The 56710-nt window shown below is 62.3% G+C and carries 51 protein-coding genes, 1 tRNA gene and 1 riboswitch (2 of these 53 only partly in view); of the genes, 16 read left to right on the top strand and 36 right to left on the bottom strand.

Features of this window, described 5'->3' with window-relative positions; all coding sequences use genetic code 11:
* Positions 1 to 1405 carry the 5' portion of a phosphoglycerate dehydrogenase gene (serA, locus tag Q0887_RS01040; protein ID WP_299191593.1) on the bottom strand. The gene continues 191 nt to the left of window position 1, outside the view, so 1405 of the gene's 1596 nt are visible here — the first part of the coding sequence; it begins with the start codon at positions 1403 to 1405; the stop codon falls past the left edge of the window.
* 127 nt (positions 1406 to 1532) lie between these two features.
* Complete coding sequence (locus Q0887_RS01035) at positions 1533 to 2699, bottom strand: phosphoserine transaminase (protein ID WP_299191591.1); 1167 nt, start codon at positions 2697 to 2699, stop codon at positions 1533 to 1535.
* Between the two features lie 487 nt (positions 2700 to 3186).
* On the opposite strand from Q0887_RS01035, the gene Q0887_RS01030 reads away from it, so the two are divergent.
* Positions 3187 to 4401 (top strand): glycosyltransferase family 1 protein, encoded by a 1215-nt coding sequence (locus Q0887_RS01030; RefSeq protein WP_299191589.1) that lies wholly within the window; start codon positions 3187 to 3189, stop codon positions 4399 to 4401.
* Between the two features lie 171 nt (positions 4402 to 4572).
* Here Q0887_RS01030 and Q0887_RS01025 read toward each other — a convergent pair whose 3' ends face one another.
* Together Q0887_RS01025 and Q0887_RS01020 are read right to left on the bottom strand one after the other, a co-directional pair.
* Complete coding sequence (locus Q0887_RS01025) at positions 4573 to 5004, bottom strand: hypothetical protein (RefSeq protein ID WP_299191587.1); 432 nt, start codon at positions 5002 to 5004, stop codon at positions 4573 to 4575.
* A 115-nt stretch (positions 5005 to 5119) separates the two neighbouring features.
* Positions 5120 to 5746: a PadR family transcriptional regulator gene (locus Q0887_RS01020; RefSeq protein WP_299191585.1), complete on the bottom strand. Its 627-nt coding sequence runs from the start codon at positions 5744 to 5746 to the stop codon at positions 5120 to 5122.
* 172 nt (positions 5747 to 5918) lie between these two features.
* On the opposite strand from Q0887_RS01020, the gene Q0887_RS01015 reads away from it, so the two are divergent.
* Both Q0887_RS01015 and Q0887_RS01010 read left to right on the top strand, forming a co-directional pair.
* Complete coding sequence (locus Q0887_RS01015) at positions 5919 to 7241, top strand: replication-associated recombination protein A (RefSeq protein WP_299191583.1); 1323 nt, start codon at positions 5919 to 5921, stop codon at positions 7239 to 7241.
* A 123-nt stretch (positions 7242 to 7364) separates the two neighbouring features.
* A complete protein-coding gene (locus Q0887_RS01010; RefSeq protein ID WP_299191581.1) occupies positions 7365 to 8267 on the top strand; it encodes a hypothetical protein in 903 nt (300 codons plus the stop codon).
* Positions 8268 to 8529: 262 nt separating this feature from the next.
* On the opposite strand, the gene Q0887_RS01005 is transcribed toward Q0887_RS01010, so the two are convergent.
* Positions 8530 to 8955, bottom strand: a complete 426-nt coding sequence (locus Q0887_RS01005) for an NINE protein (RefSeq protein WP_299191579.1) — start codon at positions 8953 to 8955, stop codon at positions 8530 to 8532.
* A gap of 178 nt (positions 8956 to 9133) precedes the next feature.
* Here Q0887_RS01005 and Q0887_RS01000 point away from each other — a divergent pair.
* Together Q0887_RS01000 and Q0887_RS00995 are read left to right on the top strand one after the other, a co-directional pair.
* Positions 9134 to 9206: transfer RNA gene (locus Q0887_RS01000), tRNA-Thr, on the top strand.
* A gap of 377 nt (positions 9207 to 9583) precedes the next feature.
* The gene (locus Q0887_RS00995) at positions 9584 to 10861 is read left to right on the top strand and encodes an NADH:flavin oxidoreductase/NADH oxidase family protein (protein WP_299191578.1); all 1278 of its coding nucleotides are present in this window, start codon (positions 9584 to 9586) and stop codon (positions 10859 to 10861) included.
* Positions 10862 to 10934: 73 nt separating this feature from the next.
* Here Q0887_RS00995 and Q0887_RS00990 read toward each other — a convergent pair whose 3' ends face one another.
* Together Q0887_RS00990 and queF are read right to left on the bottom strand one after the other, a co-directional pair.
* On the bottom strand, positions 10935 to 14228 hold the full coding sequence (locus Q0887_RS00990) for an autotransporter domain-containing protein (RefSeq protein ID WP_299191576.1): 3294 nt from the start codon (positions 14226 to 14228) through the stop codon (positions 10935 to 10937).
* Positions 14229 to 14479: 251 nt separating this feature from the next.
* Entirely contained in the window at positions 14480 to 14947 is a 468-nt protein-coding gene (gene queF, locus Q0887_RS00985; protein WP_299191574.1) for a preQ(1) synthase, read from the bottom strand.
* A gap of 147 nt (positions 14948 to 15094) precedes the next feature.
* Between queF and Q0887_RS00980 the strand changes: the two genes are divergently transcribed.
* The 9 genes from Q0887_RS00980 to Q0887_RS00940 all read left to right on the top strand — a co-directional run bounded on the left by Q0887_RS00980 (position 15095) and on the right by Q0887_RS00940 (position 23887).
* The gene (locus Q0887_RS00980; RefSeq protein ID WP_299191572.1) at positions 15095 to 16663 is read left to right on the top strand and encodes a hypothetical protein; all 1569 of its coding nucleotides are present in this window, start codon (positions 15095 to 15097) and stop codon (positions 16661 to 16663) included.
* Positions 16664 to 16722: 59 nt separating this feature from the next.
* The gene (locus tag Q0887_RS00975; RefSeq protein ID WP_299191570.1) at positions 16723 to 17577 is read left to right on the top strand and encodes a sulfurtransferase; all 855 of its coding nucleotides are present in this window, start codon (positions 16723 to 16725) and stop codon (positions 17575 to 17577) included.
* The gene (gene metC / locus Q0887_RS00970) at positions 17574 to 18776 is read left to right on the top strand and encodes a cystathionine beta-lyase (protein ID WP_299191568.1); all 1203 of its coding nucleotides are present in this window, start codon (positions 17574 to 17576) and stop codon (positions 18774 to 18776) included. Before Q0887_RS00975 ends, metC begins: the two co-directional genes overlap by 4 nt.
* Positions 18773 to 19876, top strand: a complete 1104-nt coding sequence (locus Q0887_RS00965) for a mechanosensitive ion channel domain-containing protein (protein ID WP_299191566.1) — start codon at positions 18773 to 18775, stop codon at positions 19874 to 19876. The genes metC and Q0887_RS00965 overlap by 4 nt, the downstream gene beginning before the upstream one ends.
* 95 nt (positions 19877 to 19971) lie before the next feature.
* On the top strand, positions 19972 to 20742 hold the full coding sequence (gene cobA, locus Q0887_RS00960) for a uroporphyrinogen-III C-methyltransferase (protein ID WP_299191564.1): 771 nt from the start codon (positions 19972 to 19974) through the stop codon (positions 20740 to 20742).
* Complete coding sequence (locus tag Q0887_RS00955) at positions 20739 to 21035, top strand: DUF2849 domain-containing protein (RefSeq protein WP_299191562.1); 297 nt, start codon at positions 20739 to 20741, stop codon at positions 21033 to 21035. Before cobA ends, Q0887_RS00955 begins: the two co-directional genes overlap by 4 nt.
* Positions 21035 to 22663: a nitrite/sulfite reductase gene (locus Q0887_RS00950; protein ID WP_299191560.1), complete on the top strand. Its 1629-nt coding sequence runs from the start codon at positions 21035 to 21037 to the stop codon at positions 22661 to 22663. The genes Q0887_RS00955 and Q0887_RS00950 overlap by 1 nt, the downstream gene beginning before the upstream one ends.
* Positions 22656 to 23132: a DUF934 domain-containing protein gene (locus Q0887_RS00945; protein ID WP_299191558.1), complete on the top strand. Its 477-nt coding sequence runs from the start codon at positions 22656 to 22658 to the stop codon at positions 23130 to 23132. The genes Q0887_RS00950 and Q0887_RS00945 overlap by 8 nt, the downstream gene beginning before the upstream one ends.
* Positions 23129 to 23887: a phosphoadenylyl-sulfate reductase gene (locus tag Q0887_RS00940; RefSeq protein WP_299191556.1), complete on the top strand. Its 759-nt coding sequence runs from the start codon at positions 23129 to 23131 to the stop codon at positions 23885 to 23887. Before Q0887_RS00945 ends, Q0887_RS00940 begins: the two co-directional genes overlap by 4 nt.
* 4 nt (positions 23888 to 23891) lie before the next feature.
* Here Q0887_RS00940 and Q0887_RS00935 read toward each other — a convergent pair whose 3' ends face one another.
* The 29 genes from Q0887_RS00935 to Q0887_RS00795 form a co-directional block, all read right to left on the bottom strand.
* Positions 23892 to 24800 (bottom strand): NAD(P)-dependent oxidoreductase, encoded by a 909-nt coding sequence (locus Q0887_RS00935; RefSeq protein WP_299191554.1) that lies wholly within the window; start codon positions 24798 to 24800, stop codon positions 23892 to 23894.
* Positions 24797 to 25918 carry a glutamate 5-kinase gene (gene proB / locus Q0887_RS00930; protein WP_299195155.1) on the bottom strand — a complete coding sequence of 374 codons (1122 nt, stop codon included), beginning with the start codon at positions 25916 to 25918 and terminating at the stop codon, positions 24797 to 24799. Before proB ends, Q0887_RS00935 begins: the two co-directional genes overlap by 4 nt.
* Positions 25919 to 25922: 4 nt before the next feature.
* Positions 25923 to 26981 carry a GTPase ObgE gene (gene obgE / locus Q0887_RS00925; RefSeq protein WP_299191552.1) on the bottom strand — a complete coding sequence of 353 codons (1059 nt, stop codon included), beginning with the start codon at positions 26979 to 26981 and terminating at the stop codon, positions 25923 to 25925.
* Positions 26982 to 27020: 39 nt separating this feature from the next.
* Positions 27021 to 29009: a TonB-dependent receptor gene (locus tag Q0887_RS00920; protein WP_299191550.1), complete on the bottom strand. Its 1989-nt coding sequence runs from the start codon at positions 29007 to 29009 to the stop codon at positions 27021 to 27023.
* Between the two features lie 110 nt (positions 29010 to 29119).
* Positions 29120 to 29334, bottom strand: a riboswitch (cobalamin riboswitch).
* A 26-nt stretch (positions 29335 to 29360) separates the two neighbouring features.
* Positions 29361 to 30317, bottom strand: a complete 957-nt coding sequence (locus tag Q0887_RS00915) for a hypothetical protein (protein ID WP_299191548.1) — start codon at positions 30315 to 30317, stop codon at positions 29361 to 29363.
* A gap of 284 nt (positions 30318 to 30601) precedes the next feature.
* Positions 30602 to 31357 (bottom strand): Bax inhibitor-1/YccA family protein, encoded by a 756-nt coding sequence (locus Q0887_RS00910; RefSeq protein WP_299191546.1) that lies wholly within the window; start codon positions 31355 to 31357, stop codon positions 30602 to 30604.
* A gap of 161 nt (positions 31358 to 31518) precedes the next feature.
* Positions 31519 to 32328, bottom strand: coding sequence for a pyrroline-5-carboxylate reductase (locus Q0887_RS00905; protein WP_299191544.1), 810 nt, complete (start codon positions 32326 to 32328; stop codon positions 31519 to 31521).
* A 29-nt stretch (positions 32329 to 32357) separates the two neighbouring features.
* The gene (locus tag Q0887_RS00900) at positions 32358 to 32864 is read right to left on the bottom strand and encodes a YbjN domain-containing protein (protein WP_299191543.1); all 507 of its coding nucleotides are present in this window, start codon (positions 32862 to 32864) and stop codon (positions 32358 to 32360) included.
* 165 nt (positions 32865 to 33029) lie between these two features.
* The gene (locus Q0887_RS00895; RefSeq protein WP_299191541.1) at positions 33030 to 34442 is read right to left on the bottom strand and encodes a tetratricopeptide repeat protein; all 1413 of its coding nucleotides are present in this window, start codon (positions 34440 to 34442) and stop codon (positions 33030 to 33032) included.
* Between the two features lie 101 nt (positions 34443 to 34543).
* Entirely contained in the window at positions 34544 to 36274 is a 1731-nt protein-coding gene (gene ftsZ / locus Q0887_RS00890) for a cell division protein FtsZ (RefSeq protein WP_299191539.1), read from the bottom strand.
* 190 nt (positions 36275 to 36464) lie between these two features.
* Positions 36465 to 37781, bottom strand: coding sequence for a cell division protein FtsA (gene ftsA / locus Q0887_RS00885; RefSeq protein ID WP_299191537.1), 1317 nt, complete (start codon positions 37779 to 37781; stop codon positions 36465 to 36467).
* The gene (locus Q0887_RS00880; RefSeq protein WP_299191535.1) at positions 37781 to 38695 is read right to left on the bottom strand and encodes an FtsQ-type POTRA domain-containing protein; all 915 of its coding nucleotides are present in this window, start codon (positions 38693 to 38695) and stop codon (positions 37781 to 37783) included. Before Q0887_RS00880 ends, ftsA begins: the two co-directional genes overlap by 1 nt.
* Entirely contained in the window at positions 38695 to 39672 is a 978-nt protein-coding gene (locus Q0887_RS00875) for a D-alanine--D-alanine ligase (RefSeq protein ID WP_299191534.1), read from the bottom strand. Before Q0887_RS00875 ends, Q0887_RS00880 begins: the two co-directional genes overlap by 1 nt.
* Positions 39669 to 39917, bottom strand: a complete 249-nt coding sequence (locus Q0887_RS00870; protein WP_299191532.1) for a hypothetical protein — start codon at positions 39915 to 39917, stop codon at positions 39669 to 39671. The genes Q0887_RS00875 and Q0887_RS00870 overlap by 4 nt, the downstream gene beginning before the upstream one ends.
* Positions 39914 to 40831: a UDP-N-acetylmuramate dehydrogenase gene (murB, locus tag Q0887_RS00865; RefSeq protein WP_299195153.1), complete on the bottom strand. Its 918-nt coding sequence runs from the start codon at positions 40829 to 40831 to the stop codon at positions 39914 to 39916. Before murB ends, Q0887_RS00870 begins: the two co-directional genes overlap by 4 nt.
* Before the next feature lie 26 nt (positions 40832 to 40857).
* On the bottom strand, positions 40858 to 42282 hold the full coding sequence (gene murC / locus Q0887_RS00860) for a UDP-N-acetylmuramate--L-alanine ligase (RefSeq protein ID WP_299191531.1): 1425 nt from the start codon (positions 42280 to 42282) through the stop codon (positions 40858 to 40860).
* Positions 42279 to 43583 (bottom strand): undecaprenyldiphospho-muramoylpentapeptide beta-N-acetylglucosaminyltransferase, encoded by a 1305-nt coding sequence (gene murG / locus Q0887_RS00855; protein ID WP_299191529.1) that lies wholly within the window; start codon positions 43581 to 43583, stop codon positions 42279 to 42281. Before murG ends, murC begins: the two co-directional genes overlap by 4 nt.
* A 5-nt stretch (positions 43584 to 43588) precedes the next feature.
* Positions 43589 to 44776, bottom strand: coding sequence for a putative peptidoglycan glycosyltransferase FtsW (locus tag Q0887_RS00850; protein ID WP_299191527.1), 1188 nt, complete (start codon positions 44774 to 44776; stop codon positions 43589 to 43591).
* 16 nt (positions 44777 to 44792) lie between these two features.
* Entirely contained in the window at positions 44793 to 45863 is a 1071-nt protein-coding gene (gene mraY / locus Q0887_RS00845) for a phospho-N-acetylmuramoyl-pentapeptide-transferase (RefSeq protein WP_299191525.1), read from the bottom strand.
* A 19-nt stretch (positions 45864 to 45882) separates the two neighbouring features.
* Positions 45883 to 47343 carry a UDP-N-acetylmuramoyl-tripeptide--D-alanyl-D-alanine ligase gene (murF, locus tag Q0887_RS00840; protein ID WP_299191523.1) on the bottom strand — a complete coding sequence of 487 codons (1461 nt, stop codon included), beginning with the start codon at positions 47341 to 47343 and terminating at the stop codon, positions 45883 to 45885.
* Positions 47340 to 48830, bottom strand: a complete 1491-nt coding sequence (locus Q0887_RS00835) for a UDP-N-acetylmuramoyl-L-alanyl-D-glutamate--2,6-diaminopimelate ligase (protein ID WP_299191521.1) — start codon at positions 48828 to 48830, stop codon at positions 47340 to 47342. Before Q0887_RS00835 ends, murF begins: the two co-directional genes overlap by 4 nt.
* Positions 48827 to 50629: a penicillin-binding protein 2 gene (locus tag Q0887_RS00830; RefSeq protein WP_299191519.1), complete on the bottom strand. Its 1803-nt coding sequence runs from the start codon at positions 50627 to 50629 to the stop codon at positions 48827 to 48829. The genes Q0887_RS00835 and Q0887_RS00830 overlap by 4 nt, the downstream gene beginning before the upstream one ends.
* Positions 50626 to 51189 carry a hypothetical protein gene (locus Q0887_RS00825; RefSeq protein WP_299191517.1) on the bottom strand — a complete coding sequence of 188 codons (564 nt, stop codon included), beginning with the start codon at positions 51187 to 51189 and terminating at the stop codon, positions 50626 to 50628. The genes Q0887_RS00830 and Q0887_RS00825 overlap by 4 nt, the downstream gene beginning before the upstream one ends.
* Positions 51186 to 52127 carry a 16S rRNA (cytosine(1402)-N(4))-methyltransferase RsmH gene (rsmH, locus tag Q0887_RS00820; RefSeq protein ID WP_299191515.1) on the bottom strand — a complete coding sequence of 314 codons (942 nt, stop codon included), beginning with the start codon at positions 52125 to 52127 and terminating at the stop codon, positions 51186 to 51188. Before rsmH ends, Q0887_RS00825 begins: the two co-directional genes overlap by 4 nt.
* Positions 52124 to 52636 carry a division/cell wall cluster transcriptional repressor MraZ gene (locus Q0887_RS00815; RefSeq protein WP_299191513.1) on the bottom strand — a complete coding sequence of 171 codons (513 nt, stop codon included), beginning with the start codon at positions 52634 to 52636 and terminating at the stop codon, positions 52124 to 52126. The genes rsmH and Q0887_RS00815 overlap by 4 nt, the downstream gene beginning before the upstream one ends.
* Positions 52637 to 53061: 425 nt before the next feature.
* The gene (locus Q0887_RS00810; RefSeq protein WP_299191511.1) at positions 53062 to 53847 is read right to left on the bottom strand and encodes a hypothetical protein; all 786 of its coding nucleotides are present in this window, start codon (positions 53845 to 53847) and stop codon (positions 53062 to 53064) included.
* Positions 53831 to 54232: a hypothetical protein gene (locus Q0887_RS00805; RefSeq protein ID WP_299191509.1), complete on the bottom strand. Its 402-nt coding sequence runs from the start codon at positions 54230 to 54232 to the stop codon at positions 53831 to 53833. The genes Q0887_RS00810 and Q0887_RS00805 overlap by 17 nt, the downstream gene beginning before the upstream one ends.
* A gap of 36 nt (positions 54233 to 54268) precedes the next feature.
* Positions 54269 to 55285, bottom strand: a complete 1017-nt coding sequence (locus tag Q0887_RS00800) for a cysteine synthase A (protein WP_299191508.1) — start codon at positions 55283 to 55285, stop codon at positions 54269 to 54271.
* Positions 55286 to 55327: 42 nt separating this feature from the next.
* The gene (locus Q0887_RS00795; RefSeq protein ID WP_299191506.1) at positions 55328 to 55642 is read right to left on the bottom strand and encodes a 2Fe-2S iron-sulfur cluster-binding protein; all 315 of its coding nucleotides are present in this window, start codon (positions 55640 to 55642) and stop codon (positions 55328 to 55330) included.
* Positions 55643 to 55752: 110 nt separating this feature from the next.
* Between Q0887_RS00795 and Q0887_RS00790 the strand changes: the two genes are divergently transcribed.
* Positions 55753 to 56370 (top strand): DNA-3-methyladenine glycosylase 2 family protein, encoded by a 618-nt coding sequence (locus tag Q0887_RS00790; RefSeq protein ID WP_299191505.1) that lies wholly within the window; start codon positions 55753 to 55755, stop codon positions 56368 to 56370.
* 76 nt (positions 56371 to 56446) lie between these two features.
* A protein-coding gene (locus Q0887_RS00785) for a S9 family peptidase (RefSeq protein WP_299191503.1) crosses the window boundary here: on the top strand, positions 56447 to 56710 show its start. 1677 nt of this gene lie beyond the right edge of the window; 264 of the gene's 1941 nt are visible here — the first part of the coding sequence; its start codon is at positions 56447 to 56449; the stop codon falls past the right edge of the window.

Here is a 56710-nt window from a genome sequence, read left to right as displayed (position 1 = left end):
CCGGCTTGTCGTCATTCACGACATAGAGCATGTGCCCCGCCAATTCCGCTTCGATCCCGATACCGAAGATCTGCACCAGACGCGGTTCGTGCTTGCCAAACAAAGTGCCTGCGACCGAGCGCGTGCCCTGGTCGGTCTCGACCGAGACGCGGATCAGCGTGTTGTAGGCCCCCTCGCGTGTCTGGCGCACTTCGCTGACTTCCAGCCCGCGCTCCTTCGCAAGATATGGCGCGTTGACCATGTTCACCGTGTCGGAATAGCGGCGCATAAAGCCCGCCAGCACCGCGCCGGTGATCGGCTTGCCGGAAAGCTCCGCCGCCGCGCCTTCGCGCTCGATGCTGATCTTGGTGAGGTTGCCATGCGCCAGCTGGCCCACAAGGCTGCCCAGCCGCTCTGCCAGCGCCATATAGGGCTTGAGCTTGGGGGCTTCTTCCGCGGAAAGGCTCGGCATGTTGAGCGCGTTGGTGACGCCGCCATTGACGAGGTAATCGGCCATCTGCTCGGCCACTTGCAGCGCGACATTAACCTGCGCTTCGGTGGTCGAAGCGCCAAGATGCGGCGTGCAGATGAAATTGGGCGAACCGAAAAGCGGGCTTTCCTTGGCAGGCTCGGTCTCGAACACGTCGAGCGCTGCGCCTGCAACCTGACCGCTGTCGAGGCAGTCCTTGAGTGCCGCCTCGTCGATCAACCCGCCGCGCGCGCAATTGACGATGCGGATGCCCGGCTTGGCATTCTCCAGCCGCTCGCGGCTCAGGATGTTGCGCGTCTCGTCGGTCAGCGGGGTGTGAAGGCTGACGAAATCGGCGCGCGACAGCAGCGTGTCGAGATCGACCTTTTCGATGCCAAGTTCGACCGCGCGGTCGTCGGTAAGGAAGGGGTCATAGGCGATCACTTTCATCTTCAGGCCCAGCGCGCGGCTGGCAACGATCCCGCCAATATTGCCCGCACCGATCAGGCCTAGCGTTTTGCCGGTCACCTCGACGCCCATGAAGTCCTTCTTGGGCCATTCGCCTTTCTGCGTGCGAGCATCGGCTGCCGGGATCATCCGGGCGAGCGCCATGATCATCGCAATCGCGTGTTCGGCGGTGGTGATCGAATTACCGAACGGCGTGTTCATCACCACCACACCCTTGCCGCTGGCATAGGGAATATCGACATTGTCGACCCCGATGCCTGCGCGGCCAATGACTTTGAGGTTGGTCGCCGCGTCCAGCACGGCAGGCGTCACAGTGGTCGAGCTGCGGATCGCGAGCCCGTCATAATCGCCGATGCGCGCGATCAGCTCTTCGGGGGTTTCGCCGGTGATGACATCGACGTCGCAGCCGCGCTCTTCGAATATGCGCGCGGCATTGGGGTCCATCTTGTCGGAGATGAGGACGCGAGGTTTCATTGGGGGTTTTGTCATGGAATGTCTCCAATCGTCATCCCGGACTTGATCCGGGATCCCGCTTCTTTTTGCGGGGAGAAAAGGAAGTTAGCGGGGCCCCGGATCAAAGTCCGGGGCGACGCCAATTGTTAGAGAAGCGCTCGGCTCAACCGGCTTTAACGCTCGCGTAGGCCCATTCGATCCACGGCAGCAGCGCCGTGATATCGGACGCCTCCAGCGTGCCGCCGCACCAGATGCGCAGGGACGGCGGAGCGTCGCGGTAGCCGTTGAAGTCGTAGCCAACATGGCGGTCTTCGAGCAGTTTCACGATCTTCTTGGGCACTGCGGCCTGATCGTCTGCTGAAAGGCCATCATACCATTCGCCGGTGAACTGCATGCACACGCCGGTATTGGTGCGCTGCGCCGGGTCGGAGACCATGTTCTTGAGCCACGGCGTCGCTTCGATCCAGTCCTTGACCAGATTGGCGTTGGTGTTGGCGCGTTCGAACATCGCCTGACGCCCGCCGATCGACTTCGCCCATTCGAGCGCGGCGATGTAATCCTCGGTCGCGAGCAGCGAAGGCGTGTTGATCGTCGCGCCTTCAAAGATGCCGCGATTGAGCTTGTCGCCCTTTTTCATGCGGAACAGTTTGGGCAGCGGCCATGACGGGTCATAGCTTTCAATCCGCTCGACCGCTTTGGGCGAGAGGATCAGCATGCCGTGCTGCGCTTCACTGCCCATAACCTTTTGCCAGCTATAGGTCGTCGCATCGAGCTTCGCCCAGTCCATCTCCATCGCGAAGATAGCGCTGGTAGCGTCGTTGATGGTGATGCCTTCACGGCCCGGAGCGAGCCAGTCGGTGTTCGGGATCATCGCGCCGGACGTCGTGCCGTTCCAGGTGAAGACAACGTCATTGTCCTGCGGGATCGAAGCTAGGTCGGGAATCTCGCCGTAATCTGCCGAAAGCGTCGTCAGGTTCGGAAGCTTCAGCTGCTTCGCCGCATCCTGAATCCAGACATTGCCAAAGCTCTCCCACGCCGCAACCGTCGTCGGGCGCGCGGGGTCGAGCATGTTCCACATCGCTGCTTCGAGAGCGCCGGTGTCGGAGGCTGGCATAATGCCGATCAGGTAGTCGTCGGGGATGCCCAGCAGCTCGCGAGAGAGGTCAATCGCGTATTTCAGACGACCTTTGGCAAGCGCGGAGCGATGCGAGCGCCCGAGCGATTCGGTTTGCAATTTGTCGAGGGTCCATCCGGGGAACTTGACCGTCGGGCCGGATGAAAATTGGGGACGCGCCGGCTTTACTGCCGGCTCGGCAGGTACGTTAGTCATTGATATTCTCTCCTTACAGAGAGCACGCGCGGCGTTGGGACCGCGTGGCCCGTCGGCGGCTTTAGTGGGGTGGGGGTGGGAGTCAATGAGGGAGGTTGGTGATTTCTGGTGAAGTCACCGGATTGAGGGGTGGAGGGTTGTTTGTTTTTCGCGCGTTGTTTGTTTTGCGCGCCCGCCTCCGCGGGCGCGTCCTCGCTAGACGTGCGGCAAGCCGCACCCGCTGCGGACGAGCAGTCGCCCTTGCGGCGCTGCGCGCCGTGCTCCGCGACATGGTAGCTAGCTTGCGCCAAGCGTAAGGCGCGAAGCTGATGGCTTGGAATGGTTCGGGCTGCGACTAGCAGCCCGCGAGCGCACGCGCGCGAGCCGCAGGTGCCCGACTGAGCGTAGCGAGGGAGGAACAGCACCGAGGACGCTCCCACGGAGGTGGGAGCGAAAGCCAAAGACTCCCTCGCCAACTTACAAATCCTGCACTATTGCAGCCGCCAAGATGAAAACATCGGACCTCAGGATCGCCCTTTTCAGCGGCAATTACAATTACACACGAGACGGGGCGAATCAGGCGCTCAACCGTCTTGTTGGATCACTGCTGGCCAAAGGCGCAGCGGTGCGGATCTATGCGCCTACGGTCGAAAATCCCGATTTCGAACCGACCGGCGATCTGGTTGGCGTTCCCAATGTGCGCATGCCGGTGAAGGGTCGCGGCGAATATCGCCTGCCCTTGCGGCTGGGGCGCGCGGTGAAGCGCGATCTGGCCAAGTTCAAGCCCAACATCGTTCACCTGTCTTCGCCCGATCCCTCGGGCCACGCGGCGCTGAGCTGGGCGCAGGATCACGACATTCCCGTGCTTGCCTCGGTCCACACGCGGTTCGAAACCTATCCGCGCTATTACAAGCTCGCCTTTCTTGAGCCGGTCGTCACCGGCATTTTGCGGCGGTTCTACAATCGCTGCGATGCGCTGGTCGCGCCGTCGCAAAGCATGATCGACGAGCTGATCGCGACAGACATGCATGACGACATCTCGCTGTGGACACGCGGGGTGGACCGCACGATCTTTGCGCGCGAGAAACGCGATCCCGAATTGCGCCGCTCGCTTGGCCTTGAGGAGGACGACGTCGCGATTGTCTTTCTCGGGCGGCTGGTGATGGAAAAGGGCCTCGACGTCTTTGCCGAAACTATCGTCCAGCTGCGCAAGCGTCAGGTTCCGCACAAGGTTCTGGTGATCGGCGACGGCCCGGCGCGCGGCTGGTTCGAAGAGGCGCTTCCGGGCGGTATCTTCGCAGGGTTCAAGACCGGCGCTGATCTGGGCAAGGCGCTGGCGAGCGGGGACATCTTCCTCAACCCGTCGATCACCGAGACGTTCGGCAATGTAACACTGGAAGCCATGGCCTGCGGGTTGCCGGTGGTGGCAGCAGGAGCGACCGGCGCATCGAGCCTCGTTACCGATGGCGAGACCGGCCGGCTCGTGCCGCTTAAAGGCAAAGGCTCGAACGCCGCGCCAGACAGCGAAGGCCTCGCCGAAGCCATCGCGCCCTATTGCACCGATCCCGCCTTGCGCATGGCGCATGGTCAGGCAGGCGAAGATCGCAGCCGCGAATACAGCTGGGAAGCGATCAATCAGGTCGTCGCAGACACCTATGTGCGCCTGATCGAAGACCGTCGCGCGCTGCAAGAGGCGGAAGCGGCAGCCGAAGCCGCCGCGTAGTTTGCTGCGTGCGGACCGGACCTCCGTCCGGTCCTTGGTCTCTTGGAATCCAGAGCCACCCGCCTCCTCCGCCCTTCCACCCGGATTATCACACCGGGTTACGATCCGGGTGGAAGGGCGGAGGGAGCGGGCGGCATGGCGCGAGCGAAGCGAGCCGCAAGCAAAAAATGCTTACTTCAGCACACCGTCATTGCGCATCCGCACGGCGTAGTAGAGCATGAACAGCGTCGTCGCCCATATCAGTAGCGTCATCGCCGGGCTGGCCAAGCTTTCAGGAATATCGGCAATGCCATATTGCCAGATATTCGATCCGATCAGGCCGATGATTGCGATCACGATTGCGTGAACCGCAAAGCGCGAACGGAAGAGCAGCAACAGCGAGCCGGCAATTGCGCCCCAGACGCCCAGCGCCCAGAATGCATTGGCCCAGACAGGGCTGGATTCGAAAAAGGCAATCTCAGCCTCGCCCATTCCCAAATCAGCAAGCTTTCCAAGACGCGTCATGGTGTAACTGAATCCGCCCACCGCATTCCAAAGCAGCGTAAGGATGCCGACCACCCAAAGGTGCCACGGGGTTTTGACCCCGCCCAGTGTGTTGTTCATGATTGTCCCCTCTCCCGGACGACGCGACCCGTCCATGGAGAGGGAAACTAGTGAAGAGCGCGGCCCGCCGCAATCGCGTTAACGTTCGGCAGCAGACATCGCTCGTTAAGCGGCGCTAGATCCGCTCGATCCGCTTGGCGACCTCGTCGATAATGTCGACGATTTCGTCCATCACCTTCTTGTCGAGTGTGCCGGTGCGCGCGCGGTTTTTCAGCACAGTGGCAAGGTTGCCCATCGCGCGGAATAGGTCGGGAGAGCGAACCTTTTCGGCCCGCTCGCCATGCTTGCCGAGCCGCGCCATCAGCGCCTCGACTTCATCGGCGCGCTCTTCGAGTTCGGCGGTGCCTTCATCGGTCGCCTTGAAGGGCTTCTTCGCATCCTTCGACTTCGCCTCGGTGATCTTGCCTTCATCGGCGAGCATTTGCAGCGTCGGGTAAACCGCACCGGGGCTGGGCGCATAGCTGCCGCCGGTCATGTCCTCGATCGCCTTGATCAGTTCATAACCGTGACGCTCTTCCTCAGCGATCAGTGCGAGCAGCGCGAGGCGCAGTTCGCCTTGGCCGAACATCCGGCCCCGGCGCTTGCGCCCATGCCTGCGACCGCCGCCGCCGGGTCCATCTTCGTCCCAGCCGCCAAAATCGGCTTCCCATTTGCCGCCTGATGCCGCCATCATGGCAATCATCGGCCCGAGATTTTCCCAGCCGCCGCGGCGATTGAATTTGCGATGTTTGTTCCAGGTCATATTCAACAGTCTCCTGTGATCGAGTGAATTCCGACCACTGTTTTGGGCAGTCCCTTGAAGACCCGCGTAAGAAAGCATTTGCGTATCTTCGATAGGTCCAAGATATATCTTAAACACGGATGTGCAAGAGGCGGATGGCATTTTCTGACGAGTAGCTTATCGAGTTCGACCAATGGCAGACCTGTTCGAAGACGACCCGGTGCCCGCACAGGCACAAGCACCCCGAGACGATAGCGACGCACCGCTGGCAGACCGTCTGCGCCCGCGCGCGCTAGATGAAGTCATAGGGCAGGAACACCTCACCGGCCCCGAAGGCGCAATCGGGCGCATGGTCGCGGCAGGCAAGCTTGCCAGCATGGTCCTGTGGGGACCGCCGGGGACTGGCAAGACCAGCATCGCGCGCCTTCTCGCCGATGCGGTGGGCATGCGCTTTGTCGCGATCAGTGCGGTGTTTTCGGGTGTCGCCGACCTGAAGAAGGCCTTTGCCGAAGCCGACAAGATGGCCAGCGCGGGCAGGAAGACGCTGCTGTTCGTGGACGAGATCCACCGCTTCAACCGCGCGCAGCAGGACGGGTTCCTCCCCTTTGTCGAGCGCGGGACGGTGACTTTGGTGGGCGCGACCACCGAGAATCCCAGTTTTGCATTGAATGCTGCTTTGCTCAGCCGCGCACAGGTGCTGATCCTGGAACGATTGGGGCATGAAGCGCTGGAGGCTTTGCTCACCCGCGCCGAAGGCCTCGAAGGCCCCCTCCCCCTCACACCAGACGCCCGCGCCGCTTTGGTCGCAAGCGCCGATGGAGACGGGCGCTTCCTGCTCGGGCAGGCGGAGACGCTCTACAATGCGAAGCTGCCCGAACCGCTCGATCCGGCGGCTTTGGGCGCGTTCCTGCAACGCCGCGTGGCGGTCTATGACAAGGACCGTGACGGGCATTACAACCTCATCAGCGCGCTGCATAAGGCTCTGCGCGGGTCCGATCCGCAGGCCTCGCTTTACTATCTCGCGCGGATGCTGACGGCGGGCGAGGAGCCGCTTTTCGTCCTGCGCCGCCTGGTGCGGTTTGCGTCGGAAGACATAGGCCTCGCCGATCCGCAGGCGCTCACCCAATGCCTCGCGGCCAAGGATGCCTACCAGTTCCTTGGCTCTCCCGAAGGCGAGCTGGCGATTGTGCAAGCCTGCCTCTACTGCGCCACCGCGCCCAAATCGAACGCCGCCTATGCTGCGCAGAAATCCGCCTTCCGCACGGCGCGCGAAACTGGCAGCCTGTTGCCGCCTGCCAACATCCTCAACGCGCCGACAAAGCTGATGAAGGATATCGGATATGGCGACGGCTATTCCTATGACCACGACGCGGATGAAGGCTTTTCGGGCGACAATTACTGGCCCGAGGAAATGGAGCCGCAAAGCTTCTACGAGCCGGTCGAGCGCGGCTTTGAACGCAAGCTCCGCGAGCGGATGGCCTATTGGGACAAATTGCGCGGGGAACGCCAAAGATGAGCTTTTGTGCCCTGGATTCCCCTCCGCTCGCCCTGAGCTTGTCGAAGGGCCGTACTTCACTTCGAAGCAGAAGGACGATGCTTCGACAAGCTCAGCATGAGCGGGTTGGAAGGTGGTTTGCCAATGCGCACGTTTGACCACTTCCTCGCGATCGACTGGTCAGGCGCAAAGGGTGAGCGGCACAAAGGCATCGCGCTCGCCATCGCCGAGGCTGCGGGAGGCCCGCCGGTGCTGGTCGAGCCCCCGCAAGGCGGCTGGGCGCGCGGTGAAGTCATGGGGCTGCTGCGCGACGATCTGCCTGCCAACACGCTGGTCGGCGCCGATCTGGGGATCAGCCTGCCGTTCAACGATTGCGGTGCCTTCTTCCCCGGCTGGGATCGCTCCCCCAGTCATGCAAAGAAACTGTGGGCGCTGGTTGACGAGATTTGCGCAGACGATCCGCATCTCGGCGCGCAAAGCTTTGTCACCCACCCTGAGGCTTCACGCTATTTCCGCCACGCGAAGAGCGATGAGGGCGAGCACTTCCACCTTCCGCAAGCGATCACCCGCGAGGGGCGTTTCCGCGAGGCTGAAATTGCTCAGCGCCGGATGAAGTGCCGTCCGGTCTCGAACTTCAACCTCGTAGGCGCGGCGCAGGTGGGCAAGAGCTCGCTCACCGGAATGCGGATGCTGCATCAATTGCAAGGGCACCTGCCGGTTTGGCCGATGGACCCGGTGCCGGGCAGGATGATCACCAAGGGCGGATCAATGCTGGCCGAAATCTACACCGGCCTCGCCTCGAAAGAGGCCGCAACGCTGAGCGGATCGCGCACCAAACTGCTGACCTATGGCGACCTCAATGTCGCGCTGGAGGCACTCGGCAGCCCGCCCGTGCGCCAATATGGCGAGGTCGACGACCACTCCTCCGACGCGCTGCTAACCGCCGCATGGCTGCGCAAGGCGGCGGGTGAGAAGAGACGCTGGGAGCCGCGCTTTCTGACGGCGGAGATAGCCTGGACCGAGGGTTGGACGTTCGGGGCGCTTTAGTTTTGCGAAGGCGCCTCCGCGCCTTCGTCCTCGCTAGACGTGCGGCAAGCCGCACCCGCTGCGGGAGAGCAGTCGCCCTTTGACTGCCGTGACCAAGAACCGATGAGAGCTATCTACCGTGTCGCGGAGCAAGGCCTGCGACTAGCAGGCCGCGAGCGCACGCGCGCGAGCCGCAGGTGCCCGACCGAGCGAAGCGAGGGAGGAATAGCACCGAGGACGCTCCCACGGAGGTGGGAGCGAAAAGCAAACAAATCCTCTCAATCTACCGATTGAGAGGAAACCGGTCCCGTCGTTCTTTCCTGTATCCGGTCTGGCGCAGGTCATCGAGCATCGCCTGACGGCGGCGGTCGGTCTCGTTTGTGATCGGCAGCGGTTCGCGTTCGGCCGGGCGTGGCTCTTCTGGCGGCGCGCCTTTGGGATCAGCATGGTTGAGCATGTTGATCACTTCCATATTCTTGTCCCGCACCATGCCGGGTATCAGCGCAAGGTCGATCAGCAACCACGGGATCAGGACAAGCCAGCCAATGAACGAAATTAGCAGAATGAGCTGCGCAACGCCCGAGGCGGTATTGCCGGTGTAGAACCGGTGCACGCCAAAACCGCCGAGCAACAACCACAGCAGATAGGCAATGCCCACCGACTTGCGATTGCTTTCAAACACCATCTGCTTGCGAAAATTGTCGTCCACCACCGGTCCCTTTCGTTAGCTCTAAGATGTATCTTTGCGCGCTCCAATTCAAGGCCCGTTTCGCCTCCTTCGACAAAGCGCTGATAATCTCCGGCGAATTTGAAGAAACAGGGTCTGGACAATACACGCTGTTTGCGGCTAGCGGGCGCTCTCGCTGGAAACAGCGCGAAACGGGATAGCCGGCTTAGCTCAGTTGGTAGAGCAGTTGATTTGTAATCATCAGGCCGCGGGTTCGACTCCTGCAGCCGGCACCGTTTTTTGTTTTCGCCCTCAGACGCCGGGCGCGGCCCCTCCGGGCCGCTTGGCTTCGCCGCATAAGCGGCGGCGCGCGGTCGCGCTTGCGACGCCTGCGGCGTCGAACCATTCCAAGCCATCTGTCACGCGCCTAGAACTTGGTGCTAGTTACCGGCTTGGTCGCAGAGCACGGCGCGTAGCGCCGCAAGGCCGACTGGCCGCCCGCAGCGGGTGCGGCTTGCCGCACGTCTAGCGAGGACGCACCCGCGGAGGCGGGTGCGCAAGACAAAAAGCGCGCGCAAACAAAAGACTCCGGCCCCAAGCTCCACACCACTTGAGCATCACTCTCCCTTCCGCTAGCCAGTTGCAAAATACAACTGACTGGGAGGCCCACATGTTCGACAATCCACTCACCCTGCCGTGCGGCGCTACTTTGCCGAACCGCTTTGCCAAGGCGGCGATGACCGAGGGGTTGGCGACGCCTGATGGCCGACCTACGCCTGAACTTGAGCGGCTCTATGGCATCTGGTCCGATGGCGGTGCGGGTATGCTGCTTTCGGGCAATATCATCATCGACAAGGACCATCTGGAACGCCCCGGCAATGTCGTGATCGACCGCGAGCCCGATGCAGACATGGCCGCGCGGCTCGCGAGCTGGGCCAAGGCGGCGACGCGCGGCGGCAACCATTTCTGGGCGCAGCTCAGCCACGGCGGACGCCAGACTCAGAAGCTGGTGAACCCCGATCCCAAATCCTCTTCCGACGTCGCGCTAGACCTGCCCGGAGGCCAGTTCGGCAAGCCCTCCCCGCTCACAGTCGAAGAGATCGCAGACCTGGTGCAGCGCTGGGCCACCGCCTCGAAAGCTTGCAAGGATGCAGGCTTCACCGGCGTGCAGATCCACGGCGCGCATGGCTATCTGATCTCGCAATTCCTCTCCCCGCGGGTGAACCTGCGCACGGACGAATATGGCGGCAGTCTTGAGAACCGCGCGCGAATTCTGCGCGAAATTGTGCAGGCAGCGCGCGCCGCCGTCGGCCCCGACTTCCCGATCTCGGTCAAGCTCAACAGCGCCGATTTCCAAAAGGGCGGCTTTGCGTTCGAAGACTCGCTCCAAGTGGTCAAATGGCTGGAGGAAGACAGCGTCGACCTGATCGAGATTTCGGGCGGCACTTACGAACAGCCCAAGCTGATGGGCGTCGAAGGCGCAGAGGAAGAGGAGGTGCAGAACGTCGCCCCCTCCACCGCCGCGCGTGAGGCCTATTTCGTCGATTTCGCCAAGGCGATGCAGGCGCATGTCAATGTGCCGCTGATGGTCACGGGCGGCTTTCGCACCCGCGGCGCGATGGAGCAGGCGCTGGAAAGCGGCGCGGCGGATGTGATCGGGCTGGGCCGCCCGCTCTGCGTAGTGACCGACGCCCCCAAACAGCTGATCGAGGGGCGCAAAGACCTGCCGCGTTACGAGGATGACCTCGATCTCATCCCCGCATGGCTGGGCTTCTTGAAGCGCTTCCAGATCATGAAAGCGATCAACGGATTTGCGGGGATTTACTGGTTCTATCAGCAGATCTGGATGCTCGGCCATGAAGGGCGCACGGACGACCAGTTCTCGGTCTTCAGGGCCTTTCGTCTGGTCGAGGCTCGCAACAAGGATATCATGGCGCGAAGAGGGTAAGAAAAAGGGACCGACCACGCGAAGTGGTCGGTCCCTGTTTTCTGACGCTGCGGCGCCGGTTTTGTGACTTCGCTTAGAAAGCGAGGCGCATGGTGGCGCGGCCTGCGTGACCGTCATAACCATCGGCGAAGTCGCCGAGATAGCCCAGACCGATCGAGAAGTTGGGCGACACATCAACCGTCGCGCCCGCTGCCAGTTCGAAGCGGTTATCTTCGCGCGTCGGCAGAGCAACGGTGAAGTTGCCCAGCTCAGCCGAAGTCAGGTTGAAGTTGCGCGCATCGTCGCCGAGATCGTGGATCCCTGTGCCGCTGACAAAGGCGCGAACCATGCCAAACTGACCGGCAAGCTCGATCCCGCCACGCAGCTCGGTGAACTCCGCATCGTCGCGGACCACGCCAAAGCCAAAGCCGCCGGTTTCTGTTGCATTGTCAAAGCTGATCTTCGCCCCGTTAATGCCGACAAACGGCGTGACCGAGGTCTGGTCGCCGCCCAGCAGGTCATAACCGGCCGTCGCGCTATAGGCCCAGCCATCGAAGTCGAAGGCCGAGTTGATCGGTCCGAGCACACCATTGCGGCCGGTCTCGACTTCACCTGTCAGGTAGGCGACTTCGCCGTTGAGGAAGCCGCGTTCCATGAAGGTGACGCCGCCATAGACGCCGAACTTCATGCTTTCGATCTCGGTCTCGCCGCGCTCGATACCGCCTGACAGATCGTCATTCTCGATATCGGCATAGCTGGCGAGCAGGCCGATGCGGGCAGTCTCACCCACGGCAAAATCGCCGCCAATGGTGAAGATTTTCTGCTCGCTCTCATAGCCGCCGGCAGACGGGCTGACCGCGTCCTGCTCTGCGCCGCGCACAGTGATCTCGCCCCAAACGCCGGTGCCTTCACCCGAAAGGTGACGGGTGAGCGCCTGGCTTGCCGCATTCGAGCTTTCGAAGATCTCACGGCCTGCGCCTTCGCTCAGCGAGGGCAATGCGTCGAGCGCAGCGCCTTCAAGAGCGGCGGCGTCCGGCAGATCGTTGAGCAGGTCAAAATTGGCCGTGCTGATCGTGCCAGCTGTCACCGCGCCGCTCAAAGCGGAACCGAACGTCACGACATTGGGATCAGCCGAAGTGACCAGCGGATCAGCCGCGCTGACCTGCACCGACAGCGAACCGAAGACCGGCGTGTAATCGATCAGCAGATCGTCATCGAGGATCGTGATGGTCGCGCCGTTATCGGTGAAGGTCGTGCCTTCCTGAAGCACCAGAACCGTCTGGCCGAGCAAAGCTGCATCAAGCGGGGTTTCGATCACCACTTCGCCGGTATTCTCCAGCGTCATCGCGCCGGTCGAAGTCAGCGTATCGACGCCAAGGCCGAGCGTGACCTGACCGTCAACCACCACATCGCCTTGAAGCGTGCGGTCGCCGCTGATGCGTGCGCCGTTGATGGAGGTGTTTTCAAACCCGCTCAGATTGTCGGAATCCAGCGTTCCGCCCAGCAATGCGGTGTCTGTGCCGTCGCCGCCAAAGATCGAGCCTGCAATGCTGGAGCTTGTGCCGGAGAGGACGAAAGTGTCATCGCCAAGGCCCAGATCAACATCGCCGCTGGTCGAACCGCCAGCAGCTTGCTCGAAACTGTCAGCGCCGTCGCCCAGTGCGACAGCAGTGCCACCGGTGCCAGTGATCGAACCGGAGTTCACCACCGTTTGCGCATCGCCTTCGCCGGCAATGCCGGTTACGCCGCTGATCGAGCCGCTATTGCTGGCAGTCGCGCTGCCGGCAAAGCGAACGCCGTCGCTATTGCCCGAGGTAACGCTGCCCGAATTGGTGAAGTCAGCCGCGCCGCCAATGTCGAACCCGCGCGCCAGATCAGCCGAAACCGAACCGCTATTGTTGACGGTCGCATCGCCGGTCACGGTCACGCCCTGCGCGCCGTCACCCGATGTTGCGATATCGCCAGCATTGGTCACGCTGCCATTGCCCAACACAACCACGCCGCCCGCATTGACGCCGGACGTCGTCACCGCACTGCCCGCGCCGAAGTCGATCACCGAATTGTCCTGCGCAATCACCGCGATGGAATCGTCGCCCACAGTGGTGATCGAACCGGTTCCGGAAAGGCTTGAATTGTCGCCCATATTGACGCCGACCGAGGATGCACCCGCTGTGCTGATCGAGCCATTATTGACTACAGTCGCATCGTCGAGAGCATCGACGGCAAAGGAGAAGTCGCTGCTGGTCGAAACGCTGCCATCATTGTTGACGGTGCCGCCATTTAGCAGCGAGATGGCAAAGCTGCCCTCGCCATTGGCGATAAGCGATCCGCCTGCATTGTTGTTGACCGTGACGTTGTCGCCCGCACCGAACACCGCGAAGGATTGCTCGCCATCGGTGGCGACAGCGCCGCTATTGTTCAGCGTGCTGCCGGTGCCGAGCACCACAGCGTCAGAGAAGTCATTGCCTTCGGTCGAAATCGTGTCGCTGTTGGTCACAGTCGAACTCGCGCCAACCGATACGCCCACAGCGGTGCGTCCGGTGGTTGCGATCAGCGAGGAGTTGTTCACGCTGGAATTGTCGCCCAGCGCGATTGCGGTGAGGTTGTCGCCCAAAGTGACGATGTTGCCGCTATTCGTAACGCTCGAACCTGCGCCTGCCGTGACGGCAGAGGCTTGATCGCCAAAGGTCTGGATCAGGCCGGCATTGTCGACGGTCACCGCATTGACGCCTTCGACCCCGTGGCTGCCGCCATTGCTGGTGATGATAGAGCCGGTCACTGAATTGGTCACAGTGGCCGTATCGCCAAAGGCAAGGATAGCCGAAGAGCCTGCTCCGTCGGTCTGGATCAGCCCGTTATTGGTAACGCTGCTACCGGTGGAAAGGCCGATCGCATCCGCATTCTGGCCGGTTGTATAGACGATGCCATTGACGGTTACGGCCGTGTTGTCCTCGGTCTCGATACCGAGCGCGAGGCTACCGCTCGTCTGGATAAAACCGTCAACCGTGACGTTCGAATTCTCGCCGATGAGCAAGCCGCTGCCGAACTGCCCCGTCGTCACAATCGCGCCAGCGACAGTCCCGTCGACCGCGCCGGTGATGATGATCGAATCCTGAACCACTGCGCCGTCCTGCACATCAAGGCCAAGCGGATTGCCCGAAACGTCGAAAAAGCCATCCGCATCGGTGCCCGGTGCGCAGACAACCACGCCTGCGGTGATCGCGCATTCTTCTGCATTGGCAGGGACGCTCGGCGCGGTCGGCGTCGGCGGGGAGCCCACTGGCGGCGGAGCCGATTGCGCAAACGCTGCGCCGGAGAGGCCGACAGTCAGGGCAAGCACCGAAGCGCTGCCGATTGCACGAAACTTCGTCGAAGCGGAGATGGTCATGTAAAGCCTTTCGAGTGGCATTGGGGGATTAGATTCTGACGCCGGGCCGCGTTGCGCGCATGAATTCACGCGAGCAGGTGCGACCCTTCGAAGGCCGTGATTATGCAGACACTGTTACCGGAAAGTGAACCGCGATCTTGCGCGGATTTCGATAAATTAACTAAGTATTTTACCGGGTTAGCAAGGATTGAGGGGCGCGGATTTCAGGCCCAAATGCCCGTTGGAAAGGCTTTGTAAAGCAGCCTTTTCGCTCAGCCTCTACCTCGGTAGGAGGCCACTCCCTGGTCAGGCACCCACAGGCCTTCGGGCGCTGCACCGCTTTGCCAGAAAACATCGATCGGAATGCCGCCGCGCGGGTACCAATATCCGCCAATCCTTAACCACTTGGGCCGCATTTCTTCGCAAAGGCGTTGCCCAATTCCCACAGTTACGTCCTCATGGAAGCCGTTGTGATTGCGGAAACTTCCCAGGAACAGCTTTAAGCTCTTCGACTCGACGATGGTCTCATCTGGAGCATAGTCGATCACGAGATGGGCAAAGTCGGGCTGGCCGGTCACCGGGCAAAGCGAGGTAAACTCGGGCGCGGCGAAGCGCACCAGATAGAGCGCCCCGGCGCGCGGATTGGGCACGTAATCAAGCTGCGCTTCCTCGGGCGAAGCGGGAAGCGGGGTGTCTTTGCCCAAAAAGGCGGGTTCGTGCGAGCCTTGTGTGCTTTCCATGCCGCGCTGTTGCCGCGAAAGCGGGTGACTTGCAAGCGAGGAACTGGACGCAGGCTCTATGTGTTCTATGGAGATAGGATAGTAATTTTCCGGTGTGGTGCGTCTCCCTACGGGCGCTCAATCGCCGGTTCAGGCACCAGCTTTCAAATGTTCAAACGCATGATGCGCGCCCCGAAACCGACTTTTGCGATCCAGAAGAACCCGCCTGTGCGGGGCCTGATGCGCGTGCTGCTTGCGTCGAGTGCGGCATTGGCGATCGCGCAACCGCTTGCGGCCCAAAGTTCAGGCGGCGGATTTTCGCTCCCGCAGCCTTCGCCCACGCCTACGCCAGCGCCGCAAGGTCCGGTGGATGAACGCGCCGGAGTGCAGATCGGGCCGCGGATTATCCGCCAGACGCCCACTCCGACGCCGGTTCCCACGCCCACTGCGGCACCTGCGCCCGTAACAACGCCTGCTCCAACGCCGACGCCGACACCCGCTGCGACGCGGACAGCCGCGCCATCGCCCGCGCCGAGCGCGTCGCGGCCCGCAGCAACGCGGCCTGCCACCCGGACAGCAACGCCAACACCCTCTCCAACGCCTGCGCAAACGACCACACGCACCGCCCCCGCACCAATCGACACTCAACCCGGCGCAGGTGCGGCTATCCCGCTGGACCGCGCTGCTCCGGGCTTCGAGACAATCCCCGGCCCTGACGAGCCCTTGCCCGAGATTGGCCCCGATGGCTGGTATGACGTCTCTCCGCAGGGCGAGACCGACGGAGCACCGGCAAGCGACTTTGTTCCCGCCAGCGGCGCGGGTGACTTTGCCGCGATACAGGCCGCTGCCCGGCGCAATCAGATGATGATTGGGATCGCGCTGCTCTTCCTGATCGGTGCGACGCTGGGGATGCTGATCTGGCGGCGCAAACGGCGCGAGTCCGAGCAATTGACCGGCGACGGCATGTCGCTTGCGCGCGGGGTCAGCCGCGCCATCGCAGGGCAAATGGCCGCGCCGCTTGGCGATCTGGTCGGTGATGAGGATGAGGCCGAAACGTCTATGCCCCGCGCCGCTCCGGCACCCGCGCCCGCCCCCCCTGCGTCGCCGCTGCCGCCGCCCCACGTTGCCGAACCGGAAACAGAGCCTCAACCAGGGCCCGACCCTGTCGCTGCTCCCATAGCCTCGCCAGACTTGCCCGAACCCGATTTCGGCATCGCAGCTGCCGCGCGGCCGCCGGTCCGGCTCGATCTCGGCGTCGAGATCGGCAATGCAACGCGCAGCCTGATGATGTTCGCGGTCGATTTTCGGATCGATATCGCCAACCGTTCAGACCATGCCGCGCGCGATCTTGTTGTTTCGGCAAAGCTCGCCTGCGCACAGCGCGGTGTCTCGATTACCGCGCCGATTGCAGGGATGCAGCCGGTGGGCCAGATCGAACGGATTGGCCCGCATCAGAGCCACCGCCTCACCTGTCAGCTGCAATTGCCGCTGAGCGAAGTAACCGCGATGCGGCAGGGCGCAACGCCGCTGTTCATCCCGCTGCTGCACGTCACGATTGAGGGCGCGGGCCAGAACGCCCGACTGAGCAGCTTTGTTATCGGCTCACCAAGCGCGGCGAGCCATGGGCGGGTCCACCCGCTGCCGCTCGACGGACCTCCGGGCGGCATACCGGGCCTGCGCGCGCAGCTGATCAAAGCACCGCTGGGCGAAGGCAACGCTGCGGCAGAACCGGCATGATCCGGCCCGAGTGAGCACGCGGGCTTGGCGTGATCCGCGCACCGCGCTAGCACGCAAGAATGGCCGCTCCATCCAACAACCTCGTCACAACCCATTGGCTCGCTGACAAACTCGGCAGCGCAAACGTCGCGGTCCTCGATGCCTCGCGCCATTTGCCTGCTGCAAAGCGCGATCCGCGTGCCGAGTTTGAAGCGGGGCATATTCCCAGCGCGCGTTTCCTCGATCTGGCCAGCTGGTGCGACACCACTTCCGAAGTTCCCGCTGCGCTCCCCAATGCAGCGCAGGTAGCCGAGCGGCTGGCCGCGCTGGGTGTGACCGCGGATGCGACCATCATCCTCTACGACGATAGCGGGGTGAAGACCGCTGCTCGCGCATGGTTCACCCTGCGCGCGCATGGCGTGGAGAATGTCGCCATCCTCGATGGCGGGCTGACCAAATGGCGCGCCGACGGCCTGCCGCTGGAGAGCGGCACTGCCGATATTGATCCTGCGCCCGCCGCGCAGCTTCCCGCCGCTCAAAACGTCGTGTTCAAGACTGACATGCTCGCCAATATAGAAAGCTGCGCGCATCAAGTGCTCGATGCACGCGGGGCCGACCGCGTCTTTGGCCTCGGCATTGACCCGGTCCATGGCGGGCAGAACGGGCGCATCCCCGGCTCGCTCAACCTGCCCTTTGGCGAAGTCTTCACCGCTGACGGAACATTCAAATCGCCCACCGAATTGCGCGAGACCTTCGCAGCGGCAGGTGTCGATCCTTCCCGCCCGCTCATCACCACATGCGGCAGCGGTGTGACCGCCTGTGTGCTCCTGTTCGCCGCGCATCTGGCAGGCATCACGGACACAAAGCTCTATGACGGCAGCTGGATGGAATGGGAGAGCGATCCCGACATGCCCAAGAAACAAGGTCCCGCATGAGCGACGATAAGAAGCCTTCCACCCGCATCACCCATGCCGGACGCCGCAAGGAATGGACCGGCGCGGTTGTGAACCCGCCGGTCTGGCGCGCCTCTACCCACCTCTACGAAAACGAAGCCGCGCGCAAAGCCGCCACCGGATCGAACAAGGATGGTGATTTTTTCTACGGCAGACGCGGCGCTCCTACGCAGTGGGCGCTGGCCGAGGCTCTGACCGAGATCGAAGACGGCGCGCATGGCACGGTGCTCTATCCAAGCGGCGTCGCGGCGATTGCGGGCTGCCTTCTGGCGGTGCTGAGACCCGGCGATCATCTGCTGATGAGCGACAATTCCTACGACCCCAGCCGCGCGATGGCGACGGGCCTGCTCAAGCGGATGGGGATCACGCACAGCTTCTTCGACCCGCTCGACATCGCTGCATTCGAGGCCCTGGTGGCCAAAACCGCCCCGCGCGCGGTGTGGTTTGAAAGCCCCGGCAGCCTCACCATGGAAGTCTGCGACATCCCCGCCCTCACCGCGATTACCCGCGCTGCCAAGGCGGTGAGCTTGCTCGACAACACCTGGGCGAGCGCGCTGGGCTTTGCCGGACTGACGCATGGCTGCGACATCGTGATGCAGAGCCTGTCGAAGCATGTCGGCGGGCATTCGGACCTGATGATGGGTTCGGCGAGCGCGGGCGAGCGCTGGTACCGCGCGCTGAGGCGCACTTCGCAGGAACTGGGGCAGGTTGTCTCGCCCGACGATGCGGCGCTCGCTTCGCGCGGTCTCAGGACAATGGCGGTGCGTCTGGAACATTCGACACAGAGCGCGGCGCGGATTGCGCGCTGGCTTGAGGAACAGCCGCAGATTGCCAAGGTCATGTGCCCAATGCTGCCAAGCGATCCGGGCCACGTTGTGTGGAAGCGCGATTTCACCGGCGGCTGCGGGTTGTTCAGCTTCGCGCTTGCCAGCGACGACCCTGATGCCAGCGGACAGCTTGCCGATGCGCTCGAACTGTTCGGGATCGGCTATAGCTGGGGCGGGTTTGAGAGCCTTGCTCTGCCCGTTTTCCCCAAGGATTACCGCGAGGTGATGGAAGCAGGCCCGGTAGGCTCCGGGGGTAGCGCGCGGCCCATGCTTCGCCTATCCATCGGCCTTGAAGACGCAGACGACCTGATCGCGGACCTTGCGGCAGGGCTCTCACAATTGGACCAGACATGACCGCAAGCACCGGCGCCCTGCCCGCAGATGTAACCGAAGCCGAGGATCCGGCTGCCCCGGAAGGCACGGAGAGCGAAGGCGCTGAAGGCGAGGCTGTATCTGCAGAGGAAGCCGCGCCGGTCGAAGCCGAACCCGAAGCGCCGGTAGAGGCCATCGAAGCGTCACAAGAGCTGGTCGAAGGAGTCGGCGCCAAGAACGAAACCGCCGGAGCGGTGCTGCAAGCCCTTAACGACGCCGCAATTGACTTCGGCATGGTGCGGATATCGCTGCTCGACGTGCTGCTGGTGATCGGTGTGATCCTGCTGGTAATGACCGCCGCGTGGATGGCCACAAGGCTGAGCCGCAGCGTCATCCGCCGGATCACGCGCTTCGACAGCACCCAGCAATTGCTCGCCGAAAAGCTCAGCACAATCGCGATCTGGGCCTTCGCGTTTCTCGTCGCAATCGACATGCTGGGGATCGACCTCACCGCGCTGGCCTTCTTTGGCGGCGCCTTCGGTCTGGCCATCGGTTTCGGCCTGCAAAAGACCTTCGGCAACCTCATCTCCGGCATCCTCCTGCTGCTCGACAAGTCGATCAAGCCGGGCGATGTGATCTCTGTCACCGATCAGGCGGGGAACGAGGCTATCGGGCAAATCCGCAAGATCGGCATCCGCGCGATTTCGGTCATCACGCGTGACCAGACCGAGCATCTGATCCCGAATGAGAACCTGATGATCAATCAGGTGGTCAACTGGTCCTACAGCTCGAAAGATGTGCGCGTGAAGGCGCCGGTCGGTGTCTCATACGACAGCGATCTCGATCTGGTGTCGGAGCTGCTTTACAAGGCCGCTGAAGACACGCCGCGCGTGCTCGAACGCCCCAATCCGCGCGTCAATCTGATGGGCTTTGGCGACAATTCAGTCGATTTCGAGCTGCGTTTCTGGATTCGCGACCCCGAGGAAGGCATCGCCAATATCCGCAGCGACGTCTATCTGCGCATCTGGCGATTGTTCAAAGAGAACGAGATCGAAATCCCCTATCCGCAGCGCGATTTGCACCTGCGTTCGTCCAAACAGCTCGATCAGCTGGTCGAGCTGATGAGCGCGGGCAAGACCTGAACCGTCTTCATAGGCGCGGGCCGCAATAGCTTTGCTTAGCCCCTGCAAATCCATTCTCGCTGGCGAGCGGGCAAGGCTTCGACCATTTCGGGGCTATGAAAACTGGCACCATCTATCTTGTCGGCGCAGGCCCGGGTGATCCCGACCTGCTGACATTGCGCGCCGCGCGGCTGATCGAGCGCGCACCTGTCATCGTCCATGACGGTCTTGTCAGCGCCGATATCCTCGCCCTCGCCTCACCGGATGCTGAGTTGATCTCGGTCGCAAAGCGCCGTGCGCACCACACTTTGCCGCAAGACCAGATCAACGCATTGCTGGTGCGCGAAGCCCTCGCCGGGCATGACGTTGTGCGCCTGAAAGGCGGCGATCCGCTGATCTTCGGACGCGGCGGTGAAGAGGCCGAGGATGCGCGCGCTGCGGGCGTTCCGATCGAGATCGTGCCGGGCATTTCCGCTGCCAACGGAGCCGCTGCTGCCGCGCAAATCGCCCTCACCCACCGCGATGCAGCAAGCATTGTCAGCTTTGTCGCGGGCCAGTGCAAAGGACTGTCGGACCAGAACTGGTCTGGCCTTGCCGGAAAGGGCCGCACGCTGGTGATCTATATGGGCGTCAAAACCGCCCCGCAGATCGCCGAAAAGCTGATGGCAGACGGCCTCGCGCCCGACATGCCCTTGGCCGTGATCGAGAACGCCGCGCGCCCTGAAATGCGCGTTGTGCGCGGGATGCTCGCAGGGCTTCCCGATTTGGTCGAGCAAGAAGCGATCAAGAGCCCTGCCTTAATTGTTATCGGCGATGTCACCGCGCGCGGCACCGGCGCAATCGCTCAGGTCGCCCAAAAGGCGCAAACAACACAGGCAGCGCTATGAAAATCCTCACAGGCAACGATCTGAAGAGCGGCGCGGTCATCTGGTGGGACGGCACCAATTGGTCGCTCTATGTCGATGCAGCCGCCGATGTCGGCGATCAAGGCCCCGAAATCATGGCCCGCGAAGAGGCGCTGCGCCGCGTCAACGTCCCCTACATTATCGAGGCGGAGCAGACCGCAGAGGGCGTGCGCCCCGCTCATATCAAGGACCGCATCCGCGCGCTCGGCCCCACGGTGCGCGCCGATTTGACGCTCAAACCCAAAGACCCCGAAGCGATTGACTGGGTAATCTGATGTATAAATACGACAATTACGATCAGGCCATGGTCGATGCGCGCGTGGAGGAATTCCGCGATCAGGCGCGTCGCCGGCTCGAAGGCAAGCTGACCGAAGACCAGTTCAAGCCACTGCGGCTGATGAACGGCCTCTATCTTCAGCTGCACGCCTATATGCTGCGCGTCGCGATCCCCTATGGCACTCTGAACAGCGAACAGATGACCGCCTTGGCCGATATCGCCGACAAATATGACCGCGGCTATGGCCACTTCACCACGCGCCAGAACCTGCAATATAACTGGATCAAGCTGGAGGATGCCGCAGACATTCTCGCCGACCTTGCCAGGGTCGAGATGCATGCGATCCAGACCAGCGGGAACTGCATCCGCAACATCTCGTCCGATCATTTCGCAGGGGCCTCGCATGACGAGTTGGTCGATCCGCGCCCCTATGCCGAACTGCTGCGCCAATGGTCGAGCTTCCATCCCGAATTCACATATCTGCCGCGCAAGTTCAAGATCGCGGTGATCGCTAGCTCGAAAGACCGCGCGGCGATGCGGCTGCACGACATTGGCATCCAGATCGTCGAACAGTCGGGTGAGCTTGGCGCGCGCTTCTTTGTCGGTGGCGGCATGGGACGCACGCCCATGATCGCGCCGATGATCCGCGACTTTGTCCCGCTCGATCAGCTGATCACCTATGCCGAGGCGTGCCTGCGCGTTTACAACCGCTATGGACGGCGCGACAACAAGTACAAGGCGCGGATCAAGATCCTCGTCCACGAGTTGGGCAAGGGCGAATACACCAGCCAGGTCGAGGAAGAATTCGCGCATTTGCTCAGCCAAGGCATCGAGCCACCGCGCGAGGAGCTGGAGCGGATCAAGCCGTTCTTTGCCGATCCGGCCTTCGCAGACGGAGCCAAGCAAGTTGACCGCTCCGACCCAGACTTTGCGCTGTGGGTCGACCGCAACACCAATCGCCACAAGCATGATGCCTATGTCAGCGCGGTGATCTCGCTGAAGCCGGTCGGCGGCATTCCCGGCGATGCGACGGGCGACCAGATGCGACTGATGGCGCAGCTGGCCAAGCAATACAGCTTTGACGAACTGCGCATCATGCACACCCAGAATGTTGTCCTGCCACATGTGAGGATTGAAGACCTGCATGCTCTGTGGACCGAGCTCGATGCGGCTGGCCTTGGCTCGCCCAATATGGACTCGATCGAGGATATGATCGCCTGCCCTGGCCTCGACTATTGCGCGCTCGCCAATGCCCGCTCGATCCCGCTCGCACAGCGCATTTCCGAACGCTTCGATGCGAGCGGCAAGACCGGCAGGCTGGGCGAGTTGAAGCTCAAAATCTCCGGCTGCATCAATGCCTGCGGGCACCACCATGCGGGCCATATCGGCATCCTTGGGGTCGACCGCAAAGGCGTTGAAAACTATCAGCTTTCATTAGGCGGCAGCGAGGCGGAAGACGTCTCCCTCGCCAAGATCACCGGCCCCGGCTTTACCGAGGACGGCGTGATCGAAGCGGTCGAGAAAGTCACCGATGTCTATCTCGATCGGCGGGAGGGTGAGGAGCGCTTCCTCGACACATACAGACGCATCGGCATGGAGCCGTTCAAGGAGGCGCTTTATGGATAATTCCGACCTCGGAACCAGCCCCGACGAAGTGCAATTCCGCTTCCGCGACGACGAGCCTGCCGATCACGGCACGGTCACCGTCGATGCATGCTGCGACCAGACCAACGCCACCGCTGTCCGGATCGAGCCGGGTGACGATGCACGCGAACTCTTGCCATTTCTCGACCGGCTCGCGCTGATCGAGGTCAACTTCCCGACCTTCGGCGACGGGCGCGGCTATTCCTCTGCCCGCATCCTGCGCGAAGCGGGATACACCGGCGAATTGCGCGCAGTTGGCGATCTGGGCGTGGACCAGCTCAGCCATATGCGCCGCTGCGGTTTTGACGCCTTTGCCCCCGACCAGACGCTCGACGAAGAAGATGCGCGCCGCGCCTTTTCAACCTGGGACAATGTCTACCAGCGCACGACCGATGGGCGACGCACGATTCAGGAAATCCGCCACGGAGCGGGCGCCGGAGCAGACCAATGAACGAAGTGCGCAAGATCGACCGGCTCGACGCCAGCCCGCGCTTTTCTGAGCATGACGCGGTGCGGCTCAACCGCATGTTCCGCGGCTCCTCGACGCTCGAAATGCTCGAAGGAGTAATCAAGGGCAATCTGGCGGGCGATATTGCGATTGTGTCCAGCTTTGGCGCGGAAAGCGCGGTGCTGCTGCACCTTGTCGCGCAGGTTGATCCCAACATCCCTGTCCTGTTCCTCGACACCGGCAAACACTTTGCCGAGACGCTCGAATATCGCGACCTGGTGGCGGAGAAAATCGGCCTGACCAATCTGCAAATCCTGACGCCTGATCCCGATGATCTTGCCACGAAGGACGAGACGGGCCTGCGCTGGTCCTACGATCCCGATGGCTGCTGCGAGATCCGCAAGGTGAAGCCGCTTGCGAAGGCGCTCGACCGGTTCGATGCGAGTTTTACCGGACGCAAATCGTTCCAGTCCTCGACCCGCGCGAACCTGCCGCGTTTCGAAGTGGACACGTCAGACGCCGCCGGACGCCTCAAGATCAATCCGCTGATCGACTGGAGCGCGGACGAAATCGCGGACTATTTCAAGGCGCACGATCTGCCTGCACACCCGCTGGTCGCCAAAGGCTTCCCGTCGATTGGCTGCGAGCCCTGCACCCACAAAGTCGCACCGGGCGAAGACCCGCGCTCGGGCCGCTGGAAGGGTTGGGACAAGACCGAATGCGGCATCCACAAGCCGGGCGAGGAACCGTTCCTCTAAGGCGCTAATACCAGCCTTCGGCCTCGTACCATTGCGCGGTTTGCTTGAGGCCTTCCTCACCACCGATCTGCGGCTGCCAGATGTCGAGCGGCACGGCTCTGTCCGAGCGCGCGACCCAGTTGGGATGGAGCATATAGCCAACGCGGTCTGCGGTCAGCTTGGCCTTGTCACCACGCAGCAGCTTGTCGGCTTTTGCTGCGACTTTCAGCACTCCGGCAGGCAGGTTGAGCGCGAGCACCGAGCTTTTGCCAACCGCGCGACCGATGGCCTGCCCCATCTCCTTATGCGACCAGCCACCTTCGCGGCCATCATCGGGTTCGTAGATAGTTTTCAGCCCCTTGCGGCCCGCGAGTGCCAGCAACAGCCGCGCCAGATCGCTCACATGGATGATCGACGTCGCGCCTTTGGGCGGCAGCGGGACGAGGCCGAAACGCGCCGAGCGGAACAGTTCGAACATGTCATTGTCGCGCGGGCCATAGACGGCAGGTGGGCGCACGATGGTCCAGTCGAGGCCGCTCGCTTGCACCAGCTCCTCGGCGCGCGCTTTGGAAGCTCCGTAGAGCGATAAATCCGGTTCGCGCGCGGAGAGCGAGGAGACGAAGACGAAGCGCTTCACCTTGGCTGCTTTCGCCGCTGCGATTGCGTTGGCGGTGCCGGTAACATTGGCGGTCTCGAACAGCGCCGGATCAGGCGTGTTGGTGAGGCCCGCAATGTGGATCACCGCATCCGCGCCTTGGCACAGCTCCACCAGAGCGGACTCGTCAGACAGGGTGCCTGCAACCCATTCGACGCCTTCGCGTGGACCTTGCGGCTTGCGTGTCAGCGCGCGGACCTGATGGCCCGCATCCAACGCCTCATCCAGCGTCGCCGCACCGACAAAGCCGGTTGCGCCGGTGATCGCGTAGACGCTCACGAATGCACCATATGATCGCGGTGTACGACAGCCGCGCGCGGGACATAGCCCAATTCGGCCTCCTGCTCACCCTGCTTCAGCCCCGCAATCGCGCGGCATTCAGCGGCGGAATATTCGACCAGCCCTTGCCCCAGCCGCTCGCCCTTCGGCCCGTGCAGGCTCACAAGCGCTCCGCGATCAAACTCGCCTTCCACTTCGGTGAGGCCCGCCGCAAGCAGGCTCGCACCTCCCGACAAAGCTTCGACGCAGCCTGCGTCAACGGTCAGCACACCTTCGGGGGCGAGCCTCCCGCCAAGCCAGCTCTTGCGCGCATTGTCGCTGCGAACGGGGAGGAAAACCGTCCCGCGCCCTGACTTTATCGCACCAGAAATCGCATGATCGCCCGTGCCATTGATGATCGCCAAGGTGATGCCTGCGCGTTCGGCAATACGCGCGGCCTGAAGTTTCGCCTTCATCCCGCCAGAGCCTAGCCCCGACCCCGATTCCTCGCCCGCCATTGCGATCACTTCAGGCGTAACGCCTTCGACCCGCTCGATCAGTTTCGCGTCGGGGTCGGAGGGCGCGCGGTCATAAAGGCCGTCGACATCCGACAGCAGCAACACGCCTTGCGCATTCGCCGCCTGCGCGACCCGCGCTGCGAGCCTGTCATTGTCGCCGAAACGGATTTCCTCTGTCGCAACGCTGTCATTCTCGTTGACCACCGGCACCACGCCCTCTTCGAGCAAGCGGTCGAGCGTAGCCGCCGCGTTGAGATAGCGCCGCCGGTCTTCGAGATCGCCAATTGTCACTAGCATTTGCGCAGCGGTGATGCCGTGCTCACCCAGCGCCTCGCCCCACAATTGCGCCAGCGCGACCTGCCCGACAGAGGCGGCTGCCTGCGCATCGGCAAGGCTCGCGCGGCCGCCTTTGGGAAGGCCTAGTTTCGCTGCGCCCAGCGCAATCGCTCCCGAGCTGACAACGATGATCTGCGTGCCGCCTGCCCCCAATTTGGCAATGTCCTTGGCCAGCGTCGCAAGCCGCGAAAGAGCAGGCGCGCCATTCTCGACCAGCAGCGCGCTGCCGATCTTGACCACCAGCCGCCCCGCCGAACCGATCTGATCTATCGAAGTGATCGCCATGGCATCAGATCGGCGACCATTCGCCGCCATCCTCGTCGACCTCTTCGACTTCAACCGTGTTGGTTTCGGTCGAGGTGCGGTCGGGCAGATAGCTAAGCACCGCGTCCATCAATTGCTCGATCCCCGCGCCGGTCGCGCCGGAGACGGCAAAGACCTCGTCCGCGCCCGCCGCAATCAATTCCTCGGAGAAGGCATCGCCCAGTTCCTTGTCCGCAAGGTCGAGCTTGTTGAGCGCGACCAGTTGCGGCTTGCCCTCCAGCCCTGCGCCGTAAGCTTCCAGCTCCTCGCGCACGACGCGCATCGCTTGGACCGGATCATCGCCGGCAATGTCGATCAGGTGGATCAGCACCCGGCAACGCTCGATATGGCCAAGGAACCGGTCGCCGATCCCTGCGCCATCAGCTGCGCCCTCAATAAGTCCGGGAATGTCCGCCAGCACAAATTCGCGCGCCTTGTGGCGGACCACGCCCAGCTTGGGCACCAAAGTGGTGAAGGCATAGTCGCCCACCTTCGCCTGCGCATTCGAGACCGCGTTGATAAAGGTCGATTTGCCCGCATTGGGCAGGCCGACAAGGCCCACGTCAGCGAGCAGTTTCAGCCGCAGCCACACCCACATCTCTTCGCCCGGTTCACCCGGCTGATGCTGGCGCGGGGCGCGGTTGGTGGAGCTTTTGTAAGAGGCATTGCCGCGCCCGCCCATCCCGCCTTCGAGAAAGACGATGCGCTGGCCCACTTCGGTAAAGTCGGCGAGCACCTCTTCCTTGTCCTCGGAAAGAACCTGCGTGCCCACCGGCACCTTCACCACCAAGTCATCAGCGCCTCCGCCGGTCCGGTCACGGCCCTGGCCGTGATTGCCGCGCTTGGCCTTGAAGTGCTGGGCGTAGCGGAAGTCGATCAGGGTGTTGAGCCCCTGCACCGCTTCGAACACGATGTCGCCGCCCTTGCCGCCATTGCCGCCATCGGGTCCGCCATATTCGACGTATTTCTCGCGCCGGAACGAGACCGCACCCGGTCCGCCCCCGCCTGATTTGAGATAGATTTTGGCCTGATCGAGGAAATGCATGAGGCTCCCCTATGCATTTCCTCGACAGATTGCGAGAGTTTAGAACGTCGCTTCGAAACCAGCGATCACACTGCGACCGGGAGAGACGAAGCTGAAAACCTGCTCGTAGTTCTCATCAAGCAGGTTTTCCGCCCGTGCAAACAGGTACAGCCCGGCCGCCAACCGGACCCGCGCGTTCAGATTGACCAGCGTGTAATCGTCGAGCGTCACGCGCGTCGGCACAAAGCTCGGATCAAGGAAAGCAAGGTCTTCGGTCGATCCATTGTGGCGGATCACAAGGGTCGCCGATGCGGCCTCTTGCGGTGCAGTCCATGTGAGCGCAGCGCTGGCGATGCTTTCCGGGCGGCGGACTTCGGTCACGCCATTCTCTTCGGCGTCGAGATAGGCATAGGCCGCGTTAAGGCTCCATTGCTCCGCGATCTGCGCCGAGAGCGCCAGTTCGACGCCGCGCTGGTTGCTGTCAGTCGTGCGATTGGCGGGTGTTGCGACAAAGGTCGGCGCAGGGAAGGTCGTGAAAATCTCGTCCTCCAGCGTCGCATCGAAATAGGTCGCAGACAGAGTCGCATCACCGCCGAGCAGGCTTTGCTCAATCCCGACCTCCCAACTGGTCGATTTTTCCGGCGTCAGGTCGGCATTGCCGATGAAGCGGCCATCGACGAAGCCGAACAGCTCGAAGAAGCCCGGATTCTTGATCCCCGAACCAGCCGAGGCGCGCAGGCGTGTGCTTTCGGTCAGATTGAAGCCTGCGCCGACTTGAAAAGTCGTTTCGTCGGCGAAACGGTCATTGATATCGTGACGGATCGCGGCCGAAAAATCGAAACGCTCGCCTGCATAGCGATATTCGCCCACCAGCCCGACATTCTCGATCTCGCGCTGCCCGTTGAACGCGAAACCGCCGGGCGTGGCGTTGCGGAACTGCTCGCGCTCCCAATCGGCGGCGAAGGTGATGCTATGGCCGCCTGTTGGCCGGTAGGAAGTGACGTAAGAGGCCTTGAGCCGGTCGCCTTCGCTCGCATTGCTCGGACCGAATGCGCCAAACGTGTCGCGGGTGATATCGGCCAATTGCGCAGAGAGATCGTGGCTCCAGCGGTTGTCGGCCAGTTCAAGCTTGGCCCCGACCAGCGCATAGATCGCTTCATTCTCGAAACGCGTTTCCGGGCTGTCGACGACGAAGCCGAAAGTGGGGCCGGTAAGGAAGAAGTTCTGGTCGTTGAACTGCCCCTCGGTGCGGATGTAGCGGGCAGCGGCGCGCAGGGCGAAATTGTCCGTCACCGGCACTGCGATCTTGCCCGACACGGTGTAGCTGTCGCGCCCGATATCGCGCGTGCCGCCGCCATTGATTGGGCGGGCGTTTGGCTCGCCGTCAGTGCTCACCACCGTGGCCGAGAGCGAGACATCAAACCCGTTGAGATTATAACCCCATCGCGCCGCGCCGTTGATCGTGTTGTTGGTGCCGCCTTCGATCCGCGCCCCAAACCCGCTGAAACTGCGACTGTCATAGGCGACGACGCCGCCAATGGCGTCCGAGCCATAAAGCGCGGATTGCGGCCCGCGCAGCACCTCGACCCGGCTGCCGATCTCGGCCTGCAAGGTGCCGATATCGAACTCGCCCGAAAACGGATCGGAAACTTCGATCCCGTCAACCAGAACCAGCACATGGTTGGCTTCGGATCCGCGCAGGCGCAATTGGGTCTGCCCCGCAACGCTGCTAACCGCCACGCCGGGCACATCGCGCAGCACATCGGCGACATCGCGCACCTGTCGCTGCTCCATCTCCTCCGCCGAGACGATTGTGGCAGAGCCAGTATAGTCGCTCAAGGACAGCCCGCTATCGGTGCGGTCGGCGCGGACAAGGATGGTGTTTGAATCGATCCGGCGCGCATCGGGAATAGCGATATATTCAACCTCGCCATCTTCGGTCTGGGGCGCATCACCCGCATCAGACACCGCTTCATCCTGCGCCAGTGCGGATGCGGATAGAGCAAGCGCGCAGATCGACGCCCCTGCAAACAAGGATTGGAACTTCATTTCATGTGATCCTTTCAGATCGAGCCAGAACTACGGCCGGACAAAAGCCCGGCGCACTATTCGTCGCTCGAAACGAAAGATCTTCGCGCCCTGCCAATCCCTGAGCAAAGCCACAAGCGACATGCTCCGGTCGGTCTCCTGGCTCACGGGTCGAGGCTTTTGACACATCTTCCCGGGCGTTATGCCCAGTGATTGCTCCAGCTGGAGCGCGGATCAAAAGCTCGCCGCTTACAGTTGCAGGGACAGCTGCGGAATTGCCCTTTTGGGGCGCACCGCATTCCCGTTACCGGCGCATGCGCGCACGACTAGCTTGTCGGATTGCGCTGGGCAAGATGTTGCTGCATCGCAGCTCTATTGCGGCGAATCTGTCTGCGCGCCGCCGTCATCCTGAGACACTGGCTGCGTGACCGGCTGCGAGACGAAACCTTCCGCTACCGGCACGACGGGCACCGCAAGGCCGGTGGCAGGGTCAGTGACTGCGCCAGCAGGCGTAGTCGGCGCGGCCAGCGTGGATGCGGGCGCATCGCCGACGCTTGGCACAGCGATCCCGTTGGCGCGCGCCTCTTGCACGGCAACCCAGCCGGGCTGCGATGCACCATATTGCTCGCCATATTTCTCGTCCCATTCGGCCGAGGCGCGCTGATATTGCTCATATTCCTCAAAGAACAGCTCGAACGGCTCCTCGATCAGGTCAAAATTGTCCTTGGCAAACTCGATCGGATCGACGGGTGCCAGCGAATAGCGGTTCGAGATCTCGAGCGCGGCGCGGCAAAAGCGCGAGCGGGCGGGCGGCAGGGCGAAGAAATTATAGACCGAGGTCATATGCGACTGACGCGCCAGAATGCCTGCGCGACGTGCCCCAGCCTCGCGGCGATATTCGGCATCGATCCGGTCATTCACCGCGCCCAAGGCACCCGCATGATCGCTGATATAGGCGCTATAGGCGGTGAGCACGGGTTCGTATTGCGCGGTTACGCAATTGAGCGCCGCGACGTTCCAGGCGGAGCGGAAGTGCCATACCCTTTCATCTGCCGAGAGGCCGCGATTGACCGTCTGGCGCTTGCCGAACAGATTCTTGCCCGGAATTTCCATCACATAGGACGCTCCGCCGGGGGGTAGCGGACGGTAGGGAATGACTTCAGCCGGCGGCGGAGGAGGAGGAGGCGGTGGCGGAGCTGGCGGTGCCTCGGGAACGGTGGCGCAGGCCCCCAGCATGGCGAGCGAAACCGCAATCGCGGTGATCTTGACCGGAGCAGCCATCGCGCCGCCACGCTTCGCCAGTTTCGATTCTTTCGAAGATCTGCCCATTCTCGAATTGCCTCTCATAAATCCTCCGGCCCCGGTGGACCGGTCCCCGAGTTAATCGCGGCTGCTACCATGGCAGCGCCGGCCTTGCTCGCAAGTGAAGCGCCATGTGCCACCTGCGGACAGATTTCGCAGCCAGTCTGCCGCGCGCGACCCTCAGGATGCAACAGCGTTAGCCGCGCTGCCTCACAAAGCAAATGCCCGGAACCTTGGGTAAGGCTCCGGGCATTCAGTGTTTCAACAGTTTACTGGAAGTTTCCCTCCAGAGCATCCGTTTGTCGAGCAGGCTACTCGCGGCTGCCGAGGAACTGGAGCAGGAACATGAACATGTTGACGAAGTCGAGATAGAGGTTCGTCGCGCCCATGATGATCGCCTTGCCCATAAAGTCGGTGCCCTGCACGTAAGCATACTGGTTCTTCAGCATCTGCGTGTCGTAGGCGGTAAGGCCGGCAAAGACGAGAACGCCGATGCCGCTGATCACGAATGCCATCGCTTCGGATTGCAGGAAGAAATTGACCACCATCGCGATGATAAGGCCAATCACGCCCATGATGAGGAAGCTGCCCCAGCCGGAAATGTCTTTCTTCGTGGTGTAGCCCCACAGCGAAAGGCCGGCAAAAGCGCCTGCCGTTGCGAAGAAGGTTGTGGCGATGCTTTGGCTGGTGAAGACCAGGAAAATCGTCGACATCGACATGCCCATGACAATCGCAAAGGCCCAGAACACCATCTGGAGCGTCGTCTGGCTCATCTTGTGCAGGCCAAAGCTCATCGCGAGGATGAAGGCCAGAGGTGCAAACTTGAGAACCCAGATCAGCGGGCTGCCGCTTTGGTAAAGCGAGCCGATAATCGATCCGTCCATGCCGCCCCACGAAAACAGCAGCGCGACGATGCCGGTCAGCAGAACGCCCGATGCCATGTAATTGTAGATTGAGAGCATGTAGGACCGAAGGCCCTCATCATAATCAGCGCGTGCATCAACCGCGCCGCCGACATGCGGCGTCGTGCCAAAGCCCGGACGCTGAGTTTCTTTCCAATCAGTCATTTTGGAACCCTTTCTCCAAAACAGGAGTCTCCAAGTATCGGCGCGACAATACGCACCGTTGGTGGATAATATCGTGGTTTTGCGCGGCGTTTTCAAGCGAAACCGGACGCGATTTCCGCGATTTTCGTTCATTCATGCACCGGTTATGCTTAACCGCGTGCTTACTTCTTGCCCGCTGCGAGCTCCGCGCCGCGCTTTGCTGTCGCGTCGAGCGTGCTCGTGAGCAGTTCGACCAGCGCCTTTTTGTCGTCGAGCACGTTAAGACCCTGCCGCGTCATCCCGCCAGGGCTTGCGACGCGGTCTGCCAGCTCTCCGGGCGAGATATCGGCCTGCGCAGCGAGCGATGCGGCTCCATCGACCATGGCGATCGCGAGGCTCTTTGCCTGATCCTCGCTTAGACCGAGCGACGCACCTGCCTCTGCCAGTGCGTCGATGAAGCGATAGACAAAACCCGGACCCGATCCAGCCAGAGCGGTGGCGAGGTCGTAATGCTCCTCGCTTTCGAGCCAGACCGCGTTGCCGAGCAGGTCGAAGAATTGCGTTACGCCTTCGCGCGCCGTCTCGTCTAGCCCGCTCTGCGCCAAGATAATCGGCGATTTGTTGATGCGCGAGGCGAGATTGGGCATCACCCGCACATGCGCGCTGGCTTGTGGGAATGCCTCGCGCAATTGCGCCAGCGTCAGTCCGGCGAGGAGAGAATAGACACCGCGCTGCTTTGCAAGCTCCTGAAAGTCCGGGGCAAGATCCGCAAGCTGATGTGGCTTGAAGCCGAGCATTATCGCGTCATGCGTGCCCGCAGCCGCAGCCGCGGCAATGTCACGGTAGACGCGCACGCCTTCAGGAGCTGGCTTGAAAGAGCGGTTGAGCACAGCGAAGCGATCCGGCGAAACGCCGCTCGCCAACCATCCGGCCAGCATCGCGCCCGACATATTGCCGTATCCGATAATCAGAAGCTGCTTGAACTCGCTCATTCAAAACCACCTTTCGGCAGCTGACATGGCTATGCTTCACCCATCGCGTCAACCATTGCCGCATCCAGCGCATCGCGCGGAGACTTGTCGCCCCACAGCACAAACTGGAATGCGGGGTAGAAGCGGTCGCATTCGTCGATCGCATTCTCGACCAAAGACTGCGCCTGCGTGATCGACAGCATCCCGTCATCGCCCAGCAATGCACCGTGGCGATAAAGCAGCACGTCGCCGTTCGACCAGATGTCGAAATGACCCAGCCACATCTGTTCGTTGATCAGACTGAGCAGCTCATAGGCGCTCTGCTTCTTCTCCGAAGTCACGCGGATATCGGGCAGGCAGAGGAATTGCAGGACATTGTCCGCGCTGCGCCAGATCGCGCGGAGCTGGTACTTGGCCCAGCTGCCCTGCACTTCGCCGACCATTTCATCGTCGGACGTGACCTCGCACTCCCACCCTCGCGCTTCGAACAATGCGGCGAGCATCTCGACCGGCGCAGCGTCGTCATTGGCGCTGAATTCGGCTTCGCGCTGTCTCATGGGAGAACCTTGAGCAAGGTCGGGATAAAGGAGGGGGTCTTTGGCATCGAGGCGAGGAATGCCCGCTCTCCCCCCCGATTGGCAATGGAAGCGGGCCGAGGGGCTGGGGAGAACCCGATTGGCTTGTTCAAAGCTTGTGCAAAGAAAGCAGGGGATACAATTAAATCAACGCGTAAGGCGCTGAATTTCCGTCCCTTCCGGGCTGGTATAGAAGAAAGTGGCGAGCCCCTTTTGCGACAGTGCATTGACGAGATCACGCGCCTCTGAGCGGCTGTCGAGCGGTCCCGCGAGCAAGCGGTTCGCTTGGCCCCAAGGCGTGACATGCGGTTCGTAATCGCCAAGCAATTCAGGTGCGGTGCGGACAAAACGCCGCCAGTCAAAGCGCAGGGCATCAACATCGCGCCCGGTCGCAAGCTGCACCCATATCCGGCGCGGATGCTCGGGTTCGGCCGGCTGAGGCGCGGGCTCGGGCGCCGCTTCGCGCGGGATTTCAATAGCCGCGAGATCGACCGCATCGCCGCGCGCGGTGCTGACTGGCAATTCGGCAGTGTCCAGATCGGCAAAGGCATCGGCGACGCTTGCTGGCTCTTCAACCTCCCGAGTCGCGATTTCTGGTAGGCTTCGCTCAGCAGTTGGCGGCGTTTCAGGCGCGGCTTCGGCCACCCGCTCGGGCGCTTCCTGTGCAACCTCGCGCGACACTGTCTCTACCGGAGCGCCCAGCGGCTCTCCGGCAGGTTCGAGCAAGGAACCCGCCGCCCCTTCGCGGGCAAAGCGGGCGATGCGCGGGTCTTCGCGGCCAATATCGGCAGCGCGCGGGAATATGCCGAGATTGGCAGCAGCCGCCTGCTGCGCGGGTGTCAAACGCGGCATGAAGGCCAGATAGGGATTGATCCGTGCGGCAAGGTCGGTCGGCATCGAGGCGTTGACGATCCCCTCTGCGCGCTCCTGTTCTCCCAAGATAGCAAGGCCAAAGGCACGCGTGCGCACCGCTGCGGGATCGCGCGCTTCGATCAACGGAGAGAGCGTCGACTGGAACCCTTCCGCATTTCCGGAAATCGCGTAGTTGAGCGCGAGGCGGCGGCGCGCCTCGTCGTCCTGCGGGTTCAGCACGATGGCTCGCTCATAGGCCGCACGCGCAGCCTCTCCATCGCCGATCATGTCGAATGCCAGCGCCTGATCGGAGAGGAAGTCGCGAGCAGGAGCTCCGCCATTGCGGGCCTGCGAAAATAACGGGATCGCTTCGAGCGGACGGCCCGAGCGCAGATAGACCCGCGCCAGCCCCAGCTTCACCTGTGCATTGGCCGGATCGATGTCAGCAGCGCGGCCGTAAAATCCGATCGCCGCATTGAAATCGCCCAGTTCGAGCGAGGCATCGCCCGCTTCGAGCAGGCTGCTGACCCGGCGCGGCCTGCGCGCGAGCTCCATCAGCGCGCGGTTCAAGCGCTGCACCTGCGGAGAAGGAAGCGGTTGCACAACTGCAGTGCCGCTGCTTTGCGCATGCGCTGGCTGCGGTGCGATAAGCGTCAGAAGGCCGGTTGCAGCTGCGACCAGTAGCGAGTGAGTAAGAATTCGTGGCACGAGACTATGGCTAGTGAGTTTTCCGCCGCGCGCCAGCCAGTACGCGGCCAACGCGGGGCGAACCGCGCGGCGCGTTCGGCCAAGCGTGTGCGAAGTCGCTCTTACTGGTTGTTCTGCCGTCCGAGGAAGCGCGGAATGCTGAGCGCCGGTGCGTCACCATCATCATCGTCCCCGTCGCCATCGCCGTCTTCGTCTTCCGAACCAGAGGAGCGCGACAAATTGGCCATGCGTTCAAACAGAGTGGTGCCGCCGCCCGATCCGGAACCACCGCCGCCTCCGCCACCGCCGGAGCCGCCGCCCGAACCCGATTCTCCGCCAGAGCCGAGAATTTCTGCACGGCGTCCGCCATGGCGCGGTTCAACCGGTTGATCTTCCTCGGCAAGGCGGTCAGCATCGGCGAGCACTTCTTCCTGCGAGGCTTCTCCTCCATCGTCGAGTGCATCGTCCTCTCCGGCATATTCGCCATCCAGGTCGAGCGTGTTACCCTCGGCTTCGTCGCCGAAATCGTCCTCTTCTTCGGCCCCGCGCAGTCCGGCGAGCGGGTCGACGATCTCGTCAACATCATCGCCTTCATCGCCCATATCGTCACCCGCTTGCATGCCGGTGAGGTCAAAAGGTTCAGCGCCGTCTTCGTCTTCGGCATCACCCTCGCCATCATCATCCAACATGGCAGCTTCGACAGGGTCGGGAATGACCGGCATTTGCGGTGCTTCGGCTTCAGGCTCTTGCTCCGGATCCATATCAGGTGAGCGCACCAGATCGTCAGTCGAGGCTTCTTCATTGCCCGACAGATCCAGCACCGGACGCTTGGGCGCGCGGCTGCTTGAAAGAGCCGATTGCGCAGTGCGCGGTGCGTCTGCGCCGGCATTGCCCTCAATACCCGTAGCGACGACGGACACTCGAATCTTGCCCGATAGATCGGGATTAAAGGCGCTGCCCCAGATGATGTTGGCATCTTCATCGACCAGATCGCGAATGTGGTTCGCAGCCTCGTCGACTTCCATCAGCTTCATGTCTTCGCCGCCGATGATCGAGATGATGACGCCCTTCGCGCCCTGCATCGACACGCCGTCCAGCAGTGGGTTGGCAATCGCTTGTTCGGCAGCATCGAGCGCGCGGTTCTCGCCTTCGCCCTCGCCCGTGCCCATCATCGCCTTGCCCATCTCGCTCATCACAGAGCGCACATCGGCAAAGTCGAGATTAATGAGGCCCGGCATCACCATCAGATCGGTGATCGAGCGAACGCCCTGTTGCAGCACTTCATCGGCCAGCTCGAAGGCTTCCTTGAAGGTTGTTTCCGGTTTGGCGACGAGGAACAGGTTCTGGTTGGGGATCACGATCAGCGTGTCGACGTGATCCTGAAGCTCGGCAATGCCGGCCTCGGCAGCTCGCATGCGCCGCGTCCCTTCGAACAGGAACGGTTTGGTCACGACGCCGACAGTCAGCACGCCCTTGCGCCGCGCGGCCTCTGCAATCACTGGGGCGGCTCCGGTGCCCGTGCCGCCGCCCATGCCAGCCGCGATAAAGACCATGTTCACGCCGTCGAGCGCGTCCTCGATCTCGGCTACGGTCTCTTCCGCAGCAGCCTTGCCCACTTCTGGCCGAGCACCTGCGCCAAGGCCGCCAGTGATGTCGGGGCCAAGCTGGATGCGGGTTTCAGCCGGTGAAGTGCTGAGCGCCTGCGCATCAGTGTTGGCGACGATGAACTCGACGCCTTCGATTTCCGAAGCAATCATGTTGGCGATCGCATTGCCGCCCGCGCCGCCGATACCGACTACGGTAATCTTGGGGCGCAGATCGTCAGTGTCTGCCGGGCCGATATTGATGCTCATCGCGTAAATCCTCCAGACGCAGGGTGCAGTTTGGGCGACCGTATTTCCTGCGGCGTAAACTTAAATGGCACATTAGCCATGTGCCGGTTATCCCGCAGATTTCCTTATCCACAGGCACATATTTACCCTCATACACTATGCCGCTGCGCAAGAGAATCCCGCGAGACATAGAATTACATCCACGCGGACCTCAAAAATACTCGCGCATGGCGCGGAATAGACGGGTGATGGCAAAGGCCGGATTAAGCGATCCACCAAAGTCTGCACCGCCTGCGCGGCGTGATCCGAAGGCGCGGATATCGACGGGGTCTTCGGCGGCATAGAGGCACAGTCCGGCAAGCCCTGCAAAGCCCGGAGTGGCATGCGCTTCGGGCAGCCCTTTGAGCGCAGGTGCACGTCCGATCCTGACAGGCATCGCAAGTGCGCTCTGGGTGAATTCGGCAAGACCTGCGAGTTCCGCGCCGCCGCCGGTGAGCACAACCTGCCCCGCGCGCGTGCCGCTAAAGCCCATTTCTTTCAAAGCCTTGCCGATTGCGCCGGTCAGCTGCGACTGTGCCTGTGTGATGACCGAGATCAGCTCTGCCCGAGCAATCCGGTTCTTGTCATCCGCGCCGCGCGCATGCGGTCCGCTAGGCTCGCCCGCGCCCTCATTGGGGCCGTGAACGGGGATCATTTCGCGGTGGTCGCTGGGTGAGGCGATCGCGCTGCCAGAGACGCATTTGAGCCGCTCGGCCTGGAACCGGCGAATGCCGAATGCGCTGGCTACCGCGTCGGTAATGTCGCCCGATCCCATCGGGATTGCGCGCAGGCCCAGCAGCATTCCGGCAGCAAAGACCGAGACATTGGTCACATCCGAACCGATCTCTACCAGCGCCACGCCCAGCTCACGCTCTTCCTCGGACAGGCACGCATATCCCGATGCGAGCGGAGCGGCGACTACGGCTTCGACTTCGAGATGCGCGCTTTGCACCGCTTCCATCAGATTGCGCACCGGCGCGCCATCGGCGAGCATAACATGCACATCGACCCCAAGCCGCTCGGCATGAAGCCCGCGCGGATTGGCAACACCATGCGCGCCGTCGAGTGTGTAATGAGCAGGCTGCGCGTGGAGCACTGTGCGGCCATCGGGCTGGATCATGTCGCGCGCTTCGATCAGCAGATGTTCGACATCTTCCTCTTCGATCCGTCGGCCACCGATTTCGATCTCGACCTTGGAGACATTGCTTTTCAGCCCCGCGCCGGCGCAGGCGATCCACACGCTCTGCACGCTCGTGCCCGCATTCTTCTCCGCGCGCTCAACCGCATCGCGGATCGCATAGGTCGCGGCTTTCATGTCGGTGACATAGCCGCGCTTGATCCCTTGAGAGGCGCGGTGACCCGAACCCAGCACGAGCAATTCGCCCGTCTCGGTCTCACCCATAATCATCGCCGAGATGCGGAACGATCCGACATTCACAGCCGCGAAAATCTTGGCGAGCCGCGCTTTGGGAGCCGCTTTCGAGGCCATCAGGGGGTGCCTTCCGTGTCGCCGAGTTCAACCGCATCGGCGCGCCCCGGTACCCGCATATAGATGCGAGGGGGCGAGCGCATATCAAAGGTCGCCACTTGCCCACCGAGCAGCCGGTTCTGGCCGTCCATGCGGGCAAATTTCACCAAGGCGCTGGCGGATTCATCCGCACCTTCGGGCAAAGCGAGCACCTGCCCGCTCTTGAAGCTCAAATTCCACCGGCGATTGCCAACCCATTCGGCTGCTTCGACCTGCGGGCCAAGCGCGGGAGCGGCGGCCAGCAGAGTCTCAAGCGGCGCGACTTGCTGCGCAGAGCCGGGTCCGGAGATACGCAGCATCTCGGCTGCGGCCTCGTCCGAAATCGGCTCCAGCTCGACCCCGCTTGCATCGATCAGCATCAGACGGTCCGGTTTTTCAAGCACCGCATGCGGTTCGCGCTCGACAATATCGATGGCCAGCGTCGCAGGCAGCTGGACCGAAACCCGCGCATCCTTGACCCATGGCAGCTCGAGCAATTCCGCGCGCAAAGCCTCCAGCTCGACTTGTGGCATAGGCCGTTCGCGCTGGGCGAGAGCGCGGGCATAGACCTGCCGTTCGTCCATGCGCTGCGTGCCAGTAACGCTCACTTGCTTGACCTCGAAACCGGCATCCGAAGCCATCGCTGCGACCTGCTGCTGAGCCATGGCCGGCACACCCGCGAGATTGGCGATCACAAAGGCCAGCCCGACAGCGCCGCCGATAATCAGCGTCAGCCAAATCGTGCTCCATTGCTCCTCGGTAAAGGGCAGTATGCCCATCGCCTTATCGACGATGCTGGTGGTCTTGGCTTTGGCCCGGCGCGCACCCGCGGCGCGGCTTTGCGATTTGGCAGCGCGGCGGACGCCTCTGCCAGAGCTGCGTTTGATTTTTGCCATCACGCCTCTCCTTTTTCGGTAGTTTGCATTTCGTGAACCCGGATCGCTTCCATGACGATCAGCTCGACCAGTTCGGCATAGCCGATCCCGGCGGCGCGCGCTTGTTCAGGCACCAGACTGAGCGGTGTCATGCCCGGCTGGGTGTTGGTTTCGAGGACGAACAGCCCCTCCTCACCCAGCTCGTCATCCCAGCGGAAATCGGTGCGACTGGTGCCGTGGCAGCCGAGCACCTCATGCGCCTTCACCGCATATTGCTCGCACAAGGCAGCGATTTCGGGCGGAACTTGCGCTGGGCAAACATGCTGGGTGCGCCCTTCGGTGTATTTGTGCTCGTAATCGTAAAAGCCGTGCTCGATGATGAGCTCGGTGACGCCCAGCGCGCGCGGGCCATCTGCGCCGTCGATCACCGCAGTGGTCAATTCGCGCCCCTTGATGAAGGGTTCGGCGAGCAGCTCGTCAAACTGCTGCCACGGCCCTGCCGCTTCGCGCGCAATCGGATTGCCGACATTGCTCTCATCGGTGACGATAGCGACGCCGACTGACGAGCCTTCATTGACCGGCTTCAAGACATAGGGTCGCGGCATCGGGTCGCGTTCGTGCAGCTCGCTGACCGGAACGATCCGCCCCCCCGGCATCGGAATACCGTGGGGGACCAGCGCCTGCTTGGTCAGCTGCTTGTCAATCGCGATCACCGAAGTCGCAAGGCCGGAATGGGTGTAGGGAATGCCCATCAGGTCGAGCATGCCCTGCACGCTGCCATCCTCGCCCGGCACGCCGTGGAGCGCGTTGAACACCACGTCTGGCTTCACCTCGGCAAGCCGCAGAGCAACGTCGCGGCCCATGTCTATCTGCGTGACACGGTGGCCGTTCATCTCCAGCGCATCGGCAACGCCCGCGCCGCTCATCAGCGAAACCTCGCGCTCATTGGCCCATCCGCCCATCAGGACGACGACGTGGAGAGGGGGTTTATCGGTCATAGTTTGGACAGTCCCCGGCGCGCGAATGCTGCCCCAAAATACATCATCACCAGGCTGCCAATTAACGCTGCGTAGCTTGCCAACGAAAACAGCAAGAAATCGCCATCCACTGCTGCGAACAGGTCAAAATTTCGGAAGCCAGTGAGCAGACTCACGAACGACAAGCTTAGAAGCGCCAACACCCCCGCAACTGCAAGAAGGCCTCCACCCAAAGTCTTACTTATCGACTTGAAATTATCGCTCATAGCGCCCTGCCCACCCGCCTGATTTCCCATTCAAGCTGGATGCCCGAATTGGCGAGCACTTTCTCGCGCACGATCTCGCCCAGACCTTCGATTTCGGTGCTGGTCGCATTGCCGGTGTTGATGAGGAAGTTGCAGTGCTTTTCTGACACTTGCGCGCCGCCATTCTTGAAGCCGCGCAGACCTGCATCGTCGACCAGTTTCCACGAGGAATGGCCCGGAGGGTTCTTGAAAGTCGAGCCGCCTGTCATGCTGCCGATAGGCTGCGAATCCTTGCGCTGGCTGGATATGCGATCCATCTCCGCCTTGATCGTTGCCGGATCGCCCGGATAGCCTTCAAAACGCACCGCAACCACAACCGAACCCTCGGGCAAGGCCGAGTGGCGGTAGGTATATTCGAGGTCGGCGTTGGAGAGCGTCGCGAACGTGCCATTGGGCAGGATCACATCGGCTTCGACCAGCACGTCGCAGGTTTCGCGGCCATAGCAGCCGCCATTCATGCGCGTCACTCCGCCGACCGATCCGGGAATGCCGATGAAGAAGGACAGTCCGTCGATCCCGGCCTTACCTGCGCGCCGCGCGACAATGCTAACTGGGGCAGCAGCGCCCGCCTGAAGCGTTGTCTCGCCGGTAACCTCGACCTCGGTGAAAGGCTTGCCCAGCTTGATCACCACACCCGGAACACCGCCATCGCGGATGATCATGTTGGAGCCTACGCCCAGCGCCATGACCGGCAGTTTCCCGTCCAGCCGCGTGAGAAAGTCCTTCAGATCATTGACATCAGCGGGCTCGAACAACCAGTCGGCATTGCCCCCGCTTTTGAACCAGACATGTTTGGCAAGCGGAGCGTTCGGCGTGAGCTTTCCGCGCACGCCTTCGACCGGCGGGCGGATGTCTGCACCGTCTTTGTCGTTCATGCGATCGTCTGAGTGCGACATGTCGCTCATGCGCTCCGTTGTGCTTCGATGGCCGATGCAAGTTCGGCGGCCCATTTGGTTATGTCGCCCGCGCCAAGGCAGACGATGATGTCGCCCGGCTCGATCTCGGCGGCGAGCGTGCTGGCGAGTTCGCTTTCGCTGGCTATCGTGCGCGCAGAACGGTGCCCGCGCGACTTCAGGCCCGTAACCAGAGCGGCTGCGTCGGCGCCTTCGATGGGCTCTTCGCCAGCTTCGTAAACCGGCGTCACGAAGACCGTATCGGCGTCGTTAAAGCAGGTCTGGAAGTCGTCCATCAGGTCGCGCAAGCGAGTGTAGCGATGCGGCTGCGCAACCGCGATCACCTTGCCTTCGGGAACAGCCTCGCGCGCTGCACCCAGCACCGCGCGGATTTCGACCGGGTGGTGCGCGTAATCGTCGATCACAGAGACAGAACCGCCCTCTAGCGTGACAGAGCCGACCTTGGTGAAGCGGCGGCGGACCCCGCTGAAACTGCCAAAGCCTTCGCGGATCACATCGTCGCTGCATCCCATTTCGATCGCAACCGCAATCGCGGCGAGCGCGTTCTGGACATTGTGGCGGCCTGGCATGGGCAGGTGGACGCCTTCGATCCGGCGGTCCTCTTCACCGCGCTGGCGGATTATGACGTCGAATGTGTTGCCGCCTTCCGAAGGGACGACGTTCACCCCGCAAATGTCAGCCTGAAGCGAGAAGCCGTAGGTCACTACCTTGCGGTCGCGCACGTCGCCGATCACCGCCTGCACTTCGGGATGATCGACGCAAAGGATCGCCGCGCCGTAGAACGGGACATTGTGAATGAACTCGACAAAGGCGCGCTTCACCCCGTCGAAGTCGCCGTAATGATCGAGGTGCTCGGGATCGATATTGGTGACGACCGCAATCGTGCCGTCGAGCCGCAGGAAGCTGCCGTCGCTTTCATCGGCTTCGACCACCATCCAGTCGCTGTCGCCCAGCCGCGCGTTGGAGCCATATTGCTCGATGATCCCGCCATTGATGACGGTCGGGTCAACGTCGCCCTTGTCGAGCAGGCTGGCGATCATGCTGGTTGTGGTTGTCTTGCCGTGAGTTCCGGCAACCGCGACGGTGGACTTCAAACGCATCAGCTCGGCGAGCATCTCTGCCCGGCGCACCACGGGGATGCGGTTTTCCAGCGCGTGCGCGACTTCGGGATTGGTCCGGCGCACCGCAGTCGAAGTGACCACCACGGCGGCGCCTTCGACATTTTCCTTCTCGTGCCCGATTTTGACCGAGACGCCCTGCTCGCGCAGCCGCTTTACGACCGGGCCTTCCTTGATGTCGCTGCCTTGGACCGTGTAGCCTAGATTGTGCATGACCTCGGCGATGCCGGACATGCCGATCCCGCCGATCCCGACGAAGTGGATGACGCCAATATCGGTGCCTACGCCCTTCATGACGCAGGGTCCTCATTCGCATCACGAGTGGCAGCTTGCGGGTTCGTTGCTGCCGCCTTCTTAGGAGCGGTCTCGCCCACGCGGATCACATCCATCATGTCGATCCCGCCCATGCTCTCGACCAGATCGGCGAGGTCTTTTGCTGCGTCAGGCCGGCCGCAATTCCATGCGCCATGGGCGGCATTGGCAAGCGTCGCGGGCATCAGCGCCATGGCCTGAATTTGCTTGGCAATATCCTTCGATAGCTTGGCAAACACCTTTGCCTGCTTGTTCGACAGATTGTTTCCGTTGTCCCCCATCCCGCGCGGATCCTTGACGGTTTCAGGGGGCTGACGGATCATTCGAGCACCACCCGCCTTGACCATTTCGCGTGTATTGGCGGCCTGATGGTCATCGGTCGCGATAGGCAGCGGGATCAGGATCGCAGGCCGTCCGACCGCAGTCAGTTCCGCGATGGTGGAGGCTCCCGCGCGCCCGATAAACAGATGCGCATCGGCTAGCCGCTCGTGCATATCCTCGAAATAGGTGCCGAGTTCGGCGGGGATGTCGTGCTCAAGATAGCGCTCGCGCACCGCTTCGAGGTCTTCGGCGCGGCATTGCTGGGTCACTTGCAAGCGCTGGCGCAGCGGCGGGGGAAGGCGCGCAAGACCATCAGGCACGACTTCTGAGAGGATGCGCGCACCCTGACTGCCGCCAGTGATGAGAATTCGGAACAGACCTTCGTCGGTGAAAGCCGGAAAATCCTCATCGCGCAGCGCCAGCACTTCGGCGCGCACGGGATTGCCGACCAGATGGGTCTTGCCGCGATGCTTGGGCTTCAGCCGTTCGACTTCGGGGTAGGACGTGGCAATCGCATCGACGCGGCCAGCCAACAGCCGGTTGACCCGGCCCAGCACCGCGTTCTGCTCATGCACAACGCTCGACACTTTGGCAGAGGTCGCCGCGAGCAAAGCGGGCAATGCAGGATAGCCGCCGAAACCGACCACGGCGGTCGGCTCGAAGCTCTCAAACAGGCGCAGCGCCATATTGCGCCCTTCCCAAACCGCCTTTGCGCCAGCGAACCAGCGCAGCGGGTTCTTGCCGAAACGGCCAGCGGGAAGGACATGCGCGGTCAGATAATCGGGCTTGCCCGGTATATTCGCCCCGCGCTCATCGGTGATCAGCGCCACATGATGCCCGCGCGCGTCCAGCTCTGCGGCCAGCGCGAATGCAGGGATCAGGTGTCCGCCCGTGCCCCCTGCGGCGAGAACGAAGTGACGGCTCGCGCCGCCCCGTGTTCTTTGTTGTGTCTCGCTGCTCATGCCCCTCAATCCTTACGCTCAAACAGGTCTTTCAGACCCGGTTTCTCGCGCTCAAGGAACGGATTGCGCCGGGTGATCGCGAGCAATAGCCCGACTGTCAGGCACACGGCCAGCGTTGATGACCCGCCATAGCTCACCAATGGTAGCGTCATCCCCTTGGACGGAAACAGGTTGAGGTTTACCAGCATGTTGATGAACGCTTGCCCACCGATCTGAGTGGCTAGGCCCGCGCCTGCAAGCAGGGCGAACAGGTTCTCTTCATCCACCAGCCTTAGCATCGCGCGGACAATGATCGCGACATAGAGCAACAGAATCAGCGCGCACATCAGCAGGCCGAATTCCTCACCGATGACCGAATAGATATAGTCGGTATGCGCCTCGGGCAGGCGCATCTTGTTGGTGCCAAGCCACAGGCCGGTGCCGGTCCACCCGCCGTTGAGCAGCGTGCGCTGCGCCAGATCGACCTGATCGAATGCGGTGCCGCCGCCAAAGAAACTGTCGATCCGGTATCGCGCATTGTCATAGAGGAAGTAGGCCGCCGTCAGCGCGCCCAACCCTCCGGCAATCAGCGCGCCAATGCGGGCAATCGACACGCCCGAAAGCAGCACCAGTACGAACCACACCCCGCCAAACAGGATGGTCGCGCCAAGGTTTGGCTGGAGCATCAACAGCGCCCCGATCAGCGCCATGGTCAGCGTTGAATAGGCCACCACCGGCAAGCTGGAATCGCGCAGCCTCCATGACAGCACCCATGCGAGCAGGATCGCAAATCCGGGCTTCAGAAATTCACTCGGCTGCAGCGATATGCCAAGGTCGAGCCAGCGCCGCGCGCCGTTCTTCTCCACCCCGATCACCGGCACCAGAAACAGCAGCACCAGCGCTCCGATCGCGATCAGGATGCCCAGCCTGCGCGCATCTTCGCGGCTGGCAAAACTGGCTGCGAACATAATGCCCAGCCCCATGATCTGGAACACGACATGGCGCTGGAAAAAGGCGAATTCAGCCACTTCATATTGCTTGCCCGCAGCGGACGAGGCAGCAGCGACCGCCACGGTGCCCAGCGCCATCAGAGCAAGGACCAGGCCCAGCAGCCACTTGTCCAACTCGCGCCACCAGACGCGCAAAGCCTCAGCCCATCCGCGCTGTATCGGCACGGGGGCATGAAATTTGCCGCTGGCGGTCGAGATGCTCATCTGTGTGCGGCCTCTCCTAGCGCAGTTTCAGCGTCGCAAGGCCGATCAGCGCGAGGATGATCGCGATGATCCAGAACCGGATCACGACCTTGCTCTCGCTCCAGCCGAGCTGTTCGAAATGGTGATGGATCGGCGCCATGCGAAATACCCGCTTGCCCGTCCGCTTGAACCAGAAGACCTGTATGATGACGCTAGCGGTTTCGAGCACGAACAGACCGCCGATAATCAGCAGCACTACTTCGTGATGCGCGGCGACTGCCACGGCTCCCAAAGCACCGCCCAGTGCGAGCGAGCCGGTGTCGCCCATGAACACTGCCGCAGGAGGCGCGTTGAACCACAGAAAAGCCAGTCCCGCCCCCATGATCGTCGCGCAGAAGATCGCCAGCTCGCCAGCGCCCGGAACGTGCGGGATGCCCAGATATTCGGAGAAGTCAGCGCGGCCGACCAGATAGGCGATGATCGCAAAGGCTCCGGTCGCGATGATGACAGGCATGATCGCCAATCCGTCCAGCCCGTCAGTCAGGTTCACCGCATTGCCAAATCCGACAATCACAAAGGCAGCAAAGACATAATAGGCTGGCCCCAGCGGTATCTCGACATTGGAGAAGAACGGGACATAGAGATTGGTGCTGATCTGGCTGACGATGATGTAGCTCGCGATCCCTGCGACCACGAATTCGAGTGCCAGCCGGATGCGGCCCGAAAGCCCGGCATGGCTGTTCTTCGACACTTTGTCGTAATCATCGACAAAGCCGATCACTCCGAAACCCATCGTGACCGCCAGACAGGCCCACACAAACGGATTGGTGAGGTCCATCCACAAGAGCAGCGACAGCGTCAGCGAGACGAGGATCATCAACCCGCCCATTGTCGGCGTTCCGCGCTTTGCCAGATGGCTTTGCGGGCCGTCTTCACGGATCGGTTGGCCCTTGCCCTGCCGCACGCGCAGCATGTTGATGAAACGGGGGCCAATAATCAGTCCGATAATCAGCGCCGTCATCAACGCCGCCCCGAAACGGAACGTCTGGTAGCGAACCAGATTAAAGAGGCCTTCAAAGCCGAGCCATTCCGCGAGCAGGTAGAGCATCTAGATCCCTTGCAACCGCTTATTCCTGCGGCTTGGTAAAGTGTGACACCAGAGCGCCAAGACCGACCGAATTGGAGCCTTTGACGAGCACTGCATCACCATGGGTGAGGCCGAATTGCTCGAGCGCCTCGATGGCTTCGGCAGGGCTATCGCAATGCGCGAAAGACGGGGCAAAGCCAAGCGAGCGGGCGCTCCTTCTCCCCAGTTCGGCGGCAAGGACGCGCATCTCGTCGCCGACAAGGATCGCGTGGTCGATTTGTGCCTCTGTCAGCGGGTCGGCAAGCTGGGTGTGAAAGCGCGGTCCGAAGTCACCCAGCTCCTTCATACTCCCCAGCACCGCGATCCGGCGGTGGGCAGGAGTTTGGCCAAGCGCTTTAAGCGTCGCGCGCATGGATGCGGGGTTGGCGTTGTAGCTTTCATCGACCAGCAGCGCCTTGCCGCCTGCCGCCTCAATATCGAACCGCGCGCCGCGTCCCTTGAGGCCGCCCATCTCCGCGAGCGCGAGGCCCGCACTGGCCAGATCGCCGCCCGCCGCGCGCACTGCCGCCATCACGCCGAGCGAGTTGGCAATCCAGTGCTCACCCGGTTCTGCGATGGTGTAGCAAAGCCGCGCATCGCCAAGGTCAGCGGTAACAAGCGAGCCGCCACTGGCACAAGGGATTGCGTCGAGCAGGCGCACATCGGCCCCTTCGCTGCGACCGAAAGTGACGACTTTGACGCCGAGTTTCCGGGCGTGCTCGACCATGCGGTCGGTATATTCGCTATCGGCCGGGATCACCGCTGTGCCGCCTTTGGCAAGGCCCGAGAAGATCTGCGCCTTCTCATCGGCAATCGCTTCCATGCTGCCGAGATTTTCGATGTGGGCAGGTGCGATGGTGGTGATAACTGCGACTTGCGGGCGCACATGGTCGGCCAGCGGCGCAATTTCGCCTGTGTGGTTCATCCCCATCTCAAACACGCCAAAGCGCGCGCGGGCCGGCATGCGGGCAAGGCTCAAGGGCACGCCAACATGATTGTTGTAGCTGCGCACACTGCGATGCGCCGCGCCGCGGCTGGCGCGGTTAAGGCTGGCGAAGATTGCTTCCTTCACACCCGTCTTGCCAACCGAGCCGGTCACCGCAATCCGCACCGCCTGGCTGCGGTCGCGCGCGGCATGGGCAAGGTCGTGCAGCGCTTTGGTCGTATCTTCGACCAGCACATGCGGGAAATCGACCGGGCGATCGGTGATCGCGGCGACGGCTCCCTTGGCAAAGGCGGCGGCGATGAACTTGTGCCCGTCCATCGCTTCGCCCTTGAGCGCAACGAAGAGGTCGCCGGGACGCACATCGCGGCTGTCCATCTCGACGCCCGAGGCCTGAAAGGCGTGGCTCGCGCGGCCTCCGGTCGCCGCTTCGATGCTGGCGGCATCCCATAGCGCGAGCGGCAGCAGGTCGCGGCGATCAGCGGGCCATGCTCGCAAAAGAGCGTGAGCGCGGCTCATGCAGCGCCTCCCGCAGCGCACTCGCGCGCCACCTGCACATCGTCGAATGGCAATACTCGCATTGTCTCTCCCGACCCGATAATCTGGCCCTGTTCGTGGCCTTTGCCTGCGATAAGAATGATGTCGTGTGCGCCCGCCTCACCGATGGCGGCAGCGATGGCTTCGCGCCGTCCGGCAATGGCGCGCACATGGTCTGCGCCCGCTGCCCCTTCGATCACGGCAGCGCGGATGGCAGCGGGGTCTTCACCGCGCGGATTGTCGTCGGTGACGATGGCGATATCAGCGGCTGCTGCCGCCACCGCGCCCATCGGACCGCGCTTACCCGTATCGCGATCGCCGCCTGCGCCAAACACAGCGATCAACCGCCCGCCTTTGCCCGCATCAACATGCCCGCGCAAAGCCGCAATCGCGGCCTCAAGCGCATCGGCGGTGTGGGCGTAGTCGACATAGACCGGCGCGCCGGCCTGCGTAATCACTGCGCGCTCCAGCCGCCCGCGAACCGGCTGCAAGCGCGAAACCGCGTCGAAAACCAGCCCCTTATCCGCACCCGTCGCCAGCGCGAGACCTGCCGAAACCAGCGCATTCGCAGCTTGATAGGCACCGATCAGCGGCAGTTTGATTTTCCGCGTGTCGCCCTCATGTTCGATAGTGAGCATTTGCCCGAGCTGGGTCGCCTCGCGGGCGGCGAGGCGGAGGAACGTGCCTCGCTCGCCCACTGTGAGCACGCTTAGATTTCGGGAAGCAGCGTGCTCAATGGCGCGGGAGGACCATACGCTTTCCTCACCGCCATCCCAGATAATCGCCTGACCATCGGGCTCGATCACTTCGTCAAAAAGACGCATCTTGGCCTCGAAATAGGCCTCCATCGTCTGATGATAGTCGAGATGGTCCTGGCTGAAATTGGTGAAAGCCCCCGCCTTTACGCGCAGACCCTCATTGCGGAACTGCGAGAGGCCGTGGCTGGAGGCTTCGTAGGCGACATGGGTCACGCCTTCGCGCGCCAGACCGCTCATATTGCCAAGGAAGGTGACGATGTCGGGAGTGGTCAGCCCGGTCGAGACGCTCTCGTCAGGCGTGGTCACACCCAGAGTGCCGATACTCGCCGCGCGCTCGCCGCACATGCGCCAGATCTGGCGGGTCATTTCTGCGGTCGAGGTCTTGCCGTTGGTCCCCGTTACCGCGACCACTGTGGCAGGAACGGGGGTGAAGAACTGCGCGGCCAGCTGCGCGAATGTGCGGCGCGGCTCTTCGCTGGCGATGTGGATCGCGCCTTCGACCGCGGCGTCACCCGACGTCACGATAGCGACCGCACCCGCTTCGATGGCGGCAGGGATGAAGTCTTCCGCGTTGAAACGCTCACCACGAAACGCGCCGAAGACGGTGCCGGGCGCGACTTTACGGTGGTCGATGGCAAAGCCGGTCACGGTGACATCCGCCCCGTCCACCGGCTGCAATCCCGCCCGTTCGATCAGCCCCGCCAGCTTCATTGGCGACCCTCGATCAGGTTGCGCAGGTCGGAAATATCGACATCACGCGTTGCATCGGGCCTTACGCCCAGCATCGGTCCGATGCGCGGGATCAGCTCGCCGACAATTGGCGCGGCTGTAAAGGCAGCGGTGCGTTGACCCGAAGTTGCTAGCGTGCCGCGCGGCTCATCCAGCACGGTGACGACGACATAGCGCGGGCGCTCCATCGGAAAAGCAGCGGCGAAGGATGAGATCAGCGCGGTCTGGGCATATCCGCCGCGGCGCGCTTTTTCCGCTGAGCCAGTCTTGCCGCCGACGCGGTAGCCTGCCGCATTGGCGCTGCGACCGGTGCCGTAAATCGAGATCATCCGCATCAGCTGGCGCATGCGCGAGGAGGTCGAAGCCTTGAACACCCGCGTCCCGCGCGGTGCTGCTCCCGGCTCGACCCGGCGCAAGGTTGCTGGGCGATAGATCCCGCCATTGACCATCGCGGCATAGGCGCTCGCAAGGTGCAGCGGCGTAACCGCGATGCCGTGGCCATAGCTCACGGTCATATTGGTAAGGCGCGACCATGTGCCATTGGGCCGTTCCTGCGCCCATTGCGGCATTCCGCGCGCGCCAAGTTCAATCTGCGGCGGCGCCTTCATGCCTAGGTCGATCATCACCTGACGCAGACGCGCCTCGCCCAACTCGTCGGCGATCCGCATGGTTACGGTGTTGGAGGAATAGGCGAGCGCTTCGGCGACATTGATCGATTGACCCAGATCCTTGGGTTCGGCCAACCGCCGTCCTGCGATTTCGATGGGGGTCGCGTCCCACTGCGCGCTCAGGTCGCGCACCACGCCCGCGTCGATCGCAGCAGCGATAGTGAGCGGCTTGAAGGTCGAGCCCAGTTCATAGGTCGCATTGGTCGCGCGGTTGTAAATGTTCGGCGAATGCTGCGCGCTAGACAGGTTGGGGTCAAAGGCGGGCAGCGAGGCCATCGCCATGATCTCGCCGGTATCGACGTCAATCACGATGCCCGCCGCCCCCTTGGCCTGCGTCGCCAGCATGCCGCGCCCGAGTTCATCCTCAAGCGCGCCCTGCACGCGCAGATCAATCGAGAGAGCCACCGGCTCTGCCCGTGTCAACGGGTCGGACAATTGCGTGTCGAGCACTTTCTCCATGCCCAAATGACCGACCAGCTGGCGGTTATCGCCTTCCATCACATAGCCAAGAATATGCGCGCCGAGTGAGCCTTGCGGATAGTGCCGGTCATATTCGCGCGGCAGTTCTAGAGCGACTTCGCCCAGTTCGAACACGCGGTTGGCGTCTTCGGGCAGGACGCGGCGAAGGATGTAGCCGCCGCGCTCAGAGGTCAGCACGCGCACTGTGCGCTCGACATCAAGATCGGGGAAGATTGTCTTCAGGCGCGCGGCCACTTCAACTGGCTCACCCACCAGCGGCGATCCATCATCCTCCATCGCGCGCGGGTTGAACCACAGCGCATAGGCGGGGAAGGTGCGCGCAAGCGGGGTGCCATTGCGGTCAGTGATCTCGCCGCGCGGGGGCAGCAAAGCTTCTTCGAGCGTGGTCTGGCCCTTAGGCGCGCCGACCACGCCAAGATAGCCGATCCGCATCACGGCAAGCCCTGCGACCAATGCGAAAATGGCGATGATAATCAGCAGCCGCATCCGCGCAGTGACCAGCAGGCTGTAGCGCATATGCACCGCCTGCACGCAGCCAGCGGGGACCGCCGGGCGCGGCTGCCGCTTCAGCGCAGGGCCGGTGTCAGTTTCGAAAGTTGGATCAAGCCCTGCATCGAGGGCAAAGGCTGTCATTCGCCCGCCTCGCTTGTCAACAGCGCCACATCCGCTGCCATACCGCTTCCCGTCTGAGCGCTGGCTGCGCGGATCGGAGAGGCTTCGATCAGAAAGTCGCCAAAGGCATCGGTGAAGACCGCGCCGGCGTCTTCGCTGGAGCTGACCGAGGCCAGCGTCACGGCATCTCCCGAAATCGGGGAGACCATTTCGCGCCGGGGCGCATCAGCGCTGGCGAGATCGACCGCAGCCACGCGGATAGGCGCAGGCGCATCCGGTCCGGCGGGCAAGCCAAGGCTGGCGAGCTGGCGTTCGTTTTCGAGATACTGGTCCGCGCGCGGGGCCTTGTAGCCAAGCTCGACCGCGTTCCATTCGGCCAGTTGGCGCTGGCTCGCGCGGGTCTGGAACTCGGTTTCCAGCATCAATGTTTCGCGTTCGAGCGCAATGATCTCACGCTCGGCGAGCAGCACTTCGCTCTTCACCGCATGCACGTTGAAGCTCAAGACCGCGAACATCGCGATGCACGCCGCCATCACTGCGACCCAGCCGATCTGGCGAATGCGCGAACCGGTGACGATCATGACAATTCCCTTTCGTGAGCTGGAGCGGAGGTGCGGATGGCGTGGCGAAGAATGGAGGAGCGTGAACGCGGGTTGCGGTCGATTTCAGCGTCTGAGGGCCGGATCGCCTTGGATACTTTGGTGAAAGTCGGCGCGGGTCCGGGCACTTCGCCGGGCAGATGGCGCGATACTGCGCGCCCCGCCCCGCTTGCCTCTTTGAGAAAGCGTTTGACGATCCGGTCTTCGAGGCTGTGGAAGCTCACCACCGCCAAGACGCCGCCTTCGCGCAGCAGCATTTCGGCAGCATTCAGGCCAGCGCGCAGCTCGCCCAGCTCATCATTCACATGGATGCGAACCGCCTGGAAGCTACGGGTCGCAGGGTCTTTCTTGTCATGCGGCTTGTGCCCCAGCGCGCGGCGAACCACGCGGGCAAGATCGCCGGTGGTCTCTAGCGGGCGCGCCGCGACAATTGCGCGGGCAACGCGGCGCGACTGACGCTCTTCGCCATAATGATACAGCACGTCGGCAATTGCGGCCTCGTCGGCGGAATTGAGGAAGTCGGCGGCGCTTTCGCCTTCCTGACTCATCCGCATGTCGAGCGGGCCATCATTGGAGAACGCAAATCCGCGCTCGCCTTGGTCGAGCTGCATCGAGGAAACGCCGATATCCATCACGACCGCATCGACCTGAGGCACGCCGATCCGCGCCATCTCTTCGCGCATGGCAGAGAAACGTTCGGCGTGCAGCGAGAGCCTGCCCTCAAATTCGGTCACCAGACCTGCGCCGTCGCGAATCGCATTGGGATCGCGGTCAAATCCGTAAATCCGCGCCCCGCGCTCAAGCAGCGCGCGCGAATAACCACCCGCGCCGAACGTCGCATCGATGATCGCCATGCCGGATTTCGGACCGATGGCCGCGACAACTTCGTCGAGCAGCACAGGGATATGAGGAGCGATCATTTCTTCGCTCCCTTTGATTTGGCCTTGGCTTCAGCTTCTGCGACCAGCCGCTTGCAGGTCGCCTGCGCGCCCTTCCAGGCGGAATCCATTTGCGAGAGCTCTTCGGGGTTCCACACAAAGAAGAAATCGCCCGCGCCCTGAAAATAGAGCCCGTCCTCGACCTTGCCGAGCTCCTTCAAGTGATCTGGCATCACAAAGCGCCCGCTATCATCGAAGGGGATCTGTTCGAACTGGAACAACTGACCGGCGCGCACGTCGCGGTCGAAATCATTAAGCTGGAGGCGGATCGCGCGCTCTTCCTCGCGGTCGAGCTGGGCGTTCAATTTGTCGATGCGCGAGAGGCCAAAGCCGATCAGGCAGTCGAACCGTTCATGGGCGACAAGGCACAGCACTTTGCTCCCGCCAGAGGCCTCTTTGACCTCTTTGCGGAATGCCGGGGGCAGGACAAAACGGCCCTTATCGCCAATCGGCGAATAGGCCTGTCCATTATATGCTCCCGCCGCTGGCACGCGCCGTATCCCCTTCCCCTTGGGTCAGCACCCCGCTGACCAATTGACCTCAACCAAACCGCGCGATTGCCCGCGAAAGCTCATGCAAATGCATGACTTCTGCGCCGCCACACCCGCGCGAGCGGGAGCAGCGCGCCGACCCAAATGGGCGACGCGGGGCAAACCGGCATGTTTGATGGAAGGTGGTAATATCGCTCTTGCAGCGGGGTGGCTAGGGTTTTTCTAGGAAAATCACGGGAATAAACGGTAAATTATTGATTTACCGTATTTTCTACCTGCAACATCATGTGCAAAAACGGATGCACTGCATCCCGCCTCACATAAGATTCCGTATCATTTCATGCGAATCTGGCGAATATCCCGCAAGATTCCCGCCCGAGTCCCTTGCGGAAACTACCCTTTCCCGCAATTTTCTCGATTGCCGGTCAGGGAAAGGCAAACCGGAGCAGATTTGCGATCGCCTCGCCTTGCGCTCCGGCCAGAGATTGGTGTTCGAAAACAGCGGCATCGGCCACAAGTGTGACAAAGCCTTCGCCGATCGAGCAACGCGCAACCACATTGTTCGCAAACAGCTCACAATCAGCCGCATCAGCGTTCACAATTTCAATCCGGCCAGCCCGCTCGGCCGTGAGCGTGCCGGACCCGAGAGGCAGTTCATGCAGACTGTCATCAAGCGCAGCCTCAAGCGGAAAGTCGATATCGAGACCCCAGCGCGTCACGACCGGAGCAACCAGCGCGGTGTCCGCGGGACGTCGCGGATCGCCCAAAGCCAGGTCGTAATCGCCTGTCAGCTGCGGATCGAGCACCAGCAATAGCTGTCCGCCATCACGCACCCAATCATCCAGCGCCACATTGTCAGCCGGTGAAAGCCCGCGCGGCTGGATCACTGCCAGGTGCTCAATTGCAGCCAGCGGATCGCTTTCAGGCGCGTCGGGGGTCAGGCCGGGAATGGGTGAGAGCGTGTCGAGCAAGACCAGTTCGTAGCCGCGCTCCAGCACACCGCGCTGCCAAGGCACTTCGGCAGTGCCATTGGCGATCGCGGCAAAGTCTGCCCCCAAAGGCCAATAGAGCGGCAGACTGGTCATCAGGCCAAGCGTTTCTGAAGGAGCCGCCGCTGGTTCTTCGATCTGATCTGCGAGCTCTGCCTTGCACGCCGCGAGCGCGAGTAACGAAGCAATCGCAGGCAACCAGCGCCTAGTTCTGGTCAGCATCGCCGCTCGGGGCCTGCGCATCCTCGACCACCGGATTGGGCAAGTCGTCCACGCGTCCTTCTTCCGGCTCCGCTGTCTGTTCAGTCGGGATTTCCGGCACGATCCCGGCATCGGCGAGCGGATCGCGCTGCGGGGCGGCGTCAGTGGGTTCGGTCGTTGGCGCAGCGTCGGGCACCGCGAGCTCCTCAGTCAGGTCCGCCTGACTGCCAAGCACACTCGCCAGCCCGATCAGCAGAACCATCGAGCCAAGCCCGGCCAGTCCGACTTGCAAGCGCTGCGCCGCCTCGGTCTTGGTTCCGCCAAGCGGTGCACCTTCAGGCGTGGCTTCGCCCTCTTCGGTTCCGCTCCGGTTGGCCAGACGCCGTGTGAATTTTCCGCCTTTCATGCGCACTGACCTAGCGCGGCGAAACTGGCTTGTCGATTAATCGCTTTGTACAAGCCAGCCGAACACCGGCAGGTTCTTCGATGCCAGCCATTCGGCATTGAACAGCGTCGACAGATAACGGAAACCGGTGTCGCACAGAATCGTGGCGACCTGCGCGTTCTCGTGTCCTTCGGCGACCAGCTGCTTGCCCAGTGCGATTGCTCCGGCAACATTGATGCCGGAGGAAAGGCCGAGACACAGCCCTTCTTCGCGCAGCAGCTTTTCGACCCAGACCAGCCCTTCCTTATCGGAAATGCGGAACTGCGTGTCGATTGGTGCGCCTTCGAGATTGGCGGTTATCCGCCCCTGCCCGATGCCTTCGGCAACCGAAGAGCCTTCACCCTTCAGCTCGCCATGGGCGTAGTAATTGTAGAGCGCCGCGCCATGCGGATCGGTCAAAGCGATACGCACATCGGGGTTCTTTTCTTTAAGCCCCATGCCGACGCCAGCAATCGTCCCGCCGGTGCCCGCCGCGCAGGTGAAGCCGTCGACCTTGCCGCCCATCTGCTCCCACAGTTCTTTCGCGGTGCCTTCGATGTGCGCGCGGCGATTGGCTGTGTTGTCGAATTGGCCTGCCCAGACAGCGCCTTCCGTCTCCTCAGCCATGCGGCGAGAGACATGCTGGAAGTGGCACGGATCGGCATATTTGGTCGGCGGGACGAGTTCGAGCTGCGCACCAAGCGCGCGCAGCGTGTCCATCTTTTCCTGCGACTGGTTGTCGGGCATGACGATGATCGTCTTGTAGCCCAGCGCATTGGCAACCAGCGCGATCCCGATGCCGGTATTGCCCGCCGTGCCTTCGATCACTGTGCCGCCGGCTTTCAATTCCCCGCGCGCTTCGGCATCGCGGATCATGTAGAGCGCGGCGCGGTCCTTTACCGAAGAGCCGGGATTGGCGAATTCGCACTTTCCCCAAATGTCGCAGCCTGCCGCGTCGCTCGGCCCGGCAAGGCGCACAAGCGGGGTGTTCCCGATCAAAGCGAGCGTGTCGCCGAAGGGTTGAGTGATATTCATGAGAAGCGAGTTAGGACCATGGCGCCGCGCTCGCAAACAAGATTAATCTTCAGGCGCGATAGTGACTTTCAGGCCGTCCAGCTCTGCGGTGAGCGGGATCTGGCAAGAAAGCCGCGAGCCTTCGCCGCGATGGTCCGAAGATTCGAGCAGGTCGTCCTCGTCTTCGCTCATTTCCGGCAGCGTCTTGTCGCCAGCTTCGACAAATACATGACAGGTCGCGCAAGAGCAGCACCCGCCGCACAGAGCGAGCAATTCATCAAAGCCATTGTCACGAATGGCTTCCATCACCGTCAGGCCGTCTTCGACCTCGATTTCGCTCGTTTCGCCTTCACGATTGGTGACCACCAGCTTGGGCATGGGCTTATCAGTCCTTCTTAGATTCGATTGGCCGCAAGACGGCCCTGTTGGAAATTCTCGGGGTTCAGCTAGGTGTTTCAATTGCCATTGGCAACCTAGAGGAATGAAGAGTGGGTCTGACAGCCGAAATAATTCGCGCCGAGATGGATGCGCTGGCGAGCAAGGATCCGCGGGTTGGCGAGCAGCTGGCGCGGATCGGCTATCCCGAGCCGCGCCTGCGCGATCGCGGCTACAAGACGCTGCTGCGCACGATAGTAGGTCAGCAAGTGTCCGTCGCGGCAGCGGCTTCGATGTGGAACAAGTTCATTGCCGAAGTTGGCGAGGAATTTACCCCGGCCTGCGTACTCGAACGTGATTTCGATACGCTGCGCGCCTGCGGCTTGTCGCGCCAGAAACAGGGTTATGCGCGGTCGCTATGCGAGCTTGTTGATTCCGGCGATCTGGATTTCGACAACCTGCCGGCTGATGATGAAGAGGCAATCGAGGAGCTCACCCGGATCAAGGGGATCGGGCGCTGGTCCGCCGAAATCTACCTTCTCTTCGCCGAAGGGCGCAAAGATATGTGGCCTGCGGGAGATCTGGCAGTTCAGGAGGGCGTCAAACGCCTGCTCGACCTCGCCGAGCGTCCCAAGGAGAAAGAATGCCGCGAATTGGGCGAACGCTGGTCTCCGCACAGAGGCGCGATGGCAATCTTCACCTGGCACTTCTACGCCAATCCGGCGCTCTAGGCTTTTGATCGAGCAGAGGGGTGGCAATCGCTACCGCCATGCATAGATGAGGCTCTCAAGATAAACCGGAGAGACCATGACTGCCCACAATACCGCGCTCGACACTATTCCTCTCATCCCGCGCGATGATCTGTTCGGCAATCCGTCCCGTGCGCAGGGTAAGATCAGCCCTGATGGCAAATGGCTCAGCTGGCTCGCGCCGCATGATGACGTAATGAATATCTGGGTCGCGCCGCTCGCCGTTCCTGACGACGCCAAGCCGGTCACACACTCAACCGACCGCCCGATCCGCGAACATTTCTGGACGCCCGACGCAAGCGGGGTCGGCTATATTCAGGAC

The organism is uncultured Erythrobacter sp. (genome assembly GCF_947492365.1).
Classification (GTDB): domain Bacteria; phylum Pseudomonadota; class Alphaproteobacteria; order Sphingomonadales; family Sphingomonadaceae; genus Erythrobacter.
Note: the sequence above shows the minus strand (reverse complement) of the source record. Positions and strands in the feature narration are given on the sequence as shown.

Excerpts from the sequence above, each read along its gene's own strand:
- queF (WP_299191574.1), bottom strand. The coding sequence starts at position 14,947 with ATGGAAAGCACACAAGGCTCGCACGAACCCGCCTTTTTGGGCAAAGAC.
- Q0887_RS00995 (WP_299191578.1), top strand. The coding sequence starts at position 9,584 with ATGTTCGACAATCCACTCACCCTGCCGTGCGGCGCTACTTTGCCGAAC.
- Q0887_RS00905 (WP_299191544.1), bottom strand. The coding sequence starts at position 32,328 with ATGAGCGAGTTCAAGCAGCTTCTGATTATCGGATACGGCAATATGTCG.
- Q0887_RS01015 (WP_299191583.1), top strand. The coding sequence starts at position 5,919 with ATGGCAGACCTGTTCGAAGACGACCCGGTGCCCGCACAGGCACAAGCA.
- Q0887_RS01035 (WP_299191591.1), bottom strand. The coding sequence starts at position 2,699 with ATGACTAACGTACCTGCCGAGCCGGCAGTAAAGCCGGCGCGTCCCCAA.
- mraY (WP_299191525.1), bottom strand. The coding sequence starts at position 45,863 with ATGCTCTACCTGCTCGCGGAATGGCTCGGCTTTGAAGGCCTCTTTAAT.
- Q0887_RS01030 (WP_299191589.1), top strand. The coding sequence starts at position 3,187 with ATGAAAACATCGGACCTCAGGATCGCCCTTTTCAGCGGCAATTACAAT.
- obgE (WP_299191552.1), bottom strand. The coding sequence starts at position 26,981 with ATGCATTTCCTCGATCAGGCCAAAATCTATCTCAAATCAGGCGGGGGC.
- Q0887_RS00980 (WP_299191572.1), top strand. The coding sequence starts at position 15,095 with ATGTTCAAACGCATGATGCGCGCCCCGAAACCGACTTTTGCGATCCAG.
- murG (WP_299191529.1), bottom strand. The coding sequence starts at position 43,583 with ATGAGCAGCGAGACACAACAAAGAACACGGGGCGGCGCGAGCCGTCAC.
- Q0887_RS00920 (WP_299191550.1), bottom strand. The coding sequence starts at position 29,009 with ATGAAGTTCCAATCCTTGTTTGCAGGGGCGTCGATCTGCGCGCTTGCT.
- proB (WP_299195155.1), bottom strand. The coding sequence starts at position 25,918 with ATGGCGATCACTTCGATAGATCAGATCGGTTCGGCGGGGCGGCTGGTG.
- Q0887_RS01020 (WP_299191585.1), bottom strand. The coding sequence starts at position 5,746 with ATGACCTGGAACAAACATCGCAAATTCAATCGCCGCGGCGGCTGGGAA.
- Q0887_RS00975 (WP_299191570.1), top strand. The coding sequence starts at position 16,723 with ATGGCCGCTCCATCCAACAACCTCGTCACAACCCATTGGCTCGCTGAC.
- metC (WP_299191568.1), top strand. The coding sequence starts at position 17,574 with ATGAGCGACGATAAGAAGCCTTCCACCCGCATCACCCATGCCGGACGC.
- Q0887_RS00950 (WP_299191560.1), top strand. The coding sequence starts at position 21,035 with ATGTATAAATACGACAATTACGATCAGGCCATGGTCGATGCGCGCGTG.
- Q0887_RS00990 (WP_299191576.1), bottom strand. The coding sequence starts at position 14,228 with ATGACCATCTCCGCTTCGACGAAGTTTCGTGCAATCGGCAGCGCTTCG.
- ftsA (WP_299191537.1), bottom strand. The coding sequence starts at position 37,781 with ATGGCCTCGAAAGCGGCTCCCAAAGCGCGGCTCGCCAAGATTTTCGCG.
- Q0887_RS00850 (WP_299191527.1), bottom strand. The coding sequence starts at position 44,776 with ATGAGCATCTCGACCGCCAGCGGCAAATTTCATGCCCCCGTGCCGATA.
- Q0887_RS00795 (WP_299191506.1), bottom strand. The coding sequence starts at position 55,642 with ATGCCCAAGCTGGTGGTCACCAATCGTGAAGGCGAAACGAGCGAAATC.
- Q0887_RS00910 (WP_299191546.1), bottom strand. The coding sequence starts at position 31,357 with ATGACTGATTGGAAAGAAACTCAGCGTCCGGGCTTTGGCACGACGCCG.
- Q0887_RS00940 (WP_299191556.1), top strand. The coding sequence starts at position 23,129 with ATGAACGAAGTGCGCAAGATCGACCGGCTCGACGCCAGCCCGCGCTTT.
- Q0887_RS00955 (WP_299191562.1), top strand. The coding sequence starts at position 20,739 with ATGAAAATCCTCACAGGCAACGATCTGAAGAGCGGCGCGGTCATCTGG.
- Q0887_RS00915 (WP_299191548.1), bottom strand. The coding sequence starts at position 30,317 with ATGGGCAGATCTTCGAAAGAATCGAAACTGGCGAAGCGTGGCGGCGCG.
- Q0887_RS00805 (WP_299191509.1), bottom strand. The coding sequence starts at position 54,232 with ATGAAAGGCGGAAAATTCACACGGCGTCTGGCCAACCGGAGCGGAACC.
- Q0887_RS01025 (WP_299191587.1), bottom strand. The coding sequence starts at position 5,004 with ATGAACAACACACTGGGCGGGGTCAAAACCCCGTGGCACCTTTGGGTG.
- Q0887_RS00800 (WP_299191508.1), bottom strand. The coding sequence starts at position 55,285 with ATGAATATCACTCAACCCTTCGGCGACACGCTCGCTTTGATCGGGAAC.
- Q0887_RS00875 (WP_299191534.1), bottom strand. The coding sequence starts at position 39,672 with ATGACCGATAAACCCCCTCTCCACGTCGTCGTCCTGATGGGCGGATGG.
- Q0887_RS00825 (WP_299191517.1), bottom strand. The coding sequence starts at position 51,189 with ATGATCGTCACCGGTTCGCGCATTCGCCAGATCGGCTGGGTCGCAGTG.
- Q0887_RS01010 (WP_299191581.1), top strand. The coding sequence starts at position 7,365 with ATGCGCACGTTTGACCACTTCCTCGCGATCGACTGGTCAGGCGCAAAG.
- Q0887_RS00870 (WP_299191532.1), bottom strand. The coding sequence starts at position 39,917 with ATGAGCGATAATTTCAAGTCGATAAGTAAGACTTTGGGTGGAGGCCTT.
- ftsZ (WP_299191539.1), bottom strand. The coding sequence starts at position 36,274 with ATGAGCATCAATATCGGCCCGGCAGACACTGACGATCTGCGCCCCAAG.
- Q0887_RS00945 (WP_299191558.1), top strand. The coding sequence starts at position 22,656 with ATGGATAATTCCGACCTCGGAACCAGCCCCGACGAAGTGCAATTCCGC.
- murB (WP_299195153.1), bottom strand. The coding sequence starts at position 40,831 with ATGAACGACAAAGACGGTGCAGACATCCGCCCGCCGGTCGAAGGCGTG.
- cobA (WP_299191564.1), top strand. The coding sequence starts at position 19,972 with ATGAAAACTGGCACCATCTATCTTGTCGGCGCAGGCCCGGGTGATCCC.
- Q0887_RS00835 (WP_299191521.1), bottom strand. The coding sequence starts at position 48,830 with ATGAAGCTGGCGGGGCTGATCGAACGGGCGGGATTGCAGCCGGTGGAC.
- Q0887_RS00810 (WP_299191511.1), bottom strand. The coding sequence starts at position 53,847 with ATGCTGACCAGAACTAGGCGCTGGTTGCCTGCGATTGCTTCGTTACTC.
- Q0887_RS00900 (WP_299191543.1), bottom strand. The coding sequence starts at position 32,864 with ATGAGACAGCGCGAAGCCGAATTCAGCGCCAATGACGACGCTGCGCCG.
- rsmH (WP_299191515.1), bottom strand. The coding sequence starts at position 52,127 with ATGATCGCTCCTCATATCCCTGTGCTGCTCGACGAAGTTGTCGCGGCC.
- Q0887_RS00965 (WP_299191566.1), top strand. The coding sequence starts at position 18,773 with ATGACCGCAAGCACCGGCGCCCTGCCCGCAGATGTAACCGAAGCCGAG.
- Q0887_RS00880 (WP_299191535.1), bottom strand. The coding sequence starts at position 38,695 with ATGGCAAAAATCAAACGCAGCTCTGGCAGAGGCGTCCGCCGCGCTGCC.
- murC (WP_299191531.1), bottom strand. The coding sequence starts at position 42,282 with ATGAAGGGCGTAGGCACCGATATTGGCGTCATCCACTTCGTCGGGATC.
- Q0887_RS00830 (WP_299191519.1), bottom strand. The coding sequence starts at position 50,629 with ATGACAGCCTTTGCCCTCGATGCAGGGCTTGATCCAACTTTCGAAACT.
- murF (WP_299191523.1), bottom strand. The coding sequence starts at position 47,343 with ATGAGCCGCGCTCACGCTCTTTTGCGAGCATGGCCCGCTGATCGCCGC.